The sequence below is a fragment of the Nocardia sp. NPDC004278 genome, assembly GCF_053602975.1.
Window position 1 is genome coordinate 57672 of sequence record NZ_JBSGEQ010000025.1, and the last position, 57157, is coordinate 114828.

The 57157-nt window shown below is 66.7% G+C and carries 51 protein-coding genes, 2 pseudogenes and 1 riboswitch (2 of these 54 only partly in view); of the genes and pseudogenes, 27 read left to right on the forward strand and 26 right to left on the reverse strand.

What is annotated here, in order from left to right:
- Positions 1-3065: pseudogene (locus ACWEO2_RS31065) on the forward strand (HAD-IC family P-type ATPase) (its annotated part extends 1210 nt beyond the left edge of the window); the annotation flags it as partial.
- 29 nt (positions 3066-3094) lie between these two features.
- Here the strand turns inward: ACWEO2_RS31065 and ACWEO2_RS31070 are convergent.
- Positions 3095-3403, reverse strand: a complete 309-nt coding sequence (locus ACWEO2_RS31070) for an Rv1535 domain-containing protein (protein WP_452408647.1) — start codon at positions 3401-3403, stop codon at positions 3095-3097.
- Here ACWEO2_RS31070 and ACWEO2_RS31075 point away from each other — a divergent pair.
- The gene (locus ACWEO2_RS31075; protein ID WP_452408586.1) at positions 3287-3553 is read left to right on the forward strand and encodes a hypothetical protein; all 267 of its coding nucleotides are present in this window, start codon (positions 3287-3289) and stop codon (positions 3551-3553) included. The two genes, ACWEO2_RS31070 and ACWEO2_RS31075, sit on opposite strands and share 117 nt — an antisense overlap.
- 227 nt (positions 3554-3780) lie before the next feature.
- Here the strand turns inward: ACWEO2_RS31075 and ACWEO2_RS31080 are convergent, their stop codons facing one another.
- The 4 genes from ACWEO2_RS31080 to ACWEO2_RS31095 form a co-directional block, all read right to left on the reverse strand.
- Entirely contained in the window at positions 3781-4803 is a 1023-nt protein-coding gene (locus tag ACWEO2_RS31080; protein ID WP_452408587.1) for an NAD(P)/FAD-dependent oxidoreductase, read from the reverse strand.
- A 78-nt stretch (positions 4804-4881) separates the two neighbouring features.
- Positions 4882-5262: a nuclear transport factor 2 family protein gene (locus ACWEO2_RS31085; RefSeq protein ID WP_452408588.1), complete on the reverse strand. Its 381-nt coding sequence runs from the start codon at positions 5260-5262 to the stop codon at positions 4882-4884.
- A gap of 41 nt (positions 5263-5303) precedes the next feature.
- On the reverse strand, positions 5304-6152 hold the full coding sequence (locus ACWEO2_RS31090; protein ID WP_452408589.1) for a DUF1684 domain-containing protein: 849 nt from the start codon (positions 6150-6152) through the stop codon (positions 5304-5306).
- Complete coding sequence (locus ACWEO2_RS31095; RefSeq protein ID WP_452408590.1) at positions 6149-7780, reverse strand: MFS transporter; 1632 nt, start codon at positions 7778-7780, stop codon at positions 6149-6151. Before ACWEO2_RS31095 ends, ACWEO2_RS31090 begins: the two co-directional genes overlap by 4 nt.
- A 97-nt stretch (positions 7781-7877) precedes the next feature.
- Here ACWEO2_RS31095 and ACWEO2_RS31100 point away from each other — a divergent pair, with 97 nt between their 5' ends.
- Positions 7878-8474 carry a helix-turn-helix domain-containing protein gene (locus tag ACWEO2_RS31100; protein WP_452408591.1) on the forward strand — a complete coding sequence of 199 codons (597 nt, stop codon included), beginning with the start codon at positions 7878-7880 and terminating at the stop codon, positions 8472-8474.
- Between the two features lie 389 nt (positions 8475-8863).
- Here the strand turns inward: ACWEO2_RS31100 and ACWEO2_RS31105 are convergent, their stop codons facing one another.
- Entirely contained in the window at positions 8864-10180 is a 1317-nt protein-coding gene (locus ACWEO2_RS31105; RefSeq protein WP_452408592.1) for an amidase family protein, read from the reverse strand.
- A gap of 155 nt (positions 10181-10335) precedes the next feature.
- Between ACWEO2_RS31105 and ACWEO2_RS31110 the strand changes: the two genes are divergently transcribed.
- The 3 genes from ACWEO2_RS31110 to ACWEO2_RS31120 are packed head-to-tail and all read left to right on the forward strand — an operon-like array spanning position 10336 to position 12957.
- Positions 10336-10977 (forward strand): DUF1989 domain-containing protein, encoded by a 642-nt coding sequence (locus ACWEO2_RS31110; RefSeq protein WP_452408593.1) that lies wholly within the window; start codon positions 10336-10338, stop codon positions 10975-10977.
- Positions 10964-12091 carry an oxidoreductase gene (locus ACWEO2_RS31115; RefSeq protein ID WP_452408594.1) on the forward strand — a complete coding sequence of 376 codons (1128 nt, stop codon included), beginning with the start codon at positions 10964-10966 and terminating at the stop codon, positions 12089-12091. Before ACWEO2_RS31110 ends, ACWEO2_RS31115 begins: the two co-directional genes overlap by 14 nt.
- Positions 12088-12957: a polysaccharide deacetylase family protein gene (locus ACWEO2_RS31120; protein ID WP_452408595.1), complete on the forward strand. Its 870-nt coding sequence runs from the start codon at positions 12088-12090 to the stop codon at positions 12955-12957. Before ACWEO2_RS31115 ends, ACWEO2_RS31120 begins: the two co-directional genes overlap by 4 nt.
- Before the next feature lie 15 nt (positions 12958-12972).
- Here ACWEO2_RS31120 and ACWEO2_RS31125 read toward each other — a convergent pair whose 3' ends face one another.
- Positions 12973-14571, reverse strand: a complete 1599-nt coding sequence (locus ACWEO2_RS31125) for a PucR family transcriptional regulator (protein WP_452408596.1) — start codon at positions 14569-14571, stop codon at positions 12973-12975.
- A 105-nt stretch (positions 14572-14676) separates the two neighbouring features.
- Between ACWEO2_RS31125 and ACWEO2_RS31130 the strand changes: the two genes are divergently transcribed.
- Together ACWEO2_RS31130 and ACWEO2_RS31135 are read left to right on the forward strand one after the other, a co-directional pair.
- Positions 14677-16122 (forward strand): purine-cytosine permease family protein, encoded by a 1446-nt coding sequence (locus tag ACWEO2_RS31130; RefSeq protein WP_452408597.1) that lies wholly within the window; start codon positions 14677-14679, stop codon positions 16120-16122.
- 67 nt (positions 16123-16189) lie between these two features.
- Positions 16190-16519: an alpha/beta fold hydrolase gene (locus tag ACWEO2_RS31135; protein ID WP_452408598.1), complete on the forward strand. Its 330-nt coding sequence runs from the start codon at positions 16190-16192 to the stop codon at positions 16517-16519.
- Here ACWEO2_RS31135 and ACWEO2_RS31140 read toward each other — a convergent pair.
- Positions 16474-17058 (reverse strand): TetR/AcrR family transcriptional regulator, encoded by a 585-nt coding sequence (locus ACWEO2_RS31140; protein ID WP_452408599.1) that lies wholly within the window; start codon positions 17056-17058, stop codon positions 16474-16476. The genes ACWEO2_RS31135 and ACWEO2_RS31140 overlap by 46 nt on opposite strands.
- Before the next feature lie 96 nt (positions 17059-17154).
- On the opposite strand from ACWEO2_RS31140, the gene ACWEO2_RS31145 reads away from it, so the two are divergent.
- Positions 17155-18294 (forward strand): acyl-CoA dehydrogenase family protein, encoded by a 1140-nt coding sequence (locus ACWEO2_RS31145; RefSeq protein ID WP_452408600.1) that lies wholly within the window; start codon positions 17155-17157, stop codon positions 18292-18294.
- Positions 18295-18533: 239 nt separating this feature from the next.
- Here ACWEO2_RS31145 and ACWEO2_RS31150 read toward each other — a convergent pair whose 3' ends face one another.
- Positions 18534-18839: a hypothetical protein gene (locus ACWEO2_RS31150; protein WP_452408601.1), complete on the reverse strand. Its 306-nt coding sequence runs from the start codon at positions 18837-18839 to the stop codon at positions 18534-18536.
- Positions 18840-19351: 512 nt separating this feature from the next.
- Here ACWEO2_RS31150 and ACWEO2_RS31155 point away from each other — a divergent pair.
- The gene (locus ACWEO2_RS31155) at positions 19352-19654 is read left to right on the forward strand and encodes a hypothetical protein (RefSeq protein WP_452408602.1); all 303 of its coding nucleotides are present in this window, start codon (positions 19352-19354) and stop codon (positions 19652-19654) included.
- A gap of 466 nt (positions 19655-20120) precedes the next feature.
- On the opposite strand, the gene ACWEO2_RS31160 is transcribed toward ACWEO2_RS31155, so the two are convergent.
- The 4 genes from ACWEO2_RS31160 to ACWEO2_RS31175 all read right to left on the reverse strand — a co-directional run bounded on the left by ACWEO2_RS31160 (position 20121) and on the right by ACWEO2_RS31175 (position 23842).
- Positions 20121-20849: an IclR family transcriptional regulator gene (locus tag ACWEO2_RS31160; RefSeq protein ID WP_452408648.1), complete on the reverse strand. Its 729-nt coding sequence runs from the start codon at positions 20847-20849 to the stop codon at positions 20121-20123.
- A 166-nt stretch (positions 20850-21015) separates the two neighbouring features.
- Positions 21016-22032, reverse strand: a complete 1017-nt coding sequence (gene dmpG, locus ACWEO2_RS31165; protein WP_452408603.1) for a 4-hydroxy-2-oxovalerate aldolase — start codon at positions 22030-22032, stop codon at positions 21016-21018.
- Positions 22029-22988 carry an acetaldehyde dehydrogenase (acetylating) gene (locus ACWEO2_RS31170; protein WP_452408604.1) on the reverse strand — a complete coding sequence of 320 codons (960 nt, stop codon included), beginning with the start codon at positions 22986-22988 and terminating at the stop codon, positions 22029-22031. Before ACWEO2_RS31170 ends, dmpG begins: the two co-directional genes overlap by 4 nt.
- Positions 22985-23842: a 2-keto-4-pentenoate hydratase gene (locus tag ACWEO2_RS31175; RefSeq protein ID WP_452408605.1), complete on the reverse strand. Its 858-nt coding sequence runs from the start codon at positions 23840-23842 to the stop codon at positions 22985-22987. The genes ACWEO2_RS31170 and ACWEO2_RS31175 overlap by 4 nt, the downstream gene beginning before the upstream one ends.
- 1023 nt (positions 23843-24865) lie before the next feature.
- Here ACWEO2_RS31175 and ACWEO2_RS31180 point away from each other — a divergent pair.
- Positions 24866-25105 carry a hypothetical protein gene (locus ACWEO2_RS31180; protein WP_355184375.1) on the forward strand — a complete coding sequence of 80 codons (240 nt, stop codon included), beginning with the start codon at positions 24866-24868 and terminating at the stop codon, positions 25103-25105.
- Positions 25106-25559: 454 nt separating this feature from the next.
- Positions 25560-25764: riboswitch (cobalamin riboswitch) on the forward strand.
- Positions 25765-26707: 943 nt separating this feature from the next.
- On the opposite strand, the gene ACWEO2_RS31185 is transcribed toward ACWEO2_RS31180, so the two are convergent.
- From ACWEO2_RS31185 to ACWEO2_RS31205, 5 genes and pseudogenes are all read right to left on the reverse strand, one after another.
- Positions 26708-27154, reverse strand: a complete 447-nt coding sequence (locus ACWEO2_RS31185) for a PaaI family thioesterase (protein ID WP_452408606.1) — start codon at positions 27152-27154, stop codon at positions 26708-26710.
- A 41-nt stretch (positions 27155-27195) separates the two neighbouring features.
- Positions 27196-27546, reverse strand: a complete 351-nt coding sequence (locus tag ACWEO2_RS31190) for a hypothetical protein (protein WP_452408649.1) — start codon at positions 27544-27546, stop codon at positions 27196-27198.
- Between the two features lie 205 nt (positions 27547-27751).
- Positions 27752-27878, reverse strand: a pseudogene (locus tag ACWEO2_RS31195) (NAD(P)H-dependent flavin oxidoreductase); the annotation flags it as partial.
- A gap of 208 nt (positions 27879-28086) precedes the next feature.
- A complete protein-coding gene (locus ACWEO2_RS31200) occupies positions 28087-28974 on the reverse strand; it encodes a haloalkane dehalogenase (RefSeq protein ID WP_452408607.1) in 888 nt (295 codons plus the stop codon).
- A gap of 110 nt (positions 28975-29084) precedes the next feature.
- Positions 29085-29675: a TetR/AcrR family transcriptional regulator gene (locus ACWEO2_RS31205; RefSeq protein ID WP_452408608.1), complete on the reverse strand. Its 591-nt coding sequence runs from the start codon at positions 29673-29675 to the stop codon at positions 29085-29087.
- Positions 29676-30662: 987 nt separating this feature from the next.
- On the opposite strand from ACWEO2_RS31205, the gene ACWEO2_RS31210 reads away from it, so the two are divergent.
- The 10 genes from ACWEO2_RS31210 (at position 30663) to ACWEO2_RS31255 (ending at position 40163) form a co-directional block, all read left to right on the forward strand.
- Entirely contained in the window at positions 30663-32066 is a 1404-nt protein-coding gene (locus tag ACWEO2_RS31210) for a wax ester/triacylglycerol synthase domain-containing protein (RefSeq protein ID WP_452408609.1), read from the forward strand.
- Positions 32067-32331: 265 nt separating this feature from the next.
- On the forward strand, positions 32332-33453 hold the full coding sequence (locus ACWEO2_RS31215) for a 4Fe-4S dicluster domain-containing protein (protein WP_452408610.1): 1122 nt from the start codon (positions 32332-32334) through the stop codon (positions 33451-33453).
- The gene (locus ACWEO2_RS31220) at positions 33440-33949 is read left to right on the forward strand and encodes a Crp/Fnr family transcriptional regulator (RefSeq protein WP_452408611.1); all 510 of its coding nucleotides are present in this window, start codon (positions 33440-33442) and stop codon (positions 33947-33949) included. Before ACWEO2_RS31215 ends, ACWEO2_RS31220 begins: the two co-directional genes overlap by 14 nt.
- On the forward strand, positions 33946-34821 hold the full coding sequence (locus ACWEO2_RS31225; protein ID WP_452408612.1) for an FAD/NAD(P)-binding protein: 876 nt from the start codon (positions 33946-33948) through the stop codon (positions 34819-34821). Before ACWEO2_RS31220 ends, ACWEO2_RS31225 begins: the two co-directional genes overlap by 4 nt.
- A complete protein-coding gene (locus ACWEO2_RS31230) occupies positions 34821-35609 on the forward strand; it encodes an NADH-quinone oxidoreductase subunit B family protein (protein WP_452408613.1) in 789 nt (262 codons plus the stop codon). The genes ACWEO2_RS31225 and ACWEO2_RS31230 overlap by 1 nt, the downstream gene beginning before the upstream one ends.
- On the forward strand, positions 35593-36885 hold the full coding sequence (locus tag ACWEO2_RS31235; protein WP_452408614.1) for a Ni/Fe hydrogenase subunit alpha: 1293 nt from the start codon (positions 35593-35595) through the stop codon (positions 36883-36885). The genes ACWEO2_RS31230 and ACWEO2_RS31235 overlap by 17 nt, the downstream gene beginning before the upstream one ends.
- Entirely contained in the window at positions 36882-37355 is a 474-nt protein-coding gene (locus ACWEO2_RS31240; protein WP_452408615.1) for a hydrogenase maturation protease, read from the forward strand. Before ACWEO2_RS31235 ends, ACWEO2_RS31240 begins: the two co-directional genes overlap by 4 nt.
- A gap of 157 nt (positions 37356-37512) precedes the next feature.
- A complete protein-coding gene (locus ACWEO2_RS31245; RefSeq protein ID WP_452408616.1) occupies positions 37513-38427 on the forward strand; it encodes a universal stress protein in 915 nt (304 codons plus the stop codon).
- Between the two features lie 97 nt (positions 38428-38524).
- Positions 38525-38980 carry a PfkB family carbohydrate kinase gene (locus tag ACWEO2_RS31250; protein WP_452408617.1) on the forward strand — a complete coding sequence of 152 codons (456 nt, stop codon included), beginning with the start codon at positions 38525-38527 and terminating at the stop codon, positions 38978-38980.
- A gap of 181 nt (positions 38981-39161) precedes the next feature.
- A complete protein-coding gene (locus ACWEO2_RS31255) occupies positions 39162-40163 on the forward strand; it encodes an Acg family FMN-binding oxidoreductase (protein WP_452408618.1) in 1002 nt (333 codons plus the stop codon).
- 62 nt (positions 40164-40225) lie between these two features.
- Here the strand turns inward: ACWEO2_RS31255 and ACWEO2_RS31260 are convergent, their stop codons facing one another.
- The 5 genes from ACWEO2_RS31260 to ACWEO2_RS31280 all read right to left on the reverse strand — a co-directional run bounded on the left by ACWEO2_RS31260 (position 40226) and on the right by ACWEO2_RS31280 (position 43869).
- Complete coding sequence (locus ACWEO2_RS31260; RefSeq protein WP_452408619.1) at positions 40226-41020, reverse strand: ABC transporter permease; 795 nt, start codon at positions 41018-41020, stop codon at positions 40226-40228.
- A 6-nt stretch (positions 41021-41026) separates the two neighbouring features.
- Positions 41027-41908 (reverse strand): ABC transporter ATP-binding protein, encoded by an 882-nt coding sequence (locus tag ACWEO2_RS31265; RefSeq protein WP_452408620.1) that lies wholly within the window; start codon positions 41906-41908, stop codon positions 41027-41029.
- Between the two features lie 215 nt (positions 41909-42123).
- Positions 42124-42396, reverse strand: coding sequence for an SHOCT domain-containing protein (locus ACWEO2_RS31270; protein ID WP_355184440.1), 273 nt, complete (start codon positions 42394-42396; stop codon positions 42124-42126).
- 397 nt (positions 42397-42793) lie between these two features.
- Positions 42794-43510: a hypothetical protein gene (locus tag ACWEO2_RS31275; RefSeq protein WP_452408621.1), complete on the reverse strand. Its 717-nt coding sequence runs from the start codon at positions 43508-43510 to the stop codon at positions 42794-42796.
- Positions 43507-43869 (reverse strand): hypothetical protein, encoded by a 363-nt coding sequence (locus tag ACWEO2_RS31280; RefSeq protein ID WP_452408622.1) that lies wholly within the window; start codon positions 43867-43869, stop codon positions 43507-43509. Before ACWEO2_RS31280 ends, ACWEO2_RS31275 begins: the two co-directional genes overlap by 4 nt.
- 698 nt (positions 43870-44567) lie before the next feature.
- Here ACWEO2_RS31280 and ACWEO2_RS31285 point away from each other — a divergent pair.
- The 5 genes from ACWEO2_RS31285 to ACWEO2_RS31305 all read left to right on the forward strand — a co-directional run bounded on the left by ACWEO2_RS31285 (position 44568) and on the right by ACWEO2_RS31305 (position 50536).
- The gene (locus ACWEO2_RS31285) at positions 44568-45422 is read left to right on the forward strand and encodes a universal stress protein (RefSeq protein WP_452408623.1); all 855 of its coding nucleotides are present in this window, start codon (positions 44568-44570) and stop codon (positions 45420-45422) included.
- A 253-nt stretch (positions 45423-45675) separates the two neighbouring features.
- A complete protein-coding gene (locus ACWEO2_RS31290; RefSeq protein ID WP_355184343.1) occupies positions 45676-46341 on the forward strand; it encodes a DUF2267 domain-containing protein in 666 nt (221 codons plus the stop codon).
- A 1-nt stretch (position 46342) separates the two neighbouring features.
- Positions 46343-47509 (forward strand): site-2 protease family protein, encoded by a 1167-nt coding sequence (locus ACWEO2_RS31295; protein WP_452408624.1) that lies wholly within the window; start codon positions 46343-46345, stop codon positions 47507-47509.
- 49 nt (positions 47510-47558) lie between these two features.
- On the forward strand, positions 47559-49583 hold the full coding sequence (locus tag ACWEO2_RS31300; RefSeq protein ID WP_452408625.1) for an erythromycin esterase family protein: 2025 nt from the start codon (positions 47559-47561) through the stop codon (positions 49581-49583).
- 74 nt (positions 49584-49657) lie between these two features.
- On the forward strand, positions 49658-50536 hold the full coding sequence (locus ACWEO2_RS31305) for a universal stress protein (RefSeq protein ID WP_452408626.1): 879 nt from the start codon (positions 49658-49660) through the stop codon (positions 50534-50536).
- 89 nt (positions 50537-50625) lie between these two features.
- Here the strand turns inward: ACWEO2_RS31305 and ppsA are convergent, their stop codons facing one another.
- The 3 genes from ppsA to ACWEO2_RS31320 all read right to left on the reverse strand — a co-directional run bounded on the left by ppsA (position 50626) and on the right by ACWEO2_RS31320 (position 55468).
- Positions 50626-52905, reverse strand: a complete 2280-nt coding sequence (gene ppsA, locus ACWEO2_RS31310; RefSeq protein ID WP_452408627.1) for a phosphoenolpyruvate synthase — start codon at positions 52903-52905, stop codon at positions 50626-50628.
- 262 nt (positions 52906-53167) lie between these two features.
- Positions 53168-54139, reverse strand: a complete 972-nt coding sequence (locus ACWEO2_RS31315; RefSeq protein WP_452408628.1) for an Acg family FMN-binding oxidoreductase — start codon at positions 54137-54139, stop codon at positions 53168-53170.
- 330 nt (positions 54140-54469) lie between these two features.
- Positions 54470-55468 (reverse strand): Acg family FMN-binding oxidoreductase, encoded by a 999-nt coding sequence (locus ACWEO2_RS31320; protein ID WP_452408629.1) that lies wholly within the window; start codon positions 55466-55468, stop codon positions 54470-54472.
- Positions 55469-55697: 229 nt separating this feature from the next.
- Between ACWEO2_RS31320 and ACWEO2_RS31325 the strand changes: the two genes are divergently transcribed.
- A protein-coding gene (locus ACWEO2_RS31325) for a bifunctional aminoglycoside phosphotransferase/ATP-binding protein (RefSeq protein WP_452408630.1) crosses the window boundary here: on the forward strand, positions 55698-57157 show its 5' portion. It continues 76 nt past the right edge of the window; 1460 of the gene's 1536 nt are visible here — the first part of the coding sequence; it begins with the start codon at positions 55698-55700; its stop codon lies off the right edge, out of view.

A 57157-nucleotide genomic window follows, 5' to 3' on the forward strand; every position in this document is an offset into this window, starting at 1 on the left:
CCTGCGGCGGATTACACCCCGGGTTGCAGCCGGTGACACGGTCGGTATCCGGCAATGGCAGGCGCAGCACGGTGCTGGTGCGCTACGCCCATCATCCACTGGCGTCGGCGGTGCTCGGCGAAGTGCGCCGCAGCGGCGCCGCGCTGGTGTCGGTCGACGTCGACACGCTCGGCGACCTGCGCTCGTCCTTCGACGACCTCGATCCGATGAACGGGACCATCGACGCGGCGCTCGCCCACACGGTGCACCGGTTGCAGCGCGAGGGCCGCACGGTCGCGATGGTGTCGAGTGCCGCAGCACAGGCACTGGCCGACGCCGACGTCTCGATCGGTATCACTGCGCACAGTCCGCCGTCGTGGCATGCCGACGTGCTCGTCGACGACCTGGACAGCGTGTGGCGGATCATGCACGCGCTGCCCGCCGCACGTCGAGCCAGTGAACGCGGTGTCGAAATCGCGACCGGCGCTTCGCTTTTAGGTGCGCTGCTGATGATTCCCGGGGTGCGCGGCCGCGGCTCGGGTCCGGTCACCGCAGGGGCCGCCGCCGGCACATGGACGGGATACCGGCTCGCCCGCGCAGCGCTCGCGGCGCCACCGCCGCCTGCCGCGAGCGTGCACGAGTGGCATGCCATGTCCGTCGAGCAGGTGCATCGCATGCTGCCGCCGCAACCCGCCCGAGCGCACAAGAGCTCTCGGCTGGCGGCCGCCGCCCGCCCTGCGCAGTCGGTCGTCGATCCGGTGCGCCAGGCAGTACGGGATTTCGCCGGCGCGATGCGCGACGAGCTGTCCGACCCGTTGATCCCGGTGCTGGCGGTGGGATCGGCCGCCAGCGCGGTGCTGGGATCCCCCGTCGACGCGATCCTGGTCGGGTCGGTACTCGCCGGTAACGCGGCCTTGGCGGCGACCCAGCGGATTCGGGCCGAACGGCTGCTGCGACGACTGCTCGCCACGCAGGACCCACCGGCCCGCAAGCTGGTTGGCGCCGATCGCTACGCGACGGTCCATGCCGCCGACCTGAGCCCCGGAGACGTCATCGAGGTACGACCCGGTGAAGTGGTGCCCGCCGACGCGCGGCTCACCCACGCGCTCGATGTGGAAGTCGACGAGTCGTCATTGACCGGGGAGTCGCTGCCGGTGGCCAAGCAAGTCGAGGCCACGCCAGCAGCACCCGTCGCCGAGCGGGCCTGCATACTCTTCGCCACCACGACCGTGGTCGCGGGCACCGCGATCGCGATCGTGACCGGCGTCGGTGAGCAGACGCAGGCGCGCCGAACCGCCGCGACTCCGCCCGCGGACAGTTCGGCAGCCGGCCTGCAGGCCCAGCTCAAGGATCTGACGAACAAGGCGTGGCCACTCAGCCTTGCCGGCGGGGGCGTGGTCACCGCACTCGGGTTGCTGCGGCACACCGGTCTGCAGCAGGCCATCCGCGGCGGTGTGGCCGTCAGCGTGGCCGCCGTTCCGGAGGGGCTGCCGCTGGTCGCGACGCTGGCTCAGCAGGCGTCGGCGCGGCGGCTGACCCGCGCGGGCGCGCTGGTGCGCAGTCCGCGATCGGTCGAGGCGCTCGGCCGTGTCGACATGGTGTGCTTCGACAAGACGGGAACGCTCAGCGAGAACCGGCTGCGGGTGACGACGGTATTCGCCGCGAACGGATTGTCCGACGACGATGTGCTCATCCGCGCCGTCCGGGCCACGCCGCTCGCCAACGGCGAGCCGCACGAACATGCCACCGATCGCGCGGTCGCCGAGGCCGGACGGCACCTCGACCGCGGCGGGTCGGCGGTGCATCTGCCGTTCCGGTCGGGTCGCCCGTTCTCGGCATCCGTGGGCGGCGAGATGTTGTCGATCAAGGGTGCGCCGGAGGTGGTGCTCGCCGCGTGCGCGGACGCCGACGAGGAGGTGCAGCGGCAGGTGCGCAAGATGGCCGCCGAGGGGCTGCGGGTGATTGCCGTAGCCACACGGGGGCTTTCGGCATCGCAGGCGCGATCGGTACGTGACGATGCCGACGTCTTCGCCGATTTATGCGGCGACGGACTGCGGTTCGCCGGATTGCTGGGACTGTCGGACACACCGCGCGCGGACGCGAACGAAGTGCTGGCCGAGTTGGCCGACAGGGGTATCGGGGTGCGTCTGATCACCGGTGACCACCCCGTGACGGCCGCTGCGGTCGCCGCCGCGGTAGGCATGCCTGTCGACGACGATCAGGTGATCAGCGGTCCCGAATGGGAGGCGTTGCCCCGGCGCGATCAGGAACGGGCGGTGCAGAGCCGGCGGGTGTTTGCACGAATGTCACCCGAGAACAAGGTGCAGATCGTCGAGACAATTCAGCGACTGGGTCACGTATGCGCCATGGTCGGCGACGGCGCCAACGACGCGGCGGCCATCCGCACCGCAACCGTCGGCATCGGCGTGGCCGCGCACGGCAGCGACCCGGCCCGCATTGCGGCGGACGTCATGCTGCTCGACGGGCGGATCCGCTCGCTGCTGGACGCCCTCGACGAAGGCAGGCAATTGTGGCGGCGCGTGCAGGCGGCAGTGGCCGTGCTGCTCGGCGGCAATGCGGGCGAGGTTGCTTTCGCGATCGCAGGCACCGCGTTCACCGGCCGAACACCGCTGAATACCCGCCAATTGCTGCTGGTCAACATCCTCACCGATGCGCTGCCGGCCGCAGCTCTTGCGATCAGCCCGCCCAGTGCCGCGCTGCGTCATACCGGTCGGGGCCCCGACCGAGCCGCATTGTGGCGGACGGTGGCGGTGCGCGGTGCTACGACCGCCTCCGCCGCGACAGCCGCATGGGTGTTGGCACGTTTGACGGGCCGGCGGCGGCGAGCGTCGACGGTCGCGCTGGTGGCGTTGGTCGCGACGCAGTTGGGGCAGACGCTCATCGACTCGCGCAGCCCGCTGGTGGTCTGCACCGCGGCCGGCTCACTGTTGGCACTCGGCGCGCTGATCAGCACACCGGGAGTGAGCCAACTGCTCGGCAGCACGCCGCTGGGGCCGATCGGCTGGTCGCAGGCGTTGTCGACGGCAGCCGTCGCGACCGCCGTCGCCGCCGTCGCTCCGCGTCTGTTCGCCGCGCAGGATCAACAGCGCGATGATCAGTCGACTATCTCGATGACTCCGAAGCGCCACAGCACCGCGTACAACTCGCGCAACGGCACGGTCAGTACCTGCGTCAGCGCACCCGCCAACGGATCCGAGCCGACTCCTACACCATTTGTCATCACGCCAGACACGGTGCGGAAGTCAATCGTCGAACTCTCGAACACATCATGACCGGGAGGCAACAGATGGCCGAAAAATCGGCTACGAGCCACCGAAACGCCGTCGATCGGGTGGTGGCCGCGCACGGTTTCGCGGTGGACCTGCCGATGGTAGGTCGGGTGCGCATCCCTCCGCCCGAGCATTTGGCATATTACGGCGTACTCGGCGCGCTGGCCGTGGCAGAAATCATCGAATGGCCCGTTGCGCTGGTCCTCGCGACCGGTCATTGGCTGGTGGAGAATCAGCACAATCGCCTCGCCCACGAGGTCGGCGAAGCCCTCGAAGAGGCTTGACCGAACGGCGGGCCGCTGTCCAGCCCTACGACGCCAGACCAGCGGGCCGCCACACTCCCCCATCAGCGTCACCCGCGACATCTGTCAGCCACGAGGGCGGGGGCGGCCATGAGCTCGACCTTCATGGTGTGTTCGGGCTGCGACTCGGAACGGGCGAGGGAGTTGGAGACGTCGAGCTCGCCCCAAGATGCCACTCATGGCCGGATCAACGTTGTTGTGACAGTTGATTACCGGTCCTGCTCGGCGGCCTGCTTTTGTGCAGTGGTTTTTGCCGGTCGTGCTGCGGCGAGGGCCGCGTCGGTGTCGGCGGTGGCCAGATCGGCGTTCATATGGGCTCCGGCCAGGGCTCCGGCCGCGGCGGATGCTCCGACCTGGGCACCGAGGTCGGTGGCGTTGCCGGCGACCCATACCCCCGGCACGGCCGTGGTTCCCGCCATGCCGGTGACGAAGTGACGGCCCATGCCGTTGGGCAGGTCCTGCATCGGCAGTCCCAGGCCGGTCAGGCCGTCGGTGCGGGCATGCATAAGGGTGGCGACGGCGAGAACGCGGCGCGGGACTGCCTGCCCGTCCGTCAGCCGCACGCCCGTGATGTCGCCGCTGTCGGCGGACTCGACCGCGGCCACCGGGGTGTCCACCACCCGGATGCCGCGGGCGGCGAAGCGTGCGCGGGTGTCTTCGTCCAGATCTGTGCCGCGGGTGAAGTACACCAGGTCATCGGTGAGCTGCCGGAACAGCAGTGCGTGATGGACGGAGGCCGGGCTCACGGCCAGGACCCCGATGGCCGTATCGCGCACCTCCCAGCCGTGGCAGTACGGGCAGTGCACCACGCTGTGACCCCAGTGCTCGACCAGCCCGGGGATGTCGGGTAGCACGTCACGCAGCCCGGTGGCGACCAGAAGTCGGCGGGCGTGCAGGGTGCCGCCGCCGGCGAGGGTGATCGTGAAACGCAGATCGCCGTCGACGGTCGCGTCGGCCGAGCCGGCGGAGATCACCTCGCCTTGTACGATCCGTCCACCGTAACGGCGCACTTCGTCCCGGCCGGTGCGCAGCAATTCTGCTGGCGGGAGTCCGTCGAGGCCGAGCAGGCCGTGCACGCCGTCAGCAGCGGCGTTGCGTGGTGTGCCGCTGTCGATCACGACCACCGAGCGGCGGGATCGAGCGAGCATCAGGGCGCCGTTCAAGCCGGCGGCACCGCCGCCGATCACCACGGCATCGACGGTTTCGGTGGGCAAGTGGTCAGTCAGGTGCATGGATGCAGCCTTTCGTTCTGGAGGGCACGGGACCATTGATGGGCGGGCCCATCGGGCGTCGCATACGGCGCCGGTATGTCAGTTGCCGCTGTTGTCCTGGTCGAGCGGCACGAAGTTGGCGTATTCCTCGATCCTGGTGATGAGGTCACCGTCGAAGCGGAAATACACCGCTGCGTGCACTTTGCCGCGCATGCCGTTGGTCGTGGCCACGTGCACCACGTGCTGCTGCAGCACTGCGTCCCGGTCGGAGATCTGGCGGATGACTTCGTAGCGCATCGACTCGATCGACGGGATCTGTCGATGCATGCTCGCGATGTTCTCGGCGATGGTCTGTTCGCCGTTGCCGTCGTTGTGCCAGACGGTGGCGGTGTCCGAACACATCGACCGCGCACTCGAGAAGTCCCTGTTCTCCAGGTTGCGAAGGTATCGGATCACCTTGTCCTCGTTGTCTCGATTCACGGTGTCACCTCTGTTGTTGATGGTCTTCGGGATGAGCGGATTCAGTGCTTGTCGTAGGCCAGTGCGCGTTCCCCCGCCTCGATGCGCACCGGCAGGTGATTGCCCGGGGGCGAGAGCGGGCAGGTGAATACCGACGGGGAGAAGTGGTGCTGAGAGAGAGTCGTCCGGTTGAAGTCGACCGGCACGGTGCTGCCGGGTTCGAGCAGCGGCAGCAGCAACCACCGGCCGATCTCCGGTGTGCTGTGTCCGTTGGTGTCGTCGGTGAAGATCACCAGCCGGCGACCGGGCAGGTCTTCCAGCACGGCAAGTTCGTATTCCTTGCCGCCGATGGTGACGACGAGATCGACCGGCGCCGGGAGGGAATCGGTGGTCCGCGGGACCGTTAGTCGTTCGACCTCGATGATGCGCCCAGGGGAAGCGGCTCGGTACTCGCCTTCGAGAACCCAGGCCGGATCGTACGGGTAGGCCACGATTTCGCTGAGTCCCGACCGAGATACGGCGTCCTCGTCGATGACGATGAGGGCATAGGTCCCGTTCGCTCCCGATACCGAACCCCTACGCCCCGAGGGGAATTCCGGATTGCTGCCGGGATGGACGTCCACCGTCCCGTCGACGATCTCGCCCTCGATCACCACGCCGTCCGCGAGGGCGGCCGTCACCGTCAAACCGCCCGTGTCGGTGGTGCTCCATCGTCCCGGAACGTCCGGCATGATGTGTGGTTCGGGTCCGGAGATGATGCCCTTGGCGACGACTTTCACCTTCCCCTGTGGTCCGGCCATGCCTTCCCACCGGGCCTTGCGCCAGGCTTCGTAGTCGGAGGTGACGCCCCCGGCGTCGGAGTTGTTCCCTGGTATCACTTGCTCTTCGGCGTTTGCCTGATCGGTGGTCATGAGATCTCCTGGCTTCCATCGGCGGTAGGTTTCGGCGCTGCCGGAACAGCGTCGGCGGAGGATGGGGCGCTGCGGGGCGGGGTGCGTTCGGGTCCTCGCACCAGTACGTAGACAAGGACGACCGCCAGCACGCCGGCGCCGACCCACATCGCCTGTTGCCAGCCGGTGACGAAGGACTGCTGGGCAGCGTGGATGACTGCTTGCGATTGGGGGCCGGCCGTATCCGCGGCCGCTGCGGCATTGGCGATGCCTTGGCGGGCGGTGCCGGCGACATCGGCCGGGATTCCGTCGAGCCGGGGTTCGATGGCGCTGCGGTAGCCGACGGCCAGGATCGCTCCGAGCAGTGCGACACCGAGCGCGGTGCCCAGTTCCCTGGTGACGTCGTTCAGCGCGGACGCTACGCCCTGACGTTCCCGCGGCAGGGAGCTGGTGATGGCTTCGGTAGCGGGTGTCATCGTTACACCCATGCCCAGTCCCATGGCGAGCATTCCGGGCAGTATCGAGAGGTAGCCACCGTCCACGGAGACGAGACCGGCCATCAGGGCCACGCCCGCGGCGCCCACGACGATCCCTACCACCATCGTCGAGCGGCTTCCGATGTGGGCGGCCACCCTCGGGGCCAGACCGGAGGCGACCATCATCACCAGCATTGTCGGCAGCAGCGCGAGGGTGGCGCGGAGACCGGACCAGCCGAGCACCGCCTGGAGATAGGGGAAGACCACCACGAAGATTCCCGCCTGCACGCCGAAGACCACAAGCAGGGCCGCGGAGCCGCTTGCAAGCCTTCGATCGCGGAAGAGGCGGACATCGAGAAGCGGAACTCGTCTACGCAGTTCCCACGTGACGAAACCGGTGACGCCGACGACCGCGACGAGCAGGCTCACCAGCGTCACCGGGGCGGTCCACCCTCGAACAGGTCCTTCGTCGAGGACGAGGATGAGGCCGACAACGGCGACCATCGACAACAATGAACCCACGGTGTCGAAATCGTGCTGTGCGTCCTCGCGGGAGTCGGGCACCGACCGCAGTGTCACGACGGTGGCCGCCACGACGAGCAGGATCGGCAGGACGAACAGCCACCGCCAACTCGCCACGTCGACCAGAGCGGCCGACAGGAACATTCCCAGGATGCCGCCACCACCGGCGACGCCGGTCCACACGCCGATCGCCCGGGAACGTTCCTCGTCCGGAAACGTCGACGTGATGACAGCCAGGGTCACCGGCATGATCATCGCGGCTCCGACACCGCTCGCGAGCCGTGTCGCCAGCAAAATCTCGGCTGTCGGCGCGAGACCCGCCGCGAGGTTCGCTATCCCGAACACGGCTAAACCGGTAAGCAGCACCGGTTTCCGGCCCCACCGATCACCGATCGCACCGAGCGGCAGCAGCAGAGCCGCCAGGCTGACGGTGTAGACGTTGATAATCCAGATAACGGTGCTCAGCGACGCGCCGAACTCGAGAGCGATCTGCGGTTGAGCGACGTTCAGCCCGCTTACCGACGCGACTACCGCCATCAGGGCCAGGCACACACCGACCAGGACCGAACGTCGCCGACGTGGGTCGTCGAGTATCACCGGTGCGGCGCCCTGTCGTGGAGCGCGGTTTGTATGCACTATCTGTTCGGCCATCTACGTCCTCCGGATCCGTTCACCTCATGTCGGGAACCACGATGCGCCGCCGCCAGGCATATCGGCAAAGGATCTTGCCGAATGGCAAAATGTGGGAATGGACGAAACGATCGACCGAGTACTCGATGCCGTCGGGCCGAGGCTGAAGCAACTCCGGATGCGGCGTGAGGCCACGCTGACCGCGTTGGCCGACCAAACCGGCATCTCGGCCAGCACCCTGTCCAGGCTCGAGGCGGGCCTGCGGCGCCCGACACTCGAGCAACTCCTGCCCCTCGCGCGCGCCTACGGGGTCACTCTCGACGAGCTCGTCGACGCACCACAAACGGGCGATCCGCGCATCAACCTGCGTCCGGTTGCCTGCCAGGACGGCTCGACGATCCTGCCCCTGACCCGCAGGCCGGGGGGTATCCAGGCCTACAAGTTCGTCCTGCCCACCGGGAACGACGACGAGGAACCCAGCCTGCGCGCCCACGAGGGTTACGACTGGGTCTACGTGCTGAACGGAAGACTCCGCCTGGTCCTCGCCGAGCACGACCTCGTCCTCGGGCCAGGCGAGGCGGCGGAGTTCGACACCCGCACACCACACTGGTTCGGAGCCACCGGCTCAGGTCCCGTGGAGTTCCTCACCCTCGTCGGCAGACAGGGCGAGCGCGCACACGTCCGCGTAGCACCCATATCGGTCACGACCGAGTAGTCGGCCGCGCTGGCGGAATTCAGCTTGCCCGGCAGTGCATCTGCGCAGGAACGGCTCACACGACCAGGACCCGGCGCCCGCGCGTGACCCGCAGCGCTGTCGACGTGCGCCGCTGCGGTCTCGGCGAGCGCGTCCACTCATGACTCGATGGCGGGGCCTGGCCTGGTTGACCGAAATCCGATCGGCCAACCGGACACCGAGACCTATATCGTCCGGTTTAGCGCCCGTCGAACTGGGTGACCGCCTCCAGTGGCAGATTGCCATGAGGAGTCGATGTAGGCGCGCTACTTCGATTTCGTGTCCGGCCCGGCCCGCTCAGATGATCGACGCAATGCCACCGCTCAGCCATCGTCACGGGTGCCGCGGCGCTCCCGCACTTCTCCGATCGCCTAGGCCATGACGCGCTGCACCCAGGCCGCACAGTTCAAAAGGGTTATGTCGTCGTCGGACGGTCGGGAAAGGAGGATGCCGGTGCGGGGCCCGGGCCGGACGGCAGGTGTGGGCAGGGTGATGCCGCAGCTGCCGAGGTAGCTGAGCACCATGGTGGTGCGCAGGACGGCGGTGTTGGCATTGTCGTACCAATTCGGGTCGGACTGGAGGTCGGCTGCGCGCCGTGGGATGCGGCGCACGGTGGGGCACAGGAGCGTGGCGTCACCGAGATCGGCGGCGAACTCGGCACGCAAGGCAGACATCGCGGCATAGACGGGACCGATGGAATCGCTTGTATGCGTATTGCTTTCGAGTCTGCGCCGGGTCGCGGGTTCGATCGGCATCGTCGAGTCGAGCCGGTGGCGATGCAGTCGGAAGGCCTCGGCGCCGACGATCGTTCCGTTGTCGTCCATCAGGTTCTGGGCATTCGACAGCGCAGGCAGATGACGGATCTGAACGTCAGCGCCGGCGGCACGGAGTTCGGCGACCGCGCGGTCGAACTCATCGGATATCTCCGCCGCGACGTCTTCGGACCATTCGCCCGCGGGGACGACGAACCGCGGCGGTAGCCGGCGGACACGGCCGGGCCCGGTGGGGGCGAGCACACGATCGAGTGCGGCGAGGTCTTCGACGGTGGTCGCGAACACGCCGACGCTGTCGAGTGTCGCGGACAGCGGCGCGAAGTCATGGGGGCCATATCTACCTGGGCTGGCGCGGTATCCGACGATGCCGCACAACGCCGCGGGCACGCGCACAGATCCGGAGGTGTCGGTCCCGACAGCCAGCGGAACGATCCCGCGAGCGACCGCGACCGCGGATCCGGAGGACGATCCGCCCGGGATCAACCCCGGGTCGACGGGGTTGACGGGCGTACCGAAGCAGAGGTTTATCCCGAGTCCCGAGAAGGCGAACTCGCTCAGATTGGTTTTGCCGATGGTGACAAGTCCGCTGTCGTGCACGCGACGCACGAGGTGGCTGTCCACGGCGGCGGGTTCATCGTGGAGGTGGCTGGCCGAGCCGCAGGTCGTGACGGTGCCTTGGACGTCGAACACGTCCTTCCACACGATGGGGACCCCGTCGAGCCTGCTGCGGCGGGTGCCGCGCAGGGCGCGGCGGTCGCACGCCTCGGCCTGGTAGCGGGCACGGTCGCCGGTGACGGTAATCATCACTGCGGCCGAATCAGGTTGCCGGGCACGGTCGACCGCGGCGGCAACCAGTTGCGCCGACGTAGTCTCGCCGCTCGCGAGGGCCTGCGCCATTGCGGTGGCGGTGGTCATGGGTAGGTACTCCCAGATGCTCGGGTCCGGAACGAATAGAGCACACGCTATCGCGCGGGCATCCGCGCGGATATGTGCGAACATCTACCTAATGCCCCCAAGGGTGTGTATATATCCATTCTCATTGGCCGCTGCAGTTCTGTTGACTGAGCGGCATGACAGCGTTGAGCTACCCGGAGCCGGTGACCATACCGGCCAGGCAGGCCCGGTCGGTGACCTTGCGCAAAGGCGAGCGATTACAGATCACCGACGTCGCCGGCGGCCAAGTGGGCGATGTGTTCGCCTACAACATCGATGACGTCACCGAGCATCACAGCGCTTCGCACACCCGCACCGACCTAAGCCGCCTGTTCCCCGAGTTGGGCGAATCCTTCGTGACCAACCGGCGGCGCCCTATCCTCACCTATCTGGCCGATACCTCCCCGGGCCGGCACGACATGTTGATCGCCGCCTGCGATCCGGAACGCTATGCGGCATACGGCGATCCGAACCACGCCAGCTGCGCGGACAATCTGCGGCAAGCGATGGCCGACCTCGGACACCCGGCCCTGCCGTTCATTCCGCAGCCGATCAACGTCTTCATGCGCATCCCCGTCGCCGCGGATGGGAAGCTGTCCTGGCTCGAGGCCGCCACCGCGCCCGGGGATTCGATCACCTTCCGCGCAGATATGGCCTGCATCGTCGTCGTCTCGTCCTGCCCGCAAGACCACAACGTCATCAACGGCGCCGGACCCACCCCGCTGGCCCTGACCATCCTGTCCCCGACCACCGAGGAGAACAACGATGACCGCCACTGAACTCGAACTGGCCCATCCCGCGCTCGAGCCGTTCGGCCTCGGCTCGCTGAAGTTGCGCAACCGGTTCGCCGTCGCACCCATGACACGCATCTCCGCCGAACCCGACGGCACGCCGACCGCGCAGATGGCCGAGTACTACCGCGAGTACGCGGCGGGTGGATTCGGCTTGATCATCACCGAGGGCATCTACCCGGATGCCGCCCACAGTCAGGGCTATTTCAATCAGCCCGGCTTGGTGACCGACGAGCACATCGCCGGATGGCGTGCGGTGGTCGACGCCGTGCACGGTGCCGGGGGCCCGATCGTCGCGCAGTTGATGCACGCCGGAGCCATCTCGCAGGGCAACGCCTATGGCTTCGAGACCATCGGACCGTCGGCCGTTGCGCCGCGCGGGCAGATGATGGCCGACTACGGCGGCGTCGGCGGAGCGTGGCACGCGCCCCGGGAAATGACCGCGCGCGATATCGACGATGTCGTCACCGGATACGCCGCCGCTGCCGAGAACGCCCGGACCGTGGGTTTCGACGGCGTCGAGATTCACGCGGCCAACGGCTATCTGCTCGACCAGTTCCTCACCGACTACACCAATCAGCGCACCGACGATTACGGCGGCCCGGTGCAGAATCGGATCCGCCTGACCGTGCGCGTGCTGCGGGCCGTTCGTGATGCACTCGGTGATTTCCCCGTCGGTGTGCGACTGTCGCAGACCAAGGTCAACGACTTCACCTACCGCTGGCCCGGCGCCGACGCCGACGCGCGGGTCGTCTTCGCGGCCCTGTCCGACGCGACCTACCTGCACATCGCCAGTGAGGGTAGGAATTTCATCGAGACCTCGCGTTTCCCGAGCGGCTCGACCATCACGCAGCTGGCCCGTGAGGTGTCCGGCCGCCCGGTCATCGCCAATGGGGGCATGCACGCGCTCCCCCAGGCCGCCGATGTCCTGACCGGCGGGCACGCCGACGTGCTGTCCCTTGGTCAGGGTGCGCTGGCGAATCCGGACCTGCCGCGCCGGGTCGAGACGGGGATGCCGTTGGCTCCGTTCGACCATGAGATGCTGCATCCCATGGCCACTCTGGACAGTGCCGCGGCATGGCGCGCACGAACCGGCAAATGAGCGATCGCAACTGGACCCGCGGCGCCGCCGCCGTGGCGACACTCACCTTCGATGTCGACGCGGAGACGCCCATCCTCGCGGAAGGGCGCCACTACGCCGACCATCCCATGGTGATGTCACACCAGTCCTACGGCCCGGACGTCGGCGTGCCGCGAATCCTCGATCTGCTCGATGAAATGGCCATTCCAGCAACGTTCTTCGTGCCGGGCTGGGTGGCCGAGCAGCGTCCGGGCCTGGCCCGTTCGATCGTCGACCGCGGGCACGAGGTCGCGCACCACTCCTACAGTCACCGTGCGCCCACCTCGTTGCCACCTGGTGCCGAACGCGCGGATTTCGTCCGCGCACTGGATGTTTTCGCCGCACAGGGCATCGACATCGCCGGACATCGGGCGGCGATGTGGAGTGCCAGCCGCGAAACCATCGGTCTGGTCGCCGAATACGGGCTGACCTACGACTCATCGCTGATGGGTGACGACCGGCCGTACCTGGTCGACGGCACGCACGCGCCGGTGGTGGAGCTGCCGGTGCACTGGTCGCTCGATGATTGGGAGCAGTACGCCTATCTTCCCGAGCCGCGCATCGGCTCGGTCATCGAATCATCGGTCAAGGTCGAGCGGATGTGGCGCGCCGAACTCGACGGGATGCGACATTACGGCTGTTTGTTCAACGTGTGTATGCACCCGTTCCTCACCGGACGGCCGGGCCGGATGATGGCTCTGCGCAACCTCATCTCGTATGCCCAGGAGTGCGGGGATGTGACCTTCGCGCGCTGTCGCGACGTGGCGGCCCGGGCGCACGAGGACGTGGGTACTCCGCATCGCCCACTGCCGAGCTACAACGTCGATCCGGCGGTGTATCCGAACTGATTTCGCGTCTGCCGGTCACCGCGGAGCCGTGTGCGATGCGGTGCCCGGTCCGACGGTCTCGGCCGCCAAGGCCAGGAATAGGTCGACGGTGTCCTCGAGCCGATTAACGTTGCGGCCGGTCAACTCGGTGATCCGAGCCATGCGGTTACGCAGGGTGTTGACGTGCACATGCAGTGCTGCGGCCGTCACACCCCATTGGCCGTCATGGAGGAGGAAGGTTCGCAGGGTGTGTTCGAGTTCGGTGTGTGCACGTGTGTCGTGCTCGCGGATGATGCCGAGCACCTGATCGGTGAACCGGTGCAGCACTTGTTCGTCGAGCAGGCCGAGCAGCATTCGGAAGGTAGCGATATCGGCGAAGGAGGCCGTGTCCCGGCCGTCCTGCCCGCGCAGCACTTGGCAGACTTCTCTGGCGCGCACCAGCGGTTCCCGCAATGCGCCTGCGGTGGTAGCGATCTCGCCGAGCCCGATGACGATCCGTGCAGCAGGCACTCGCCTACCGACCTCCGCCGAGAGTTCGCGGGCGAAACGCGTCAGCTCCGCCGACGTGTGCTCCCATGGACAGACGGCCACTACGTCCCGGCTTCCGGCCGCGGTGAACACCGGTATTCCGTGCGTGGCGAAGAACGCGCCGACGGCGTCGGCGATATCGTCGGGCGGCAGGTCGGGGTTGCTGGACGGGGATACCGGCGCCAGCGCGAACACCCCCAGCGGTTGGTCCGACGGCACCCCGTACGCGCGCAGCCGCTGGCTCACCTCACCGCTGCGCCGCGGCCCGGAGAGGATCATCTCGAGCAGCTCGGCCGCGAAGCGCGCCTCGATGGCATGCACTGCCTGCTGTTTGGTGACCTCCAGGCTCAGGAATCGAGTCGCCTGGGCGAGAGCTTCCCGATCGGCCGCGGCCAGTTCGGTGGCCGGTTCCAGGCAGTACAGCCCGGCGTCGATCTCCCCCATCACGCCCTCGATGAGGTAGAGCGCGGACGGACCTGACTCCAGCAGATCGACCTCTATCGGCGGTGGTGTGCGGTTGAGTGCCGCGGCGGCGAGGCGGACCTGCTCCCCGGTCGGTTCGCAGCCGATACTGGCCAGGCAGCGCCCCTTGCGATCGACGACCAGCAGCGGCAGTTCCGTTTCGCCACGCAGGATTTCGAGCACGCCCGCCGCGCCGCTGCCGCGCGACAGCGCAGTGGCCAGCGCGTCCCCGCGGCGCACGGTCGCGGTCAGTTCCGCCTGCAGCACCTCGTTCTGGATCCGGGCGGCGGCCCGAGTGAGCGCGGCGAAGGGCACCCCGATGCACAGTTCTACCAGTGGCAGACCGCGCGAAATGCACAGCGCGGCAAGCTCTTCGGGAAGGGCTGGGGTCTGCGCCGTCAACCCGAACACCAATCCGATGGCACCCGCCCGCGCGACCGCGTCGACGAACCGCTCCGACGAAACGTGCGGCAACCACAGGCCATTGGTCAGCACCAACTCGCCGGGCCGGATGTATCGCGACGGGTCGGGCAGTTCCGTGGTGTGCAGCCAGCGAATTTCCGCCGCCAGTCGTTCAGTGAGTTGCGGCGTCATCACCTGCAGCCCTAGCGCCGGATCGGCGACAAGTCGCCCAATGGTCAACATCTATAGAAATGTACACAGAAACTGGTCATCGATAGATGAATACACATCCCTATCTCGCATCGAGCGGTGCTGTTATGAGATGAATCACTACCGAAAGAGGAAGTCATGTCATCCCCGCAACCGTCCGGCACCACAAGCACGGCGACCACCGAGCCGGCTATCGGCGACACCGGCGTCCGGTTCGACGCTCACGGTGTACTACCCATTCCCGACCGGGAGCGGGACTGCTCCTCCTGGGAGCTGTTCTGGATCTGGTGTGGCGCGAATATCGCGCCCATCAACTGGGTGCTCGGCGCACTCGGAATCGCCCTCGGGCTGAGCCTGATCGAAACGCTGATCGTGGTCTCGGTCGGAAATCTTTTCGGCTGTGCGGTATTCGGCCTGTTCAATGTCATCGGCCACCGTACGGCCGTCAATCAGATGGTGCTCGGACGTTCGGCGTTCGGCATCACCGGAGCAGTGCTGCCGGCCCTCGTCCAAGGCCTGCTGACCATGGCGTGGGTGGGGGTAAACACCTGGGTCGTACTCGATCTCGTGCTCGCCGTGCTGGAGCAGATCGGCATCCGGGGCGGCATGGAGCTGAAGGTCGTCGTCGCGGCGGTCATCATGGTGGTTCAGCTCGCGCTCGCGCTCTATGGATTCTACGCGATCCGAACGTTCGAGAAGTACACGGTCCCGCTCACCATCGCGGTGATGGTGGCGATGACCGTGGTGGCGCTCGCCCGCACGCACCTCGACTGGACCGATGCCCCAGCCGCGACGCCGGGCGGGAAACTCACTGCGATAACGCAACTCGTCACAGCCATCGGTGTCGGCTGGGGCCTCACCTGGATCCCTTACGCGGCGGACTACAGCCGATTCGCTCGGCCGAAGCTGCGCGCCAGGACCGTGTTCTTCGCATCGTCGGCCGGTATGTATCTGCCCACCGTCTGGCTCGCAGCTCTCGGCGCCTGCCTGGCGAGCGCCGGCGGTAGCGTCGACCCGTCCACTCTGGTGGTCAGCACCTTCGGCACGCTCGCCGTCCCGGTACTGCTGCTGATCATGCACGGCCCGATCGCCACCAACATCCTCAATCTGTACTCGTGCTCGCTGGCCGCGCTGACCATCGGCATCCGCATCGCCCGATGGAAGGTCACTCTGTTCGCCGGTGTGGTGGCCTCGGCGGTACTGGCGGTGTTCATCAACTCGTCGAGTTTCGCGCATGCCTTCGACAACTGGATGGTGTCGATCCTGATGTGGATCAGCCCGTGGATGTCCATCCTGCTCGTCGACTACTTCCTGGTTCGCCGCCGCATCCTCTCGATCCCGGATCTCTACCGCGACGGCACGACATCGATCTACCGGAAGTTCAATGCGTGCGGCCTGGTGAGCCTCGCCGTCGGACTGCTCGCCGGCTGGTCCTGGCAGTACGGCATGGTCCCCGCCATGCAGGGGCCGATAGCCAAAGCCTTGGGCAACACCGACTTCTCCTGGTTGTCCAGCAGCCTGGTAGCCGGTGGCGTCTACGGCGCCCTGACCGTCCTGGCCTCCACTCGCCGCACCGGCGCGTGAATCGCCAGCCGGATCCTGGCGGGCCCAACTCGGCGTCGAGAACGAGACCGTGGCGGTGATCTGAGCGATGTCGGAACTTGTTCTGCTACACGGCTCCTGGTTCGACGGTCGGGCATGGGACGGGGTGGCCACCAGGCTCACCGCCGCTGGCCACCCAACGGCGGCACCGACGCTGGACGGCGCGGGCAGTCTGTGCCGCCATGTCGACAGTGCGCTCGACGTCGTCGCCCACCGTGGTGAGTCGGTAACGCTTGTCGCGCACAGCTATTCGGGCGTGGTCGCAACCCGGCGACCGGACCCGTCGGCTCGCGTTCGAGTCGATTGCCAATGCTGCCGATCGGGCGTGCGCGGCTATGCGCTGATACCAGCGGTGAGAATGGCGGCCAGTTCTCGATAGGCCTCGGCATCGTCGAGGCCGGTGTGCGCGCGAACCGTGCCGCGCTGGATACGAACCATCATGGTGGCGGCGAGGTCGGCGGCGAAGGCTGCGTGGACATCCCGGAAGTCGCCGGCCCGCACGCCCTCGTCGATCAGTTCCTGCACACGACGGGCGGCGATTCGGGTGTTCTTCTCGTAGATCTCGCGCGCCGGGATGAACGCGTGCAGGTCGAACATGAACTGAGCCGACGCGGGGGCGAGCGCGGTGCCGACAGCCGCCAGGTAGGCGGCGACGCGCTCGCGCGCGGTGGGGATCGGCGCGACGGCCGCCTCCACATCCTCGGTAGCGCGCCGGAAGAAGTGGACAGTCGCGGCCCGGACCAGCTGTTCCTTACTGCCCGCGAGGGTGTAGAGCGTCGACTTGGAACAGCGCAGGCGGGCGGCGATCTCGTCCAGGGTGAGGTGCGCGAACCCTTCGGTCAGGAACAACTCGACCAGGGCGTCGAACAGTTCGGTGCGTCTGCGGGTCGCGAAGCCGGCGCGCGTTGACTGATCCATGACGCCGAATAGTACTGAAGTTCCTCTTGTAGTACTGGTCACTCGACAGTACTGTTCCCGGTAATCAAGTACTGTCTCCCGTAGTGGAGGTGATGTGTGGCCGTCGAACGTTTGCTGCCCAGCGAAGAAGCCCGTGATCTGATCCAGCTCACGCGGGAGATCGCCGACAAGATCCTTGCCCCGGTCGTCGACCAGCACGAACGCGACGAGACCTATCCGGAGGGAGTGTTCGCCACGCTCGGCGAAGCGGGCCTGCTGAGCCTGCCGTATCCGGAGGAGTGGGGCGGTGGCGGTCAGCCTTACGAGGTGTATCTACAGGTGCTCGAGGAGATCGCCGCACGGTGGGCCGCGGTGGCGGTGGCGGTGAGTGTGCACAGCCTGGCCTGCCATCCGCTGCTCGCGTTCGGGACCGACGAGCAGAAGCAGCGATGGCTCCCGGATATGTTGGGCGGCAGCCTGATCGGCGCGTACAGCCTGTCCGAGCCGCAGGCCGGGTCCGATGCCGCCGCGATCGCGTGCCGGGCCACCGCGGTCGAGGGCGGCTATCGCGTGAACGGCACGAAGGCCTGGATCACGCACGGCGGCAGGGCGGACTTCTATAACTTGTTCGCGCGGTCGGGTGCGGGGTCGCGGGGCCTCACCTGTTTTCTCGTGCCGAATGACACCGCAGGGCTGAGCTTCGGCAAGCCGGAACAGAAGATGGGCCTGCACGCGGTGCCGACCACGACCGCTCACTACGACGACGCGCTCCTTCCCACCGAGCGCCGGATCGGCGCGGAGGGGCAAGGACTCCAAATCGCTCTCAGCGCATTGGATTCCGGCCGACTCGGCATCGCCGCGGTCGCCACCGGTCTGGCGCAGGCGGCCCTGGACGAGGCGGTCGCCTACGCCAAGGAGCGGACCACATTCGGTAAGCCGATCATCGACCACCAAGGTCTGGGTTTTCTGCTCGCCGATATGGCCGCGGCCGTGGATTCCGCTCGGGCGACCTACCTGGATGCCGCGCGTCGCCGCGACGCGGGGCTGCCGTATACGCGGCAAGCGAGTGTGGCCAAGCTGGTCGCCACCGATGCCGCTATGAAGGTGACCACCGATGCGGTGCAGGTATTCGGCGGCTACGGCTACACCCGCGACTTCCGCGTCGAGCGGTACATGCGCGAAGCCAAGATCACGCAGATCTTCGAAGGCACCAACCAGATTCAGCGACTGGTGATCAGCCGGTCACTGGGCCGTTGACCACCTGTCGCGAGCGAGGTTTCACCTATGCGCACTTCCGTCTTTGCGCCGCCGAGGCGGTGACAACGCTCAGCCGTACTCTGAGCAACTCCTGCTCATCAGCGTCGTGAACAATGCCGGTTTCGGTACTTTCGGACCGCTGCATACCGACCAACCCGAGCGGCTATGGCAGGAGATCGCGGTGAACACCACCGCCGTGGTCGACACATCAGCCGCGCTTTCATCGGCCAACTGCGCGACTACGGCCGCGGCGTCCTGATCACCGTCGCCAGCATGGCCGCCTTCAGCCCACTCCCCGCATTGCCGTCTGTGGTGCGACCAAGGCGTTCGTCCTGAGCTTCACCGAGGCGCTCTGGGCGGAGTCGCGAGGGACCGGCCTGCGGGTGCTCGCCCTGTCGCCGGGCGCGACGCGAACCGAGTTCTTCGATGTTGTCGGCACACAGGACGCCGCAGGCGGCACTGCGATGCAGTCTCCCGCCGAGGTCGTGGCCACCGCGCTGGCCGCGCTGGATCGGCGGAACCCGCCGCCGCCAGCCGGCTGTCATGTCAACCGGGCACCGGTGCGACCATCCAGTCCCAGTGCGGCGGCGCACTGCGGCGCTGCAGTGCGGTCGTACCGAGCCGCCGATGCCGGCAGGTCTATAGCACGGCATGGACGTCCCAGCGCGACACCTTCAGGACCCGATGCCGGTCCTGGCCGTCTCTCGGCGCGACACCTCGCCTGGCATGACGCCGGATCGTCGTCATGCCAGCGGGTCCCTGAGTGCGTCTTCGGCTCGAGGTCGCGCGGTGCCGGGATCGAAGGTCTGCGACGAGATCGGTTCCGCCGCACGCCGATACGTGGCACCGTCGAAGAAATCAACCGAATTTGATCATCGAATTCTTATGCGGAATGAAGATCAAATTGTGTTACAGCGGCAAAATCTGCCGTTTGCCCACTGTTAACGGTGACTATCCGCACAAAAAATAAAAGTGGACTTGCAGATCTCTTTCTCATAACATTCGTGGTGCGCGCCGTGATGGCGTCGTTATCCATCTGTGAAAGGAAACTCCGTACATGGTCTCTCGCAAGGTCCTTGCCGCCGCCGCGACCGTCTCCGCCGCCGCCCTGTTCTTCGGCCCTGCCGCGATGGCGTCCGCCGCTACCCCCGTCGCTACGTCTGCCGGCACCGGCTCTGCGGGCCTGGGCTCGGGTTCGGCCGATGGTGGCTCGTCCACAGGTTCGGCCGGCTCGTCCACCGGCTCTGCCACGCTCGACTCCGGCAGCTCGGCCATCAACAACGGCACCTCCGCCGTCCTCAACATCATCAATTCGATCACCGGTATCAGGGACCTGACCCAGCCCAAGCCCGCGTCCTGATTCGGTCTCGGTAGATCACCGCTTCCGTCCGTATTGCCCCTCGGGGCCGTATTTCATTTGTGCCGCTACGCTATGTGGCGGCAAGTACGGGCTATTGCAGCAAGTTTGCCATGATCGAATTGGTCATTCGCCATGTCGAGTAGCCGCGGCGGGTGAACTATACCGATTCCGTTTGCCTGCCAACGAGATAGCCCTCCGCACTGTGCGTGCGGGGGCTTCCTTGAACACCGGGTTTCGTGCCGTTCGAAGAACTCGCCGGACGGCACGAAATTTCCGGGTAGTTCGCAACGCAACCCGTCGTTGCGGCAGTGCCGCGGGACGCGACCCTCTCAGTGGCGCCTGCCGCGGCGATAGCCTGCTGGGTTGACCGCGCCCAGTCCGCCGGTCGGCAGTAGGGATGCGCGCACACCGGGCGCTCTCGACATGCCCGATATGGATTGTGCAGGTGTGCCGAGCAGCGACGATGTCAATCCCGCTTCCGGAGTGCATCGCGTCGTGCCAGGGTCGCTGCGATGCCGTCCGCTGCTGCGCGCACCGACGCCGCGTGCTGCTGCGGGCGGAAGCGGGTTACCGGACCGGTGACGCTGACTGCTGCGAGCACCCGCTCGTCGGGGTCGAGCACCGGCGCGGCGACGCACACAATTCCCACTGCGGACTCCTCGAACTCGAAGGCGATCCCGCTTTCGACCACGTTATCGAGCTGTTTACGGAGCGTCCCTCGTGCAGTGATCGTCCGCGGCGCCAGTCGCGGCAGCGGTTCCGCAAGGACCGCCTGCCGCACCTCCGCGGGCGCATGGGCCAGCAGCGCCTTGCCAATGGCGGTGGCGTGCAAGGGCATTCGGCCGCCCAGTCGGGAGGGCGAGCGCACCTGCCGGTGGCCACCTATCTTCGCGACGTACACCACCTCGTGGCTCTCCAGGAGCCCCAGGTGCACCAACTCGTGGGTGCGTTCGTAGAGGTCCTCGAGGAAGGGGGTGGCCACCTCGATCAGGCCTCGCTCGACCGAGGCCCGCATGCCGAGTTCGAAAAGGTGACCGCCCAGATGATAGGCACCACCGATCCGATCCAGCAGGCGTGTCGACTCGAGATCGCCCAATATGCGGTGCAGCGTTGCCTTGGGCAGCCGCGTACGCCGTTGCAACTCGGCGAAACCGACTCCCTGGTCCTCGACCTCGAACGCGTGCAGTACTGACATCACCTTGCCCAGCACTGTGTCCGGATCCGGCTCGGCACGCCTTGCGGAATCAGGCACTTCATGCCTCTCGATCAGCAGGCCACCAGTATCTCAGTCACGCCGTCCTGCGAGGTGGTCAGGAAGGTTTCCGGCAGCGATCCCTCGTCGACGGCGAAGCGCACGAACCCTATGAGGTCCGGGCGGCAGTCAGGTCCAGGGCGATGTCGATGATCATGTCTTCCTGTCCGCCGACGAGCCCGCGCCTGCCGACCTCGAGCAGGATGTCACGCACGTCGATGCGGTACCGCTCGGAGGCGGCCTCCGCATGACGCAGGAAACTCGAATAGACGCCCGCATAGCCGAGTGTGAGGGTCTCGCGGTCCACGCGGACCGGTCGGTCCTGCAATGGACGAACGAGGTCGTCGGCGGCGTCTTGAAGCGCGAAGAGGTCACATCCGTGCTTCCAGCCGTACAGGTCGGCGACGGCGACGAGAGGCTCGATGGGACAGTTGCCGGCGCCAGCGCCGTGGCCGGCCAGCGATGCATCGACCCGGGTCACTCCTTCCTCCACCGCCACAACGGAGTTGGCAACCGACAGCGACAGGTTCTCGTGCGCGTGAATGCCGATCTCCGTAGTCGGGCTGAGCACATCGCGATAGGCGCGAACGCGCTCGCGGACCCCGTCCATCGTCAGCCGTCCCCCGGAGTCGGTGACGTACACGCAGTGTGCGCCATAGGACTCCATGAGCGCCGCCTGCTTCGCCAGCTCGTCGGCGGGGGCCATGTGGCTCATCATCAGGAAGCCGGATACATCCATGCCGAGCTCGCGGGCCGTGGCGATGTGCTGCGCGGAGACGTCGGCCTCGGTGCAGTGCGTGGCAACGCGGACAGAGCGGACGCCGAGGGAATACGCCTGCTTCAGGTCATCGATGGTGCCGATTCCCGGCAATAGCAACGTGGTCAAGCGAGCGCGCTCGATATTGGCTGCGGCGGCTTCGATCCACTCCCAGTCGGTGTTGGACCCGGGGCCGTAGTTCAGGGAGCCGCCGGCCAGGCCATCGCCGTGTGCGACCTCGATGCCATCGACACCGGCGGCATCGAGCGCGGCCACGATCGCGGCGACATTTTCCGGCGTGATGCGGTGCCGGACGGCATGCATGCCGTCGCGCAGCGTCACGTCCTGGATGAACAGGTTGGCGGTCATCGGCTTTCTTCCTTCCGCTGGGCGATGCGCTCGGCCATCTGCACGGCGGCAGAGGTCATGATGTCGAGGTTTCCGGCGTAAGCCGGCAGGTAGTGGGCAGCGCCCTCGACCTCGAGGAACACCGACACCTGATGAGTGGGCGCGGTGTCGGTGCCCTCGCGCAGCAATGTGTGCACTGGTTGGCCATCCGGGATCGGGCTGATCTGGACCGCCTGCTTGAGCCGGTACCCGGGCACATAGGCGGCCACGTCGCGGACCATCTTCTGCACCGATGCGGTGATCTCGGCGTGGACCGCCGCGTCGGGCGCCTGCACTAGGCACAAGACGGTGTCGCGCATGATCAACGGGGGCTCGGCGGGGTTGAGGATGATGACGGCCTTACCGCGCTCCGCTCCTCCGACGCTGGTGATGGCATGCGAAGTTGTCTCGGTGAACTCGTCGATGTTGGCGCGCGTGCCCGGGCCTGCCGACTTCGATGCGATGGACGCCACGATCTCCGCGTATGCCACCGGCACCACCCGCGCGACAGCCGCCACGACCGGGATCGTCGCCTGACCACCGCAGGTGACCATGTTCACGTTCGTGGCGTCGATGTGCTCCTCGATGTTGACCGCCGGGACCACGAACGGTCCGATCGCCGCCGGGGTGAGGTCGATGAGTCGCTTGCCGTACGGCGCCAGTTCGGCCGCGTTGGCCTCATGCGCCTTGGCGGACGTCGCGTCGAAGACGATCTCGATGTCGTCGAATCCCGCCATGTCGATCAGGCCGTCGACACCGTCGGCCGTGATGGGTACTCCGAAGCGAGCTGCGCGTGCCAGGCCGTCGGAGTCCGGGTCGATGCCCACCATGGCGCCCATCTCCAGGTGCTTCGAGTGCCGCAGCACCTTGATCATCAGGTCGGTGCCGATATTCCCGGATCCGATGACGGCCACCTTCGTCTTGCCGGCGTGGTTCATGCTGCGTCTCCTGCGTAGATGCTGGTGGCCTCGCTGGGGGTTGCGCCATCTGCGAAGCTGGCCTGGACCACGCCCAAGCCGCTGATCTCGGCGATGACGTGATCGCCGGCGACTACTGGTGCCATCGGGCCCAGCGCGCCCGAGAGGATGATCTGGCCGGCCCGCAGCGGATCGCCGAATTCTCGGGCGGTCCTGGCGAGCCACCGCAGGGCTTCGAGCGGGTCGTCGAGGCAGGCGGAACCGGTGCCGGTGGAGACTTCGCGACCGTTGATCCGCATGCTCATGGTGACGTCGACCGGTTGGAACTCGTTCAGGTCGCGGCGTGCACTGCCGATCACGAACAGGCCGCTCGACGCGTTGTCGGCGACAGTGTCCCCGTAAGTGATGTCCCACCCGGCGATGCGGCTGTCGACGATCTCCAGGGCGGGCGCGGCGTACTCGACCGCACGACGTACCGACTCGATATCGAGCGGTCCGTCGTCCAAGTCCTTGCCCAAGACGAAGGCGACCTCCGCCTCGACCTTGGGCTGAAGCAGCCGGTCCATTGTCACGACCTGTTTCTCCGAACATTGCATGTCGGCGAAGAGGACACCGAAGTCCGGCCGGTCGACGCCGAGCTGGGCCTGGACTGCCGGTGAGGTCAGACCGATCTTCCGACCGACGATGGTGGCGCCGACGTGGAGCCGGGCGGCGGTCAGGCGCTCCTGGACGGCATAAGCGGCGCCGACGTCGGTGCTGCCGATCAGGTCACGGACCGGCGCACAGGGCTGCCGCTCGGCTGCTGCCTGGATGAGGCGTGCGGCAGCCTCGACAACGTCGGGCCCAGATCGCGGGCTGTCATTCACGAAGGACATGGGACATACCGTGACCCATCGATATGCAGCGTGGCGACGGTTGAGTTCCGGTGAGCCGAACTCGACCACAGGTCGCCCACCGCGCAGCCGATGAAGTCGTTCCTGATTTCCGCAGCGAGACTTCGCGTTTCCCGCGACGTACACCGGACGGCGCACGGGGCGTCGATGATCCCGGCCGATGTCGAGCAATACGGGCGACATCCGAGGACCAGTCTCGATGCATCCGAATGTGGCGTCACAGTCGGAATGAAGCTGCAGCTCTTCGCGATTCGGTACATTCCGGCAATGCGCCGCATCGCACGAATCGGACGCTGGAACTTGTGATTCGAGCCGCTGACCGAAGCACGATCGACAGTGTGTGCGGCGTAGACGAGCACATCTCGAGGCGGGTGTTGTAGATCTCGGAGACGATGACGGTCGGTCGCTACACCACTGCCCCGTCGAGAGTCCGCCACTGCCCGTCCAGGGCACGGTTGGCGATCAGCAGGGGTGTTCGAGTCCGAGTCGAGTTCGGCCGGATCCGGAACCAATTCGATCCAGCAAACTGCTGGAGGCGCACAGAGCGGGGGCCCACCTGCGGTTTCTGCAGCGACTTCCGCATTCCCCTATACATAGTTAACCGACTGTGCGTAAACTGTAATCAAGCTGATATCAAAAAGACGGCTGGGAAGGTCGGCAGCCCTGTAGGCGCTAGGTCGAAACGACCACACGCCCCGCAAGTTGCCCATGAGGTCGGCGAGCAGAGGTCCGTAACCGGCTCGTGATCTGCAGGCTTACCCTCTCGTCATCATATTGATGATCGACCCCCGCGACACTTGCGGCGGACAGCAATAACGAGACGGCAGCCGCGATTGCGTGATGTTGCCGAACAGCTGAGCGTTTCCACAACACCACAACTGCTGCATCGGCGAGCCTCAGCGGCTCTTGCTTCCCGGGTCCGCGCTACCCGACCACGTTGCCGGAACCCGATCCCATGTCCGAGAAATCGATTCACAAGATCACTTCAGCCACAAAGGAGCTGCAATGCACAAGAAGGTCGAAGACGCACTACATCAAGATTTCAATCGCTGGAGCGAACTGGTCGACCGCGCCGCGCACGCGGATAACGAATTCGAAAGGGAGAAACCCGCCTTGGCTGCGGCAGAGCTGGCAATGAAGTGGATCCGCACCGCCGCAGAAGACTGGAGAACACTGCACGACCAGTGGTGCGAAAGAATCGACCGGGCGCGAGCAAGTGCGAAGTCCGAATACGCTGTGCTTTGAGCCGTATCGACCTGCGCATGTGAACGGTCGAAGGCATCACGAATACGAGCGGTCCTGTACCGGCGACATTCTCGGATCGCCTGGTCACCGATGAACTGATGGCGATGTCGTGGCCGCGATCGCGGTCAGCTCGACCACCTCGCCGGCGGTTGCGACGGCGAACCAGTGCCGCACCGGTTTCCGGCCGCGAGGGACGATAGGTGCCGATTCCCATAACGGCATCGCGGACAGCAATGCAGTCGCAGCACCGTCCCTGAACCGCTTCCAGCAGATCCGACCCAGCCGTCGGCAATTGCGGGTTGGGCGAGTGAGCTTTTCTGGGTCGCGGCGAGCCGTGGTCATATGCCCGGACATGCTCGATATGGAGCAGGACGGGGGCCATGGCGACGAGCGCACCGATTCGCCACGGGCCAGCGTGACCCGGTGCAGGGCTTTGAATGTGATTTGAGCAGGGAATTTCCGCGCTCGCCTACGACACCTTCCCTGTCGTGAGGGAATTTGGTGAAAGTCCGGGACCATCCCGAAGCCGTGAGCAGGAACGACCGCCGTCATGGGCAGTGAACGCGTATGCGTTCGGGAAGCGACGGCCTGTAGGTCGACCCCGGTGCTCGGGGGTGGTATCCGTGAGTCCGAAGATCTGCCCGTTGCGCCGCTTGTGCCATGTCCAGCGGTCGACGCCTCGTGGATTGGGCCTCGCCGATCAGCCCATAGCTCGGCATTCGTGCGCGCTGATCAGGACGTACCGCTGGATCTCGACCGGGTCGTCGGCAACGCCAGATCCTGGCGCCGCAGCTTCGACGGCGGCTGATCGAGGTAGGCCTGCCAGTGCGACTCGGCGTCGTAGTCGCTCACGCTCCGGCCGTCTGTCGTTCGATCTGCGCGACGGCTTCGGTCTTGATGCGTTCGGCGCACCCGCTCACCCCGGTCGGCAACGAAACCGATGAACGTCGTCTGCACGTAGCTCCACTTCGGCTTGCCGCACCACGAATGCCTTCGGTCTCCCCCATCGACGTTCTTCACCACCGATCGCTGCGACGGCGACGGCGCTGTGGGGCTCCTGGCTGTTCTGTCCGCACGCAGCTCGGCACCCGACGCGTGACTCTAGTTAGCGGCCACAAGGACCGCACCGACCTGGGCTGCGAATTCGACGCGACCGACGTCGTACCCGAACGCGGCAAGGAATTCCCGCCGATCGTGTCGCAAATGGAACTCACTGTGCCGCATTTGGTGTCCCGGTGCTGCGTAGCGTCGGCGGCGACCGCGAATGGTCGTCATTGCTGTCGTAGATGGAGAAGTTTGTGAACGCATCGCTCGCCGCACATGCCATTGCCGGTGTCGCAGAGGCTGCTGTCGCAGCTACGGAAACGCAATGTTGTGCCATCTGACAGTCGATTTCGGCCTCGGGTCACCACTGCATTTCATCGCTTCCCACGAAGCGGCAGCGATATTCGCACGGGAGTCGACTGCAAACGGCTGGGCTCGGGCAGCGACGATCGATGATCGAGTGGAAGAAAGCTATCCGTCTATGCCGTGCCAAGACCTGTACAGCTCACCGAGCGGACCGGATGTGCGGGCGTGACGAATTGCTTACCGACACGAGGTTCAAAGGAAGATCATGCAGGTGGTAGTGCCGTGTGCGACGAGCCTGCCGTTCTCGTCGATGGCCTTGCTCTCGGCGGTGGCCACCGTGCGCCCGACGTGGATCACCCTGCCCTCAGCGGTGATTCGACCGGCGTCGAGCGCCACGGCGCGGATGTAGTTCACCTTCAGCTCCAGGGTGGTGTAGCGGGCGCCGGCCGGAAGGGTGGTGTGCACCGCGCACGCCATGACCGAGTCGAGCAGGGTGGCGGCGATGCCGCCATGGACTTGGCCGAAAGGATTGGAGAAGTCGGGCTGGGTTTGTACCGACATCGTCGCGTACCCCTTCTCGACCTCGTCGATCCGGATACCGATGAGCCGACCGATCGAAGGTGTGTCGGCAGGCCGATCCCGCTGGGCCCACCGCATCAGCTCCAGTCCGCTCATGGCGGTGAAGTCCACAGTGCTCATGTTCGTCTTCCTGTCGATGTCAGCGGAGCGAGCTTCGGCGCTCACTTTTCCTCGGTCCCGATGCGAGCTGGGCGAACGAAGACAGGCTTGTACCCGACCTCGGGGATCGCCTGGTCGGCGCTGTCGAACGGAATCACATCGCTGACGATGAGTTCCGGATGCAAGCGGCCGCAGGACAGCAGGTTCAGCACCTCGGGCATGTGCGCGTGGGCGTTGCTGAGTGCGCTGCTGACGTGAATGCCCTTCATATGCATCACCGGCACGACCTCGACCACCTCGCCGATGCCTTCATGGCCGATGGCGAACGGAGCGTCGACACCCGGCAGGGGCACCGAGCTTCGGATCACGCGCTGATCGAGATCGCAGGTCGAGACCGCGACGGGCCGGACCAGCGCGTCGGTGTTTTGTCACGTTTGCGAAACTAACCAGCGCTACGAACGTGGTTGCGACATTAGGGGGAAGATTTGCGACATCTTCGGACGGCTTCAGCGCCTGCTCGGATGTGGCCTACCTCAGGAGCTCGATATCTCCGCTCACGGTCTTGCTGGATGGCAGCCACGACCTGAAAGCGAGGGTTGCATACGGGTTTCGGCATGCGGCCGCATACGAAGCGTTTTCCTCGGTGATGCGGTCGGGCCGGTCCGCCAACTGTGGCGGGGCGGGCGTTCAGAGCCGGGAAGGAACCGATCACTCCAGCCTGGCGCTGAGCGATCACCAGCTCGGGCAGCGCTTCTCGATCACACCCGAGGGAACGTGCAGCGCGGTCGACGCACTCCCAGAAGTTCACCTCAGGGGGCGACGGGCGGTGTAGTGCTCGGCGACCGCCGAATCGATGCATGGCGAACAGCGTGGATGGCAGGCGGTCGTCGGCCAGCACGACGGGCCGAGTCGGTGCGGTGTGAAATTCGCACCGGACCGACCCCGGGCTTCTCTCAGCCGCGCACTTCCTTTACGAATTCCGCGATGGCGGAGCCGATCGCATCAGGGCTGTCTTCTTGGATGAAATGTGATCCGGGAACGGTGATTTCGCGCTGGTTGGGCCAGGTGCGACAGAATTCGCGTTGGGCGCCGGTGAGGATGGAGCCCGGTTCCGCGTTGACGAACAGCTTCGGGACGTCGCTTGTGCTCAGCCATTTTCCGTAGTTCTCGACTACTTCGACGACATCTTTCGGCTCTCCGTCGATCGGTATTTGGCGAGGCCAGCTCAGAGTGGGACGACGGTCCTCGCCCGGCGACGCAAAGGGCCGCCGATATTCGGCGAGCTCCGCGTCGCTCAGTGACCGCAGCACCGACCCCGGGAGGACCTTCTCGACGAATATGTTCTTCTCCAGCACCATTCCCTCACCGGCAGGCGACCGGAAACCCTGGAACACGCCTCGCGCGCGCTCCGGCCACTGTTCCCACGTGACCGGCATGACGATGCTTTCCATGTAAACGATCGCCCGGACACGGTCGCGGTGCTGATCGGCCCAATCGAATCCCAGGGCCGACCCCCAGTCGTGGAGGACCAGCACGACATTGTCGCCGAGGTCGAGCGCATCCCACAGCCCGAAGAGATAGTCACGGTGCTCGGCGTAGGTATAGCGGTCGGGACCGGACTCCGGGAGCTTGTCGGAATCACCCATACCGATGAGATCACAGGCGACCAACCGCCCCAGCCCTGCACAGTGCGGCATGACATTGCGCCACAGATACGACGATGTCGGGTTGCCATGTTGGAAGACAATGGCGTCGCCCTCCCCCTCATCGATATAGGCCACGCGTTGCCCGCGAATATCCGAGAACTTCTTCGAAGCGAAAGGCTCTGTGCTGTACGACATTATCCTCCTCGATGAGCAGTTCGATGTGCACGGGATCTCGCGTTGCGGCTTCCGGGGCGGCTCAGCGTGATCCAGGCTGTGTGGTCATTCGAAACGGCAGTTCTGGTAATTCATGCCTCTGCCTCATGTTCGCGCTCGGCGCGTTCATCGACGGCAGCGCCCATCTGCGCCACCGTATTCCGGCACACTCGAAGAATCCGCGACGAGAAGGACTCGGATTCCACGGCTCGCGACAGCACCAGACCGCCGATGCACAGGGCCAGGGTCGCGATCGCTTCGTCATAGAGTTCGTGCTCCTGCGCCTCGTCCACTGGGCGTCCCCCCATCGCGTTGAGGGTCTTGCGCAGTTCCTCCTCGTAGGCAGCACGGAACTCGGCGGGCAAGCGCGCGGCGTCGGATCCGATCGCCGAGAACGCACACGAATCGGCGCGATCGTCGCGATGGGTTCGGTTGAGGTAGCCACGGGCGAGGCGGGCCGCGCGTGCGCCCCAGGAAGCGTCCGGCTTCTTGCCGATCCAGCGCGGCCGGCTTTCGGCAAGCCCGTGCCGGAAGGCTGCGATGGCCAGTTCGTCTTTGCTGGCGAAGTGCGAGTAGAAGGCCCCGTGCGTCAGTCCCGCATCCTGCATGACCTTGCCGATGGCACCGCCGTCGGGACCGTCCGCCCGCAGCCGAGCGGCGCCCGCATCGAGGATGCGCGTCAACGACTCTCGTTTCTGTCGCGCTCGCTGTCCCTCCTGAGGGGTCGCATTTCGCATGTCGACCATCATGCGATTTACAATCTCGCATGATGTCCATCATGTCAATCCGCCCACCGGGCGACGGCAATTGCTCGCTCGCTTTCGACGATCCGACTGCTCCGCGGCCGCGAAACGCCGCCGACCAGATCGTTCGATGACGGCCGAGACGGTGCGAAACCAACCGTCGCGCGCGGTGAGGGCTGAAGGCAGCGCGGGGCCAGCGACGTGTGCGCGCCGGATGCGCTGCACAAGCTGATGGCCCAGATCGCCCAGACAAGTTCGGCTGGGCATTCGAAGCTGTTGGCTCGGCCAATGTGTTCGAGACCGCGTACGCCGTCACCGGTCGTGTGGCACCGTGTCGGCCGGACTGCCACGTCCCTCGGCGACCGTGCAGCTGTCACCGCTCAGCATCGAGGCCGAGAATCGGCGCATCCTCGGGTCCTACATGGGCACGGCACAGCCTGCTGTGGACATTCCGACGGTGCTCAGAAAGGCCCGAGTGAGGCGTCGCGCGCCGACCGAAACGTACGGCGAAACAGCGTTGCCCACTGCGGGGTTACCCGGCCCGCCAAGGCGCGGGGAGAGGACGAAGGGCCTCGATATAAAGGTCTTCGTGATCGGTCGCCTTCGACGTGGACCGAGCAGGCTTAGTGTTGTGGATACCGTCCAGCATGCTGCCCTTCGGGTCCGCGCAGGCTGTTCGGCGTGCGGATGCGATGTCCGCTGGTCGCAACGAGATTCGACCCATATCGCGGTCAGTGTCGAGTTTCCGGAACTGACGTGCGCCTGGTCATCGCGTGCGGCGATCGACGGTCTGGAAGACAAGACCCGTGCGACACTCGCGGCGGAACCGAGCCCGACCGTAGCGGACTGAGGAAGCACGAGCGTAGCGGTAAGACGGACACCCGGCGAAGACGAAGGCAGCAGGCAATGGGTCCCCGCGAATCCCACATGTCGCAATCGGACCTGTTCTCGTGGAACATGGAGCGGGATCCGGTCCTGCGTTCGACCATCGTCTCGGTTCTGATCCTCGATACCGATCCGGACTGGGATCGCTTGGTGGAGACGATCGGTCGCGGCACCCGCCTCGTACCGAGGTTGCGGCATCGGCTGGTCGCCGCGCCGCTCGGTCTCGCCCCGCCCAGGTGGACGGTCGATCCGGGTTTCGACCTGTCCTGGCACCTGCGACGGGTTGCGCTGCCGGAACCGGCGACCATGTCCGAGGTACTCGAATTCGCGCGCACCGAGGCGATGACCGCCTTCGATCCGGCTCGTGCGCTGTGGCGCTCGACCTTGCTCAGCGGTTTGTCGGGTGGAAGATGCGCGCTGGTGATGACAGTGCACCACAGCCTCACCGACGGTATCGGCGGCATTCAGATCGCCGCGGCGCTATTCGATTTCGATCGTGCGGGCACCGATCGCGGTCATCCGCCCGAGCCGCCGCACGACGATGACGGCGAGCTGCGCGATGTCGTGGCATGGAACTGGGCGGTCGGCTCGGATCTCCTTCGCGGCGGCATCCGGGCGACACCGCAAACCGTGTGGCGAGCTGTCACTCATCCCGCTCGGACGGTACGCGAGACCGCCGCACTTGCGACCTCGGTGGTCCGCCTTGCCAAGCCCGTCACCGCCACGCTGTCGCCGGTGATGACCGAACGCAGTCTCGGTCGCGGACTGGCGGTGCTGGATGCACCCCTCGAGCAAATGCGCCGCGCCGCGCGTGCTGTGGGCTGCACGATGAACGATGCCTTTCTGACCGCGGTGGTCATCGGACTGCGCAGTTATCACGACCGGCACGGGGCGAAGGTCGACCAGCTGCGGCTTACCATGCCGATCAGTCTTCGGACGGCCGATGATCCGCTCGGCGGCAACCGGATCACGCTCACTCGTTTCGCGTTGCCGGTCGACATCGCCGAGACCGAAGACTTGATGCGCGCCGTGGACGCCGCCGTCGGCAGTTGGCGCCGCGAACCGGCCATCCCGCTGTCCGGTGCTATCGCGGCGGCGTTCAACCGGTTGCCGGTCGGAGTGGTCACCGGGATGCTCAAGCATGTCGACTTCGTCGCCTCCAACGTCCCGGGTTCCCCGGCGCCCCTCTATATCGCCGGTGCGCGCATCGACCGCATGTACGCGTTCGGCCCAACGATCGGCACGGCCGTCAACGTGACGTTGACATCGCATGTCGGAACCTGTTACGTCGCGATCAACGCGGACTCCGCTGCGATCCCCGACCTCGCGGCCTTCACCGAATGCCTCGACACAGGCTTCGCTACCGTGCTCCGCCTCGGCGGTGGGTGCCCACCGCAAGCCGCTGCCGATGCCACGGCCGAAGCATCTCGATCGACACCGGTCTGATCGGTTCCCCTTGATCGCGGCCATCAAGGCAGTGGCACCGAGGTCACCGAGCAGGTGGAACGGATCCCGGCGCTCACACGCATCTGCCTGGCGTTCCGACCGGTGTGACGCCACCGCAGGTCGCTTCGGCGCCCGGCGGCCCCGAGCGCAGCGGCCGTCTGCTCGGGGCGTCTGCCGACGCGAGTGGTGACCTTCGGCCCTCGTTGCACCGACATCCGCTCACCAGACTCGACAGCGTAGAAATCTGCGATCCGCAGGGGGCCTCATGAAGCCTGGCGACACGGTGGTGATCGACCGCGCGGGCCTGGACCGCCTCGTTGAAGTCCTGCACGAGCAGGAGTATCGGGTCATCGGTCCGCAGGAGCGCGACGGTGCGATCGTGCTGGACGATCTCGTGTCCGGAGCGCAGCTGCCCGCCGGGTGGAGCGTGGATACCGAGCCCGGACGGTATCGGCTGCGGCGCCGCGATGATGCCGCCGTGTTCGCGCATTCGGCCGGGCCCGGCTCGTGGAAACAGTTCTTGCATCCGCCACACCGCAAGGTGTGGGAGATGGGGCCCGACCTGAACGAGCAACGTGCCGAAGACTTCGCACAACGGTTTGCGTTTGTCGGCGTGCGCGGGTGTGATCTCGCCGCGATCGCGATCCTGGGCCGCGTACTCGGCGGTGGGACATATCCCGACACCGGATACACCGGTCGCCGCGCGGGCCTGTTCGTGGTTGCGGTGAACTGCACCGAGCCGGGCGGTGTGTGCTTCTGTGTCTCGATGGGCACCGGGCCCGGCGTGTCCAAAGGATATGACCTCGCGCTCACCGAAATCATCGACGCCGTCGGGCATCGATTCCTGGTCGACATCGGCACTGAGACCGGTGCAGATGTGCTCGCGCACCTCACCATTGGTCCCGCCGAAACCGCTGACGTCACCACGGCCCGGACCGCGGTCGACGCTGCTGCCGGACGGATGGGCCGGTCGATGCCGGACGCCGACCTGCCCACTGTGCTTCGCGAATCCCACGACTCGCCGCAGTGGCAGGACGTGGCATCTCGGTGTCTCACCTGTGGCAACTGCACGATGGTGTGCCCAACCTGTTTCTGTACCTCCGCCGAGGACGTCACCGATTTGACCGGCGATCACGCCGAACGCTGGGAACGCTGGGTGTCCTGCTTCGAACTGGATTTCTCCTATCAGCACGGCGGCAGTGTCCGGCAGTCCGGCGAGAGCCGATACCGGCAGTGGCTCACCCACAAGCTCGGCACCTGGCACGACCAGTTCGGCAGCTCCGGCTGCGTGGGCTGCGGACGCTGTATCGCCTGGTGCCCGGCCGGGATCGACATCACCGCGGAAATGGCCGCGCTCGCCGAAGGGGGCGCCAGTGACCGCAGTTGACGAACTGTCGCAGTTCGCACAGCTGGCAGCACTGACCGACACGGAACTCGCCGTGCTCGCCGACGCCGGTCGCGATGTCAGCTACCCGGCCGGGCAGCAGCTGATCACCGAGGGGCGATCGGCCGACCGGTGCTGGCTGATCCGCGACGGCCGGGTCAGGCTCGACGCGCACGTCCCGGGCCGCGGCGATATCGTCGTCCAAACCCTGGGCAGTGGAGACCTATTGGGCTGGTCGTGGCTGATGCCACCGTACCGGTGGCATTTCGGTGCACACACGGTCGAACCGGTACACGCGATCGAATTCGATTCCGCTCGACTGACCGAACTCGCCGACCTGGACCCGGTATTCGGCCGCGCCCTGAACCGCATGCTGCTCGAGGCTGTGCTGGAACGGCTGCAGGCCACCCGGGCACGGCTGCTCGATCTGTACCGCAATCCGGGCGACACCTCCGCACGCTCGCCGCTGAGCGGTACCGGCGACGGAAGAAGCCGATGAGCCAGCGCGGCGCCGCGACGAGCACCACCATCGCGCGGGGTACACCGGCACCGGGCGACACCATGCTGCCCTACCGGGTCGTCGGCCGTATCCCACAGAACCGCGACACCGTGACCCTCATGCTCGAACCGGTTCACCAGGCAGCACAACGGTTTCGGGCCGGGCAGTTCATGATGCTCTACAGCTTCGGCGTCGGCGAGGTCGCCATATCGATCAGCGGCAGCCCGGCGGCCACCGACGACATCCTCGAACACACGATTCGCGCGGTCGGCGCGGTCAGCCGCGCGCTGCACGACACCGCGGTCGGTGGGTTGATCGGGGTTCGCGGGCCGTTCGGCAGCGGCTGGGACCCCGAATCCGCACGCGAGCGCGATCTTGTGATCGTCGGCGGCGGTGTTGGACTGGCGCCGCTGCGGCCGGTCGTACTCACGGCGCTGGCGGCGCGCGAGGACTATCGGCGGGTGGTACTGATCACCGGTGCCCGAACCCCGTCCGACCTCCTGTTCCGAAACGACCAACGGCTGTGGGCCGCGACCGGTGATGTCGAATTGCATCAGACTGTCGATCATCCGGCGGCGGGCTGGACCGGTCAGGTCGGCTTCGTCACCGAATCACTGACCAGGCTCAGGCTGGACCCCGGTCGCACGACGGCATTCCTGTGCGGTCCGGAACCGATGATGCGATTCTGCGCGCAGACCTTGCTGCGCAAGGGAATCGCCGCAACCGATATCCGGATCGCGCTCGAACGCAACATGCAGTGCGGCGCCGCCCGCTGCGGACACTGCCAACTCGGACCGCTGCTGCTGTGCCGCGACGGCCCGGTCGTCGACTACGCGACAGCCCAACCGCTGCTATCGATCCGGGAGCTGTGATGAACACTTCCCAGACGAGGACCCCGACCTTGGCGGTGTGGAAGTTCACCTCGTGCGACGGCTGCCAACTCACGCTGCTCGACTGCGAGGACGAGTTGCTGAGCCTGGCCGGACGCCTCCATATCGCACATTTCACTGAGGCGACCAGCACGGTCGAATCCGGCCCCTACGATGTGTCGCTGGTCGAAGGATCGGTCACCACGCCGGAGGAACAACGGCGCATCATCGAGATCCGGGCGCAGTCACGGATTCTCGTCACCATCGGTGCCTGTGCGACGCACGGCGGCATCCAGGCGCTGCGCAACTTCGCCGATGTCACCGAGTTCACTTCCGTCGTGTATGCCAGCCCGCAATATATTTCGACGCTGGCCACCTCGACACCGATCTCGGCGCACGTGCCAGTGGATTTCGAGCTGCGCGGCTGCCCGATCGACCGTCGCCAACTACTGGACACGCTGTGCGCCTTCCTCGCCGGGCGTGCCCCCGACCTGCCGAACACCAGCGTCTGCACCGAGTGCAAGCGCCGTGGGACCACGTGTGTGACTGTCGCACACGGCATTCCGTGTCTGGGCCCGGTCACCCAGGCCGGGTGCGGTGCGCTGTGCCCGGCTTACCATCGCGGCTGCTATGGCTGCTTCGGTCCGATGGCGACTCCGAATATCCGTGCACTGCTGCCGATTCTGAGTGTCAACGGCATGTCCACCGACGATGTCGACCGAGTGTTCCACACTGTTGCAGCAGCCGCACCGGCCTTCGCGGACAGGAGGTCCGGTGAGTCATCGCAGTAGGCAGTTGCGGGTCAGTTCGCTTGCGCGGGTGGAGGGCGAAGGCGCGCTGCGGATCGTTGTTTCCGACGGTGCCGTCGAGCGGGCCGAGCTGAACATCTATGAGCCGCCCCGCTTTTTCGAGGCGTTCCTGCGCGGTCGCGCCTACACCGAACCGCCCGACATCACCGCCCGCATCTGCGGCATCTGCCCGGTCGCCTACCAGACCAGCGCCTGCAACGCACTCGAGCAGCTCTGCGGCGTCGAGCTCGACCCGCCGCTGGCGCGTTTGCGCCGACTGTTGTACTGCGGAGAGTGGATCTCCAGCCATTCCTTACACATCTACCTACTGCATCTACCCGATTTCCTCGGCTATCCCGACGCCATCACCCTCGCCGCCGATCATCGTGAGCTCGTCGAACAGGGCTTGGCGGTGAAAAGGGCAGGCAACGCCTTGCTCGAACTGATCGGTGGACGGTCCATCCATCCGATCAACGTCCGAGTCGGCGGCTTCTACTCCGTTCCGTCCCCTACCGATCTCGTACCACTGGCCGAACAGCTGCGCCGTGCACTGGATTACGCCGTGCACACCGCGCGCCGGGCTGGTGGACTCGAATTTCCGGACGCAGAGCTGGATCACGACCTGCTCGCCGTCTCCGACCCGCATCGGTATGCGATCGAATCCGGAGATATCCACAGCAGTTCCGGACTTACCTTCTCCGCTGCCGAATTCGCCGAGCACGTCGCCGAAGATCAGGTTCCGCACTCGACCGCCCTGCACGCGACCCTCGACGGCCGCCGCTACCTCACCGGTCCGCTGGCCCGGTACACACTCAACTCCCCCCGGTTGTCGCCGATGGCTCGTCAGGTCGCCGCCGAGATCGGACTCGGCGGTGCCTGCCGCAACCCGTTCCGCAGCATCCTGGTTCGCACCGTCGAGGTCGTCTATGCCATCGAGGAGGCGCTACGGCTGCTCGAAGACTACGAAACACCTTCGCGCGCAGCCGTTCCCGTCACTGCTCGGGCGGCTACCGGCCACGGTGTGAGTGAGGCACCACGGGGTCTGTTGTATCACCGCTACGACGTCGACGCCGACGGCATCATCCGTTCCGCCGACATCGTTCCGCCCACCTCGCAGAACCAGGCCGCCATCGAAGACGACCTGCGTCGCGTCGTCACAGACCACCTCGACCTCGACGACGCGGCGCTCACCGCACTGTGCGAACGCACCATCCGCAATTACGACCCGTGCATCTCGTGCTCGGCACATTTCCTCGCACTCGACGTGGTGCGCCGGTGACCGGGCCGCAGGCCGTCGTTATCGGTGTCGGGAACGAGTTTCGCCGCGATGATGGGATCGGCCCTGCCGTGGCCCGCGACATCGAAGCGCTCGATCTGCCCGGTGTTGTCGTCACCATGCGCGACGGCGAACCGACCGGACTGCTCGATGCGTGGGACGGCGCCGAGCTCGCCGTCATCGTGGACGCCGTCGAGTGTGAACCGTCCACTCCGGGCCGCGTCTGGTGTACCACTGTCGACGCCCTGCGTGAACTCACCACCGCAACCAGCTCCCACGCCCTCGGCATCCCCGACGCGGTGCCACTCGGACGAGCGCTCGGCCGCCTCCCCCGTGAGCTCGTCGTCATCGCCGTGGAAGCAGCGACCCTCGACCTCGGTGTCGGCCTGTCCGGTCCCGTCGCGGCGGCGCGCCCACGAGTCGTTCAGGCGACCTTGACCGAGCTGGCGCGCGCCGGGATCGCAACCGGATAGGTACATCGGTACGCGGCCGGACCACGCACCGTCACATGCTCTTGGTCATCGCGGCCGATGACGTTCGGCACCTCACAGCCGAGTCGGTCGGGCGAGATGCTTTGTTCGACACTCCGATACACGCCGACTCGAACGTCGCGACCTGAAGGGCAGCGGAATGAGCACCCGACATGATGCGGATCGACACCAATTGACATCGGCTGCGGTGGTGGTGGGGACCGATGGGTCCGCGTCCGCCGATGCCGCCGTCCGATGGGCGGCCGAAACGGCGGCTCGGAAGGGACGGCAGTTGCTGATCGTGCACGGCCTCGACCTCGCGGTCTCGCGCGCGGTCCTCGGGACCCACCTCATCACGGTGTCATCGGTCATCGAGGCGATGCACGGTCATGGCGATCGCATCCTGGCCGAGGCTCGCGCCCTTGCACGCGACATCGCTGCGGATCGCACCGTGGCCACCGAACTCTCCGAAGCGAACCCGGCGAAGTTGCTGATCACGCTCTCGGAAGGCGCGCACCTCGTTGTCATGGGTGCCACCAGGGGCGTCGGCACGCTCGCGCACGTCGGATCGACATTGCTCGCGGTGGCCGGGCACGGCCACGGCGCGACCGTGGTCGTGCCCGGCACCGGAGAACCGACGCATCGCGGCGGGCCCGTTGTGGTGGGCGCGGACGGCAGCCCGGTCGGTGAGGCCGCCCTCGGCGCGGCATTCGCCGAGGCGTCCGAGCGCAATGCCGAACTCGTCACCGTGCACGCCTGGAGCGATCTGACCATGGGCGAGTACGCCGGAAGTTCATATCTCGAAATCCCCATCGTCGACCTCGAGATCGCCGAACACGCACTGCTGGCCGAGCGTCTCGCGGGTTGGCAGGAGAAATACCCTGACGTCACCGTGACCCGCAAGGTCTCCGTTGCCGGGCCGCGCGAGCAGTTGGCGGACTGGTCGAAGTCCGCACAGCTGCTCGTGGTCGGCAGTCGCGGCCGCGGCGGATTCCGCGGTCTACTCCTCGGCTCGACCAGCAGTTGGCTCGTGCAGCATGCGGACTGTCCGGTGATGGTCGTGCACCCGAACTAGTTTCGCGTGCGCCGCTTCGGCTGAGCGCAGACCACTGTGCGACCGGGTCCGCCGCGGCCGAAGCTGAGTCGTACACCCCGGGTAGAGGAGTCATTCCGTGTCGACGATTCCGACGGTCACTCTGAATCCGACCGTGGACGCCGCCTTCGAGGTGGATCGGCTGATCAGCGAGGGCAAGAACCGCGCGCGGCGGTGCTCGGTGCGCGGTGGCGGCGGTGGGATCAATGTCGCCCGATGTGTGGGCAGGCTGGGCGGTTCGGCGGTCGCATTGCACACCTCCGGACGGGAGGTCGGCAGGCGGCTCGATCGACTGCTCGACGAAGAAGGACTCGACCACCGGCGGATCGAGATCGGTTCCGACACCCGGGACGCCTTTGTGGTGGCCGAAACGTTTTCGGCCACAGCTATCACATCGGATCCTCACCGTCGCGGTTCCGGTCGCCGCGGCCACACACCACCGCAGGAAACCATGTCGCCATCGAATCGGCCGAGTGACAACACAATCCGGGCGGTTCTGGTACCGGCCGCCCGGATTTCCGATGGCACGCCGTGATCTGGCAACCATGTGCGCCGTGACCCGATAGGTCAGTCGGCCAGCGTATCGGGAGTGAGGTCGGTGGACCGGCTGCTCGTCGCAGGGCGAGAGGCGAACCGTCCGGTCGGTGACCATGTGCCCTCGAGAACGGGCGCAAGTCCCTTATCGACCGATATAGCGGCGGTCGACACTCGAAGCTATGACCGACAGCACCCCCTCTCCCACCTCCAACGTGCCCGACCATCCGACGGTGCTGGCGGCCATGCGGCTGGCCGGCCGGGCACCCTCGGTGCACAACACCCAGCCGTGGCGCTGCGAGTTCGACGGCACTCGGCTGCACCTGCGCCGCGACAACGACCGGCTGCTGAGCGCGACGGACCCGCTGGGCAGGCAATTGGTGATCAGCTGCGGCGCGATGCTGCACCACGTGCGCACCGCGTTCGCGGCGCAGGGTTGGCACACCGATGTCACACGGCTGCCCGATCCGGAGCAACCCGACTACCTGGCGGTCATCGACTTCCGACGGTGGCCCGACCCACCCGACAGCGTGCGTGCCCGCGCCCGCGCTATCGATCAGCGGCGCACCGACCGGCTGCCGATGCTAGCGCCGACCGACTGGCCGCAAGTCGTGCACACCGTACAGATGCTGGTGATACCCCACGACCTGGAGCTGACTGCCCTCGACGACAGCGTCCGCCCCCGGCTCGCGGCCGCCTCTGCACACGCCACCGCGACGCGCCGCTACGATATGGAGTACCAGTCCGAATTGCGTTGGTGGTCCGGACATTCCAGCGGACCGGAGGGGGTTCCGCGCAATGCACTGGTCTCCGAAGCCGAATTCGCCCGCGTGGGTGTGGGACGCACTTTCCCGTCCGCGCCGCATTCGGCCCGCCGCGGCACGCTGGAGGACCGGTCGCGACTGCTGGTGCTCAGCTCGAGCAGCGATTCCCAACCCAACTGGCTGCACACTGGCGAGGTGCTGTCCGCGGTGCTACTCGAGTGCACAGTTGCCGGATTGGCGACCTGCGCACTGACCCATATCACCGAATTGCCCACGGGCCGAAGGGTCCTCGCGAGCCTGCTTGCCCATCCCGGCGTGCCGCAGGTCGTGATCCGCATCGGCACAGCGCCCGACAATGAACCCGATATCCCGCCATCGCCCCGCCGCCCCCTCATCGACATCCTCAGCATCCGCAGGTGACGCCGCGCCGTCTGCACGATGCGAGCCGACGATCGGGTCAGCTCACGTGGCCGCGAAATGGATCACACTCCCGCGATGTCGCGGCGGTCGAAGACCGGCAGGGCGGCCACCAGTGCCACCGCACCGGCCAAAGCCAGCCAGCCGTATTCCGCGGGTAGCCCGGCGCCGAGTGGGCCGCCCTCGATCGCCTGATGGAACGGCGACGCTGGTCCCCAGGGCCGCACGGCCTCGACCAGTTTGCTCGCGACGTAGAGCACATATGCGCCGACCGCGAACACCGACGTGATGGCCAGTGCCACAGTGCGTTTACCAGTGGCCGCGCCGACGGCCAGCGCGAGCCAGCCGAATTCGATGCCGAGCAGCACCATCGACAATGCTCCGGTCAGCGCGGCGCCGATTGCGATGTCCAGACCGAAGATCGCCGAACACACCACGATCGCACCGAACAGCACCGCGCCCAGCGTGAGCACGGCGGTCGCGAGCACGGCCGCCTGTTCGAGCGCCAAGCGCACCGGCGAGACCCTGGTCACCAAGAGGACCTCTAGTGTGCCGAGTTCCTCTTCACCCGCGATCGCCCGCGCGCCGCGGCTGATCGCAAAGACCAGGAACAGGATCGGCAGCAGCATGCTGAACAGTTCCGCGTTCAGGAAGCCGGCGCCGGTGCCGAAGGCGTCCAGATTGAACAGCTTGCGCAGCGGCTCGGGATAGTTCGCCAGAAACTCGCGCAAACCAGCCATATCCGAGATCGACGGCCACAAGGCGCTTTCCATCAGCACCAGCGTGACGATTCCGATACTCCAGCCGATCAGCCCGCGCCGCTGATCACGCAGACTCTTCAGATAGACGTTGCGCAGCATGGTCTTTCACTCCTGTCCGTAGTAAGTCAGGAAGACCTCTTCGAGATCCGGTTCATGGCTGGCAATGTCGACCACGTCGTAGGGCGCGACGGCTTTGAGAAGTTCCGCGGTCGAACCGTCCACGTCGATGTGCACGGCGATGGTGTTCTGTTCGACCCGCCGCACGCCCTCGATTCGGCGCAGGGCGCTCAGGTCCGGTGGCTCGCCAGCGAAGGTGAGGTCGATGCGGTGGCGTGCCCGGGTGGTCAGCTCGGCCACCGAATGCTCGGCGATCACTCGTCCTTCCCGCAGCATGGCGACGGTATCGGCGACGGCCTGCACCTCCGAGAGCACATGGGAGGACAGGAAGACCGTGCGTCCGGCGTCGCGCGCTTCGCGTACCATCGCGAGGAATTCGCGCTGTACCAAGGGATCCAACCCCTGTGTCGGCTCATCGAGCACCAGCAGATCCGGCTCGGACATGAACGCCTGCACAATGCCGACCTTTTGCCGGTTGCCGTGCGACATCGCGCCGATCCGGACCGTCGGATCCAGGTCCAGCCGTTTGACCAGCGCGTCACGTATCGCAGGATCGACGTTGCCGCGCAGGTTCGCCAGATACTCGAGATACTGCTGCGCGGTCAGATCCTGATAGGCGACGAATTGTCCGGGCAGATAGCCGATGCAGCGCTGGGCCGCCTCGCGTTCACGGACCGTATCCGCACCCTGTACCCACGCCGAACCGCGCGTGGGGCGCATGAGTCCGACCAGGATTCGGATCGTGGTCGTCTTGCCCGCGCCGTTGGGCCCCAGGTAGCCGAAAACGACCCCGGGCGGGATCCGCAGCGTGACATCGATCAGCGCAGGTTTGCGACCGTAGTATTTCGTCAGCCCATCCATCCGAATCATCGAGGGCACCCTTCCTACTCATAGGCGGCGAGGCGCCCGCTATCTCGACTATCGACCGACGTACGTCGTTGTCCCAGAGCCCGATGACCCGCTCACCGAGGACGTTCGTCCCCGCTCCCCGGCGCACCGCCACCGCCGTCACCTTGCACTCCGGCGACTTCCGCCGCAGTGAGCTGCCGCGTCGAAGGCCGTATGCGCGACGCGGGCGTGCGCACTCACTTTCGCGGGACCGCACCGCCATGCGTGCGCAGGGTGTCGAGCCGACTCGCGTACTCCTCCGCATCGATCTCTCCGCGTGCGAAACGCTCCGCCAGCAGGTCTTCCGCGCTGCGCAACCGGTCATCGGTCGAGGTCGCGCCGTCGGGCCGGGTGACCATTCGGATCACGAGCACGAAGGCCGCTATCAACAACCCCCAGAACACCACCATCCCGATGCTCATCCAGGCATATCCCCAACCGCTGAGATCATGGTCGTACCAATACATCATGTCGGACATCTCCTTCACCCACGGACCGGCCCACCACGGGCCGATTCGTTCGGGTCACCCCACCGTGCGCTCCGCTGGACCGCCGGGAGCAGGGCCGATCGCCCCATCTTTCGGGTACCAACGACCAGGAAACGGGGCCGACGGGGAGAACAGACCACCGGGGCGCCCGCGATACCGATGAACGATCTTGTACCGCACTGGATTACCGAGATGTGCCAGCCGTGATCGGTGTGCGCGGACACCGGCGCAGGTCCAGCCCAGCCGACCCGGATTACGAACTCGAGTACCGAAAGCCGTTGTGGGACGTTACGAATGAGGACCTTGGTCCCACAGCCATGGGGACGACGCGTCTCTCTCGGTGCGGACGTGCGTAGTCATGCTGACAACGGCAGCTCTTTCAGCCGACCGACTCATCGACGTCGCCGTCCCGAGTCGGTCCGGCGGCGGGTGCCGGATGTGCCCGCAACTGCTCGGCGAACCACATGGCCGCCACGTAGGCAGCCCGCTGCGATATCCGCAGATCGGCCGATCCGGGACCGTGCCCGGCCAGCACGCTGACCCGGTGCTCGCACTGCATCGTCTCGGCCGCACGATGATTGACGGTACGCACACGGATGTCGAGGCCACCGACAAGGAACAGCGTCGGTGCCATGACACCGCCCAGCCGTGCACCAGCCAGGTCGGGTCGGGCGCCCCGCACAACCACGGCGCGGATCTTGTCGCGCGGTTCCGCCGCCGCCCAGAGCGCGGCGGGGGCCTCGGAACCGGCACCGAAGTATCCGACCGGAAGCTCCCGGCAGATCGATGAACTCCGCAAGCATCGGCGAGCGATGGCGAGGCGAGTGCCCAGCAGTTCGACGTCGAAAACCTTGGCGCCAACGATCGACTCGGCCGATGTCAGCAGATCGATCGACAACGTCGCCAGACGATGTCCGGCGAATACCTCGACCACGGAGGTATTACGTGGAGTGTGGCGGTTGCTCCCACTGCCGTGTGCGAAGACGACAATGCCGACAGGGTGATCCGGTATCCGCAGATGTGCGGCGAGTTCGACCGCGCCGATGGGGATCGCCACCTCTTGGTCGCATACTGCGGCGGTATCGACTGTTGTCATGACGGACCAACCTCTCTGTGCCGCTGCTCATTCGGCGCTGGATCGCAATCGCAGGCCAGCGCGAACAGGCGGGTACGGTATTCGAACCGACCGATCCGGCTCGTCCGGAGTTCGGCGAGTAACGCGTTCTCCATATCCAGCGCCCGCCAAACCTGTCCAGGATCGGCCCACTCGACGGTCAGCCGCGCGGGGAGCCGCGGCGGCGAATCATCGACCTCGGCCGATGTGCCCGGATCGGTGCTGCGAGTAACCGACCAGGCGCCGGGACCACGCTGCTCACTGCTGCCGGAGCTGACAAACCACCACACCGCCAGCAATACCGTCGGGAACCCGATCACGGCCACGACACCTGCGATCATCATGAACCTCCCGGTCCTGCCCACCGTCTCTACGCCCAGAGCGGGCGCCATGCGGCGGACATCACCTGAGTGTCGATTCCACCTGCTGGCCGAGCACCCGAGTAGGGCATCCCGTAGTCCTGTGTATCGACTGTCGGCCGGTCCTGAGTGACCAAAGTCCACACCGCGAAGTTCCAACGAGGTGACCAAGGACTGCGCCCCGATCTGGGTGCAGACGAGCGCGCCGCTCCTCGCGGATGCGATCGCACGCATTCATCGCCAGGATGCGCTGCGCGAGGTATCACTCCATTCGGACAGCGGCTCAAGCCGTTGGTAGCCGCCAGCCGGTGGCGATCGACACGAAAGGACCCGGCTAAGACCATCGCGGACAAGGGCTTTGGGCCCTGTGCAGCCCAGTGGGGCCAGCGCAGGCTGAGGCGGTACCGATCGGTATCCGAGGAGCCCGTCATCCGTCGCCTGTCGTGCGCCGCTCGGGCGGATGACATTGGTCAACGCCGACGCTACCCGGTGGCCCTACCCCGCGCACACGGCGCGGCGGACAGTGCAGGTATGGCTACCGGCGACCACGGAACGTGCTGTGCTCGTCGTGTACGCCATCGCACAGGTAGCCACCTTCAACGCGGCACGGATGCGTCCGTCGTGCCTACACCAACGCACCGCTGACGAACGCGGAGTGGGCTGTCGAGGAGTGAGGTCCGATGGTCATCAGGGCCGACCACAACACCATCGTCGTCGGTGTGGACGATTCCGCGACGGCGTTGAATGCGGCGCGCTGGGCGGCCTACCTCGCCGGCGCGCTGCACGCGCCGCTGCTGATCGCCCACGCGCTGCCGCACCCACACACCGCCGCGCAGCAGCTGGCCGACCGCGTCCATGCGCCGCACGCATACGACGCCGCCACCCAAACCCTGGATCGAACCTGCCGCCTCGTGCGCACCTGCGACCCGGAACTGACGGTCGAGGCCACACTGCCCGGTGGCCCGCCCAGCAAGGCGCTCGTGGAGCTGAGTGCGCATGCCCGCATTGTCGTGGTGGGTGCGCAGAGCGCCTACGAGGGAAGGCTGATCGGATCGACCACCGTGCATGTCGCCGAGCATGCGCACTGCCCGGTCGGGGTGTGGCGCGGCGCGAACGGCAGGCCCATTCCCCGCGGTAAGCCGGTGGCGGTCGGCGTGGACGGGACCGAGCTCAGCATCCCGGCCATCGCCCACGGTTTCGAGATCGCCGCGGCATTGGGTGTGCCGCTGGCCGCGGTGCACTGCTGGCCTTCGCGCATCGAACCGGTGGGCCACCATCTCGACCGTGGCGAGCAGGAACGTACCCTGCTGGCCGAGTCCTTGGCCGGATGGTGCACGGAATACCCGGATGTCGAGGTCATCGAAATGCCCGTCCCCGGCCTGGCCCGCTCAGTGCTGAACGAGATGGCGCAGGATGCGCAACTGCTCGTCGTCGGCAGCCATGGCTACTCGACCGCGACGGCTTTGCTGTTCGGGTCGACCAGCCGGGACCTGCTCCACCACACGAGCTGCCCGGTGCTCGTATGCCGGTCGTAACGATGCGATCGCGCACCATGTCCATTTCCGGCGCGCCCGCGCAAGCGGAGAGTGCGCGTGAACCCAGCGAGGGGAAATGCCTTGAACGGCCGCCGTTCTCCCGTGGTCGACCGGCGCACAGCTACCGCAGCCGAAACCGGGACCATCGGCTCACACCGGGGCAACCTTCGGCCCTTGGATGGTGGCCGAATGGGACACAGGCTGAGCGATAAGAATCCATCATCGCACCGGGGCAGCACCCAGGAGGCCAACCATGTCGCATCACGACGATCCCCTCGCGCCCGCTGTGCAGACTGCCCGCGACTGGCTGCGCGCTGTCGCCGACAGTCTCGACACCGATGACCGGGCCTTCGCCTATCGGGCGCTGCGCGCGTGGCTGCACACCGTGCGCGACCGCATCAGTGTCAGCAGCTCGGCGCATCTGGCGGCGCAACTGCCCGAGGTCCTGCGTGGGGCCTATTACGAGGGCTGGGTGCCGAGCCACGTGCCGGTCCGGCATGGCATCACCGAATTTCTCCGGCAGTTCGCCAGGGAGTCGGGCATCGACGAGGACGAGGTCGGCCCGGTCGCGGGCGCGGTCACGGCGGCATTGTCGGAGCTGTTCTCCCCTGGACAGTTGGCCCGGGTCTTCGCGGTCCTGCCGATGCAGCTCTACGGCGTGCTGTGCGGTGCGCGGACGGCCGTCGACGAATCGCTGATCGAATGGCAAGCGGTCGCCGAGGAGCCGGCGGTCGATCCGCTCGCCGGTCTCCAGGACCGTGTCCAGGCGCTCGGCGACGCCGTTGCCGTGCTGGCACGTGGCCTCGAACGACTGCCTGCCGAGGAACCCGACCGCGACCGCTCGACCCAGGCGGCCCAGCAGGCACACCGTATTCTGCTCGCCGAAGGTCTGGTCGGCACCGAGACGCGGGAGCGCTGAGGTGCTACGTGCGACGATCCCGCTGGGCCGGGTCGCGGGCATTCGAGTCGGCGTGCACTGGTCGGTGCTGGTCACTCTCGGACTGTTCACCTATCTGCTGGGCCGCTCGCTGGCCGATGCGCACGGGAACTCGGTGGTGGTCTGGCTGGTCGCCGCGACCGGCGCGGTAGGTCTGCTCGCCACGCTGCTGGCTCATGAGCTGGCGCATTCGATTGTCGCCCGCCGCAGTGGCACCCGGGTCGATGTGGTGGTGTTGTGGCTGCTCGGCGGGGTCTCCGAACTCGGCGACGAACCGAAGGACCCGCGCTCGGATCTGCGCATTGCAATGGCCGGACCGCTCACCAGCCTCGGGATCGGCGTCATCGTGCTCGTCGTCGCGAACCTCATCGGCCCCCTGATGGGCGGACCGGTGCCGGATATGCTCGGCTGGCTCGGCGCGATGAATGTTGTGCTGGCCGTGTTCAATCTGCTGCCGGGTGCGCCGCTGGACGGTGGTCGGGTACTGCGAGCGCTGATCTGGCGGCGCACCGGAGATCGGTTGCGCGCCACCACCATTGCCGCGCACAGCGGCCGGATCCTCGGGCTCGGTCTGCTCATCCTCGGCGGCGCGGAGCTGCTGCTGGTCGGCAATGCCGGTGGACTGTGGCTGATGCTGCTCGGCTGGTTCCTGTACTCGGCCGCGAATGTCGAGCTCGCCGCCGCCGGACTGCGACATCGACTGGGCGACACCCGGATTCGCGATGTCATGACCGAACATCCGCTGTCGGTTTCCGCCGAGTGGTCCGTCGCCGATCTGCTGCGCTCCCAGATCGTGCATACCGATCACCGGGTATTCCCCGTCACAGACCCGGCGGGTCGGCCGATCGGAGTGCTGTCGTGGTCCGATCTGACGGCACTGCCGGCTGCCGCGCGCGCCACCACCGCGGTGGGCAAAGTCGCCCGCACACTGCCACCGACAGCCCGAGTGTCCGGCGACGAATTGCTCAGCGCCGTGGCGGCCAAGGTGGTGCTGCGACCCGACTTCGACATCATCACGGTGATCGACCCACATGAGCGACTCATCGGCGTGGTCACCGCGACAGATCTGACGCTGGCCGTCCAGCGCAGCGCCCTCGGTCTTTCCGCCCGCCGATCCGAACGGTTTCGACCACCGAATACCGGACTCTGACATAACAATTCGGCCCGCGCCGAGCGGGCCAGGTGCTGGGAGGCCAGCGATGAGTCGAACGCAGGCAGAGCACGAAAGGCCCCGGCCGATCTTCCGGGACCGGCACGAGGCGGGCCGGGTGCTTGCCGGACTGCTCGAACACTATCGCGGCGATCCGGATGTCCTCGTGCTCGGACTGCCCCGCGGCGGTGTTCCGGTCGCCTGGGAGGTCGCCGCGGCGCTGAGCGCACCGCTGGACGCCTTGGTCGTGCGCAAGCTCGGCGCACCGGGCCATCCCGAGTTCGCGATCGGCGCACTCGCCACCGGCGGCCGCATCGTCCTCAACGACGATATGGTGCGCGCCCTACGACTGACCGCTGACCAGGTACGCAGCATCGCCCGCGATGAGGCCCAGGAGATGATTCGGCGGGAGGCGACCTACCGCGCCGACCGCGGCCCGATCGAGGTGACCGGACGGACGGTGATCCTGGTCGACGACGGATTGGCCACCGGCGCGAGCATGTTCGCCGCCATCGAGGCGATCCGGGCGGGCGAGCCGAAGCGGATCGTGGTCGCGGTCCCCGCCGCACCGGAGTCGACCTGCCGAGAACTAGGTGCCTCGGTCGACGAAACGGTCTGCGCGACAATGCCTTCGCCGTTCCGCGCGGTCGGCGAATGGTTCTGGGACTTCACCCAGGTCACCGACGAGCAGGTGCGCATTCTGCTGAGCATATCGACCACCGGCACCGCCGTCCCGCGCATCGACGCCGCGGCCACCATTCGGGCCGCGGCCATCGACGCGCCCGACGGTGTCCCGCCTATCCAGGTGCTCGAGGAACTCATCGGCGACGCTCGGTTCGTGCTGATCGGTGAGAGTTCGCACGGCACACACGAGTTCTACCGAGCCCGGGCGGCGATCACGCGGTGGCTGATCAAGGAGAAGGGCTTCACCGCCGTCGCCGCCGAGGCGGACTGGCCCGATGCCTATCGGGTGAACCAGTACGTGCACGGACGCGGCACCGACAACACCGCCGAACAGGCGCTGCGTGGATTCGAACGCTTCCCGGCCTGGATGTGGCGCAATACCGAGGTGCGCGAATTCGTCGCCTGGCTGCGCGCATACAACGCCGAACAACAACGCGACAACCGAATTCAGACCGGCTTCTACGGTCTGGATCTCTACAGCCTGGACCGCTCGATGCACGAGGTCGTCGATTATCTCGACCGCGTCGATCCGCCGGCCGCGCAGCGTGCCAAGAGTCGCTACGCCTGCTTCGATCACGTCGTGGGCGACGATGGCCAGACCTACGGTTTCGCCGCCGCCTTCGGCGCGGGCAAATCCTGTGAGGCCCAAGTGATCCGGCAGTTGCTGGAGTTGCAGCGCCTCGCGATCGCCCGCGGCGAGCTGGCACCCGTAACCGCCGATGAACAGTTCGACGCACTGCGCAACGCCTGGTCGGTGCGCGACGCCGAGGCCTACTACCGGGCTATGTTCGGCGACCGAGTGTCCTCATGGAATCTGCGCGACGAGCATATGGCCGACACCCTCGACGCACTCGCCACCCATCTGGACCGCTCCGGCGGCCCTGGAGCCCGAATCGTGGTGTGGGCGCACAACTCCCACATCGGCGATGCCCGCGCCACCGAACTGGGCAGCGAAGGCGAACTCAATCTCGGCCAGTTGACCCGCGAACGCCACGGCGATGCCTGCCGCGTCATCGGCTTCAGTACCTGCTCCGGCACGGTCACCGCCGCAGGAGACTGGGGCGGGCCCGCCATCCGCGAAACCGTCCGCCCCGCACTGCCATCCAGCACGGAAGAGTTGCTGCACGACACCGGCAGCCCGGAATTCCTACTCCGCATGGATATTCCGGGTGAGGCCACCGACCTGCTGCGTCAACCCCGGCTGCAGCGCGCCATCGGCGTGATCTACCGACCCGGCACCGAACGCCAGAGCCACTATTTCCACACCAGACCCGCCGACCAATTCGACGCACTCATCCACATCGACCGCACCACCGCGCTGGAACCGCTGGAACCGACCGGCGAATGGGTCGCGGGCACGATCCCCGAGACGTACCCGTCCGGTCTGTAACGAACCACGGCATGATCGGCTCTAACCGGATCCGCGGAACCGAAGGGATACGCACAGGAAGGTAGCGACATCACATGTCTGCCAACGCCATCAACCCTCCCGTCGTGGTCGGCATCGACGGCTCCGAAACCGCGGCCGAGGCCGCCCGCTGGGCTGCCGTCGAGGCCGTCCACCACCGCGCGCCCCTGCACATCGTGCACGCCATCGGCGCCCAGGTCGACTTCGGACCGAACATCTCGATCGACCAGATCGACTATGACGTGTATCGACAAGAAGGTGCGGCCGCCGTCGCCGCGGCGAGTGAGTTCGCCACAGCGGCCGCCGCACCCGTCGGTGACCTCGACATCGCTACCTTCGTCGTCGAGGCGCTGCCGATCCCGGTCCTGCTCGACCGATCGAAGGACGCCCGCATGCTGGTCGTCGGCACCCGCGGTCTGGGCGCGTTCCGCCGCGGCCTACTCGGCTCGGTCAGCACCGCCGCGGCCCGGCATGCGCACTGTCCTGTGGCGGTCATCCCCGAACCCGAGCGCTACTCGGTGAAGCGACTGCTGGGCCCGGTGCTGGTCGGCGTCGACGGCTCCCCGAGCAGCATCACCGCCATCGAGATCGCCTTCGATGAGGCCGTTCATCGCAATGTCGCGGTGCGGGCGGTGCTCACCTGGACCGAATTCAACCGCTACATCCCCAGCGCGGACATGCAGGAAGCAGCCGAGGAACTGCTGTCCGAAAGCCTGGCCGGTTACGCGGAGAAGTACCCGGACCTCGAGGTACAGCGGGTGGTCGTCGAGGATCGACCGGCCAGACGCCTACTAGCCGAATCGATGGACACCCAAATGATCGTCGTCGGCAGCCATGGCCGCGGCGGCTTCGCGGGCATGACGCTGGGCTCGGTCAGCCAAGCCGTCCTACACGCCGCCGACTGCCCGCTCATCATCGTCCGCGCGCAGAGCTGAGCGGTCGCGTCCCGGTAGTGCGGGAGGACCCCCGGAACCCGGACGGTGATCCGGGGGTCTGCTCTTGGCACGACCGCGAGTCGTGCACGTCACCGTTGCGCGTTCAGGGCGGCGTCCAACAGCACTCGGCGTTCAGCGGCGGCCACGGTGCGGCGGACCGTGTCGATCGCGTCCGGGTTGACCGAGATGGAGGTGATGCCCATGCGGACAAGGTGGTCGGCGAAGTTGGGGTGGGTGGAGGGCGCTTGGCCGCACAGCGAGGATGGGATGCCGTGGGCGCGGGCAGTCTGCACGATCTGTTCGATCGCCGCCAGCACGGCCGGATCGGCCTCGTCGAAAACCTCCGCGCACAACTGCGAGTCGCGGTCCACACCGAGAACGAGCTGGGTGAGGTCGTTGCTGCCGATGGAGACGCCGTCGATGCCGAGGCCGATGTATTCGGGTAGCCAGTGCACGACCGAGGGAACCTCGGCCATTACCCAGCGATGCAGGCCGCGGGCCCGTCCGAGCGGGCTGGCGTCGACGAGCTCGAGACATGCCTCCAGTTCCCAGCGGGTGCGCACGAACGGAATCATCAAATGCACGTTCGGGTACTGCTCGCGCACCCGAGCCAGCGCGGCCAACTCTAGTGCGAACATCTCCGGCTCGCGGATGTAGCGGAAACAGCCCCGATATCCGATCATCGGGTTGTCCTCCACCGGCTCGTACTGCTCGCCGCCGGTCAGTCCGCGGAATTCGTTGCTGCGCAGGTCGGTTGCGCGATAAATCACCGGACGGGGCGCGAAGGCCGAAGCAATCCCGCCGAGCGAGTCGGCCATCCGGGTGACGAAGCCTTCCTGCTCGCCGCGCGCGATCAGGTCGTGCGGGTGCCGCCCGCCGAGCGCGCTGGTCAGCAGGAACTCGGCGCGAAGCAGTCCGAGGCCGTCCACGTCCTGTGCCGCAACGGCTTCCGCGATATCGGGCATGGCGAGGTTGGCGTAGATCTTGGTGGCGGTGGTGATTCTCGCCCGGGGCGCGGCAGCCACCTCGACGGCACGGACCGGCCGGGTGACCGCGCCCGCGACGACCCGACCCCTTCCACCGTTGACGGTGACGATCTGCCCGTCCACGAGATCCTTTGTCGCCGTTCGGGTACCGACGACGCAGGGCACCCCCAGTTCCCGGGCGACGATGGCGGCGTGACAGGTGACGCCGCCGCTATCGGTGACCAGTGCCGCGGCCTTGCGGATGGTCGGCACCCAGTCCGGCGTTGTCATTTCGGCGACCAGGATCTCCCCGTCCTGCAGCAGCTGCCCCTCGGACGGTCCGGCGAGTACCCGAACGGCACCGCTGGCCACCCCCGGTGCGGCGGCCAACCCGGTCACCAATGCCGTTCCTTCGCCCGTGTCGGTGTGCGGCGCTTGCACGGTACCGAGGGTGGTGATCGGGCGGGCCTGGACCAGCCATATCCGATCGCCCTCGATCGCCCACTCCACATCCTGCGGTCTGCCGTAGTGCTTTTCGGCCGCCATGGCAAGCCGGGCGATCGCGCGTACTTGCTCGTTATCGAGTGCCCGCCCCTGGTCGTCCGCATCGACCTCGATGGTCCGGTCGCCAGCTCCATCCACGCTGCGGACGATCGCGAAGCCCTGTTTTCCGGTATGCGACTCCAGAATTCGCAGATCCTCCTTGGCGAGAACGTAGTGGTCGGGCTCGACGGCTCCGGAGACCACGACCTCGCCCTGCCCGCGTGCCGCCTCGATCACGATCCGGCTCTCGTCGCCCGTCCCCGGATCGGCGGTGAACGCCACCCCACTGCGTTCCGCAGCGACCATCACCTGCACCACGACGGCCATCGCCGGTGCACCGGTGAACTTCCGTTCGGCGCGGTAGGTTTCGGCACGCGGACTGAACAGCGATGCCCAGCAGGAGCGCACCGCCTCGACCACCTCTGTAGCGCCGCGCACATTTGTCGCCGTCACATTCATCCCGGCGAACGAAGCGGAGGCGCTGTCCTCCCCGGTGGCCGAGGAGCGAACCGCGACCAGCGCGGGCCCGTCCGCGCCACCGAGTCCGTCGTAGGCGTGCACGATCTGTGCTTCGAGGTCCTCGGGCATGCCCGCCTTGGCCACCAGCGCATGCAGCCGGTCACAGCGCTGGGCGAGTTGGGCGTGGTCACCGACAGCGGCCAGCGCGGCGCCATGCTCCGCGGCCAGATCATCGGCCACCCCGCTGCGCCGCATGGTTTCCAGATAGCCCGAGCGCAGCACGATGAACGCTGCGGGCACGGGCAGCCGCGCAGCGGTCAGCTCCCCCAGATTGGCGCCCTTGCCGCCCGCCTCGACCTCGTCGGCCAGTCCGATAGCGGCGATGTCACGTACAAAGTCCATGCCTCGACTGTGCGCGGCGGCGGGCTCCGGCAGCGAGAGGACAATGCCGACCGGCTGGCGGCCGAAAGTCCTTTGTTCCGGTCGTGTCACCCGCCGCTGCTCAGTCGCTCACCAAGACGTGGCGGCGAGCGGCAATCCGCTGCCTCAGCGAGAATCACCGCACGGACGACGCGAATTCCGAACCGCGCGCCTCCGGACCAACCGACAGCCGCCGTGAACCGGCCAGCAGCACGCAGCCCCGGTCGCCTGGGCCATCACCAAGTCACAAGGGGTGCACCACGTCGGCAACTGCGCGGCGCGGGGTCATCGGAACCGGCTCGGCGCTGGTGGCCGCCCAGCCGATTCGGATGATGACCTGTGGGAATCCACTGTCGGACAGCACATCCGCACGTACGAGATCACGAGTGCCCGGCAATTCCAGCGGTTCGGTGAGCGGACAGGTCGCCAAGCCGAATCCGGTGGCGGCCAGCAGTACCGCGCTGGTGGCTTCCCCGGCGCGCAGTCGGGACAGCGGATCATCGGAGGCGGTGTGCACCAGCAGCAGGGCGCCGCCGTCGTCGAGATCGTGGATCACCGCCTCGGTCAGCGCTGAGCTGTGGAACTCGCGGGTCAGCGGATCGGTGGCGACCACGGCATTGCGTGCGGGCACTCCTTCCGCGGCCGCGTGTCGTCCGCTCCACTCGGCCAACTCGGCCTGATAGCCGCTGTCGACGAGATGCTGACGCGACGCATCCTTGAAGGCCCGCACCAGCCCGATGCGGGTCGAGCCACCGGGAATCTCACTGACCAACACCCCCTCGGCGATGCCCGCCCCGATGATCGCAGCGATGTGCGCGGCCGGAATCTCCCACGATGTGACCCGCCGCCGGTCGGTACGGCGCTGGCTGATCGCGCGGGCCGCCGCGACCATATCGGCGTCCGGTATCACCGGAGCGAACTCGATGGCCGCAAGATGGTCGGGCTGGGCCGGATTCGGGAATCGATGCACGACGGTGTCCCACCCGAACGAGCGCGCCGCCACCCGGAAGTGATGCAGCGCTGCACCGCAACTGATCATCAATTCGCGCCGATCCGGATCGGTCTGCGGCAGTCGACGGCTGTCGTCGACGTACAAGTGCACCGTGGTATCGCCGACGCGCCACTGCCAAGGCTGGGTGTTGTGCACCGACGGCGCGCGCACGGCCAGCGCCAACGCGGCCCGCACGCTATCGGCATCAGGATGCTTACTAGCCATTGCTGTTCCTTGTCCTCGACGCCAACATCTGTGCCGCTACGGTCGCACTCGCCGATCTCGGCGCCAAAGAGGCCAAAGGCCACAACTCGATGGCCCGGTGACCTCTTCACCGATCACAACGCGCTGGGCAGATGCAGCGCCGAACTGGCCCTTCACACCCACGGCACTCGATCAGGTCGACCGGCCCGGCGCTTTCGACCCCGAACTCCGACACCGTCCGGCGCGACTCGCGTGTGACCGCGGCATCGAACGATTTGTCGCCGAGCTGATTCCGGCGAATACCAGGCCGATGCGGTTCGTCGCCGACATGCCCCGGCCCGCCGATCGTGATCAGCGGGCCGGGGCGAAGTCCGTGGCGTCGAATGGATCCACCACGTCCTCGACCGCACGCCGTGGTGCGGGCGGCAGCGCCGCGAGACCGGTCGGCAACCAACCGATCCGGATGACTGCCTGCGCATGCGTGGTGTTGTCGAGCACACCGACGCGAATCTTCTTGCGTAGTTCCGGGATCTCCAACGGCTCGGTCACCAGGCAGGTGGCCAATCCGATGTTGGTCGCCGTCAACAGCATCGCGCTCACGGCTTCGCCCGCACACAGTCGCGCCAGCCGGTCATCGGCTGTCGTACCCAGCACCAGCAGCTCGGCATAGTCGGGTTCGCGCGTCGGGTCGACCAGTCGATGCTGGGCAAACGCCCGGGCGGGAACACTCTGTGCAGCCAGCGGCGGCAACGCGTTCAGCGCCGGGACGCCGTGCACCGCGTCGTGTCTGCCGCTCCAGGCGGCCAGCTCGAATTGATAGTTCGGATCTCCGGAATGTTGCTGTGCCGCGGCGCGCATCGCTTCGACGAGCTGATCGCGCGATCCGTAGGCCGCTTGGCGAACGATGCCGCCGTGCACCCCGGCGCGCTCGGCGAGCAGACCGAGATAACCGGGCGGGATGGGCCGGGAGCTGTAGTGTCTGCGGTCGGTCTGTCTGCGGGTGATCGCGGCGCTCAGCGCGGTATCGGTCATGGTCGGCCGATGCGGCACGAGTTCGATCGATGCCAGGTGGTTCGGATTCACCGCATCCGGCAGTCGCTGCACCACGGCCGACCATCCCAGCGCTGCGAGCGCTATGCGCAGGTGGTGCAATGCGGCGCCGCAGCTCAGCACCAGGTCACGTTGATCGGGATCGGTCGATGGGAGCGCTCGTGCCGGATCGAGGTAGAGGTGCAGGCCGCGGTCTCCGATCCGGAACCGCCACGGCTGGGTGTTGTGAACCGACGGCGCCCGCACGGCGAGCGCGAGCGCCGCCTCGATGGTGTGATAGTCGGGCAGCCTGTCGTTCATCGTCGTCCCTCCGTCCCTGTCTCGTAGTGAATATCCACGCTGCCATCGGCGAACGATCGTCGGTAAGGGCAGGACGGCACCTTCTCGTGGGACTTCTGCAGCAGTGCGTCAACCGGATCTGACAGCTGCGAAAGTCCCTTCACCTCGGTGACCTTCGGCCATCACCTGGCCGGGCCACGATGCGAAATCCTTGGAACACCACGATCGAGCACACCGAAGGGTTCGCGCCATGCCCGGATTCGCCGCACCTGCCGAGCTACGGGAGACCCACACCGGACTGGTTGTGCTGTACGGAGACCGGGCCTACAAGGTAAAGAAGGCGGTCCGCACCGACTTCCTCGACTTCAGCACACCGCAACTGCGCGAGCACGCCTGCGCTAGGGAACTCGAATTGAACAACCGCCTGGCTCCGGACGTATATCTCGGCCTGGCCCATCTCAGCGACCCCACGGGCTCCCCCGCTGAGCCGGTGCTGGTCATGCGCCGCATGCCCGAAGACTGCCGTTTGTCCAACATCCTGGCCGACCGGGCGAAGACCATAACGGAGCTGTCGGCGCTGATACAGGTGCTGGCAAGCTTCCACGATAGGGCCCGTCGCGGACCGGAGATCGATGCGGAGGGCACCGCGGGCGCGCTGCGCCATCGGTGGCAGGTGCTGCTGCGCAGTCTTGCCGAACAGCGGGCCAACGTCGCCGACCCGGATCTCCTCGACCGGATCGAGCGGCTCGCGATGTGCTACATCGACGGCCGAGAACCCTTGCTGAACAACAGGATCGCCGCCGGACACCTCGTGGACGGGCACGGTGACCTGCAGGCCGAGGACATCTTCGAACTGCCCGACGGCTTCCGCGTCCTGGATTGCCTGGACTTCGACGACCGGCTGCGTTACGTCGATCGCCTCGACGACCTCGCGTTCCTGGCCATGGATTTGGAGTTCCGCGGGCATGCCGAACTGGGCGAGCGGCTGCTCGACGACTACCAGCGGATCACTGAGGATCCGGCGCCCGCCTCGTTGCGTGACCACTACATTGCCTATCGGGCGCTCGTGCGCGCGAAGGTGGACGCCATCCGATTCGGCCAGGGCGAGTCTGCAGCCCGCGACCGTGTGCACCGGCACCTGCGGCTCGCGTTGAGCCACCTCGAGCGGGCCGCCGTTCGTCTGGTACTGGTCGGCGGATCGCCCGGAACCGGGAAATCGACCGTTGCCATAGAGCTTTCGGCGAGCACGGGAGCGGTCGTGCTCTCCAGTGATCATGTGCGCAAGCAGCTACGGGCCAGCGGTGAGGTCACCGGTCCGACCGGAACCTTCGGCACCGGAACGTATTCCGCTGCCGGTAAAGCTCGTGTCTATACCGAACTGCGGAGCCGGGCCCAAAAGCTGCTGGTCCTCGGCCGTTCGGTGATCCTGGATGCCAGCTGGATCGACGCGGACGAGCGGCAGCGAGCGGCCACACTCGCGGCCGAGACAAACGCTGACCTGCTGCAATTGCGGTGCCACTGCCCGCCCTCGGTGGCGGAACGCCGCATCCGTCTGCGCGCCGACGGCGATTCCGATGCGACCCCCCAGATTGCCGCCGACATGTCGGCCATCGCAGCGGTCTGGCCGCAGGCCACACCTGTGGACACTGGACTCGTGCTCGCCGACACCGCCGCCGCGGCACTGCGTGCGTGGCACAACACTGCTCACAC

Bases quoted from the DNA above. Each gene is read 5' to 3' on its own strand.
- ACWEO2_RS31125 (WP_452408596.1), bottom strand. From the start codon at position 14,571: ATGTTGACCATTGGGCGACTTGTCGCCGATCCGGCGCTAGGGCTGCAG.
- ACWEO2_RS31300 (WP_452408625.1), top strand. From the start codon at position 47,559: ATGAGTCGAACGCAGGCAGAGCACGAAAGGCCCCGGCCGATCTTCCGG.
- ACWEO2_RS31215 (WP_452408610.1), top strand. From the start codon at position 32,332: ATGAAGCCTGGCGACACGGTGGTGATCGACCGCGCGGGCCTGGACCGC.
- ppsA (WP_452408627.1), bottom strand. From the start codon at position 52,905: ATGGACTTTGTACGTGACATCGCCGCTATCGGACTGGCCGACGAGGTC.
- ACWEO2_RS31285 (WP_452408623.1), top strand. From the start codon at position 44,568: ATGGTCATCAGGGCCGACCACAACACCATCGTCGTCGGTGTGGACGAT.
- ACWEO2_RS31225 (WP_452408612.1), top strand. From the start codon at position 33,946: ATGAGCCAGCGCGGCGCCGCGACGAGCACCACCATCGCGCGGGGTACA.
- ACWEO2_RS31080 (WP_452408587.1), bottom strand. From the start codon at position 4,803: ATGCACCTGACTGACCACTTGCCCACCGAAACCGTCGATGCCGTGGTG.
- ACWEO2_RS31185 (WP_452408606.1), bottom strand. From the start codon at position 27,154: ATGAGCACTGTGGACTTCACCGCCATGAGCGGACTGGAGCTGATGCGG.
- ACWEO2_RS31075 (WP_452408586.1), top strand. From the start codon at position 3,287: ATGGCCGAAAAATCGGCTACGAGCCACCGAAACGCCGTCGATCGGGTG.
- ACWEO2_RS31170 (WP_452408604.1), bottom strand. From the start codon at position 22,988: ATGAACCACGCCGGCAAGACGAAGGTGGCCGTCATCGGATCCGGGAAT.
- ACWEO2_RS31265 (WP_452408620.1), bottom strand. From the start codon at position 41,908: ATGATTCGGATGGATGGGCTGACGAAATACTACGGTCGCAAACCTGCG.
- ACWEO2_RS31305 (WP_452408626.1), top strand. From the start codon at position 49,658: ATGTCTGCCAACGCCATCAACCCTCCCGTCGTGGTCGGCATCGACGGC.
- ACWEO2_RS31150 (WP_452408601.1), bottom strand. From the start codon at position 18,839: ATGACAGCCGGCTGGCGGCGGCGGGTTCCGCCGATCCAGCGCGGCCAG.
- ACWEO2_RS31230 (WP_452408613.1), top strand. From the start codon at position 34,821: ATGAACACTTCCCAGACGAGGACCCCGACCTTGGCGGTGTGGAAGTTC.
- ACWEO2_RS31290 (WP_355184343.1), top strand. From the start codon at position 45,676: ATGTCGCATCACGACGATCCCCTCGCGCCCGCTGTGCAGACTGCCCGC.
- ACWEO2_RS31270 (WP_355184440.1), bottom strand. From the start codon at position 42,396: ATGATGTATTGGTACGACCATGATCTCAGCGGTTGGGGATATGCCTGG.
- ACWEO2_RS31140 (WP_452408599.1), bottom strand. From the start codon at position 17,058: ATGGATCAGTCAACGCGCGCCGGCTTCGCGACCCGCAGACGCACCGAA.
- ACWEO2_RS31070 (WP_452408647.1), bottom strand. From the start codon at position 3,403: ATGCTCGGGCGGAGGGATGCGCACCCGACCTACCATCGGCAGGTCCAC.
- ACWEO2_RS31155 (WP_452408602.1), top strand. From the start codon at position 19,352: ATGGTCTCTCGCAAGGTCCTTGCCGCCGCCGCGACCGTCTCCGCCGCC.
- ACWEO2_RS31280 (WP_452408622.1), bottom strand. From the start codon at position 43,869: ATGATCGCAGGTGTCGTGGCCGTGATCGGGTTCCCGACGGTATTGCTG.
- ACWEO2_RS31245 (WP_452408616.1), top strand. From the start codon at position 37,513: ATGAGCACCCGACATGATGCGGATCGACACCAATTGACATCGGCTGCG.
- ACWEO2_RS31180 (WP_355184375.1), top strand. From the start codon at position 24,866: ATGCACAAGAAGGTCGAAGACGCACTACATCAAGATTTCAATCGCTGG.
- ACWEO2_RS31130 (WP_452408597.1), top strand. From the start codon at position 14,677: ATGTCATCCCCGCAACCGTCCGGCACCACAAGCACGGCGACCACCGAG.
- ACWEO2_RS31090 (WP_452408589.1), bottom strand. From the start codon at position 6,152: ATGACCACCGATCAGGCAAACGCCGAAGAGCAAGTGATACCAGGGAAC.
- ACWEO2_RS31200 (WP_452408607.1), bottom strand. From the start codon at position 28,974: ATGTCGTACAGCACAGAGCCTTTCGCTTCGAAGAAGTTCTCGGATATT.
- ACWEO2_RS31120 (WP_452408595.1), top strand. From the start codon at position 12,088: ATGAGCGATCGCAACTGGACCCGCGGCGCCGCCGCCGTGGCGACACTC.
- ACWEO2_RS31175 (WP_452408605.1), bottom strand. From the start codon at position 23,842: ATGTCCTTCGTGAATGACAGCCCGCGATCTGGGCCCGACGTTGTCGAG.
- dmpG (WP_452408603.1), bottom strand. From the start codon at position 22,032: ATGACCGCCAACCTGTTCATCCAGGACGTGACGCTGCGCGACGGCATG.
- ACWEO2_RS31160 (WP_452408648.1), bottom strand. From the start codon at position 20,849: ATGTCAGTACTGCACGCGTTCGAGGTCGAGGACCAGGGAGTCGGTTTC.
- ACWEO2_RS31320 (WP_452408629.1), bottom strand. From the start codon at position 55,468: ATGAACGACAGGCTGCCCGACTATCACACCATCGAGGCGGCGCTCGCG.
- ACWEO2_RS31095 (WP_452408590.1), bottom strand. From the start codon at position 7,780: ATGGCCGAACAGATAGTGCATACAAACCGCGCTCCACGACAGGGCGCC.
- ACWEO2_RS31110 (WP_452408593.1), top strand. From the start codon at position 10,336: ATGACAGCGTTGAGCTACCCGGAGCCGGTGACCATACCGGCCAGGCAG.
- ACWEO2_RS31260 (WP_452408619.1), bottom strand. From the start codon at position 41,020: ATGCTGCGCAACGTCTATCTGAAGAGTCTGCGTGATCAGCGGCGCGGG.
- ACWEO2_RS31115 (WP_452408594.1), top strand. From the start codon at position 10,964: ATGACCGCCACTGAACTCGAACTGGCCCATCCCGCGCTCGAGCCGTTC.
- ACWEO2_RS31275 (WP_452408621.1), bottom strand. From the start codon at position 43,510: ATGACAACAGTCGATACCGCCGCAGTATGCGACCAAGAGGTGGCGATC.
- ACWEO2_RS31105 (WP_452408592.1), bottom strand. From the start codon at position 10,180: ATGACCACCGCCACCGCAATGGCGCAGGCCCTCGCGAGCGGCGAGACT.
- ACWEO2_RS31255 (WP_452408618.1), top strand. From the start codon at position 39,162: ATGACCGACAGCACCCCCTCTCCCACCTCCAACGTGCCCGACCATCCG.
- ACWEO2_RS31315 (WP_452408628.1), bottom strand. From the start codon at position 54,139: ATGGCTAGTAAGCATCCTGATGCCGATAGCGTGCGGGCCGCGTTGGCG.
- ACWEO2_RS31100 (WP_452408591.1), top strand. From the start codon at position 7,878: ATGGACGAAACGATCGACCGAGTACTCGATGCCGTCGGGCCGAGGCTG.
- ACWEO2_RS31135 (WP_452408598.1), top strand. From the start codon at position 16,190: ATGTCGGAACTTGTTCTGCTACACGGCTCCTGGTTCGACGGTCGGGCA.
- ACWEO2_RS31210 (WP_452408609.1), top strand. From the start codon at position 30,663: ATGTCGCAATCGGACCTGTTCTCGTGGAACATGGAGCGGGATCCGGTC.